Raw genomic sequence first — 57,671 nt, forward strand, 5'->3', positions numbered from 1 at the left:
CGGTTTTGCGGTCGGTTTGGCCGCGCTGAGCGACGGCCGGGATCGCCGGCCGTCGCTGGCCGTGGTTTTGCGGTTGGTTTGGCCGTGGTGGGCGACGGCCGGGGCCGCCGGCCGTCGCTGGCGGCGGGAATGCGGGTGGTTTGGGCGTGGTGGGCTACGGCTGGTGGGTGGGATCAGGTTCGGGCGGCGGTCAGGAAGCGCTGGACCTCGGTTCGGAGGATGGCGGCCAGCTCGGAGAGGCCCGTCGTGTCGTTCTTGGGGTCGCCGTCCACCGCGGCGGCTATGCCGTCGATCAGGGTGCTCATCTCGCGGATGCGGTCGGTCACCGCGCGGAGGACCCGGACCGCGTCCTCGGAGGCCAGCTGTACGGCGTCGACCTGGTCGATGATCTCGCCGCTGGACTCGCCCGTCTCGTTGGCCAGGGTCTTGACCTCGTTGGCGACGACGCTGAACCCGCGCCCGGCGGCTCCGGCCCGGGCCGCCTCGATGGAGGCGTTGAGTGACAGCAGCTGGGTCTGCATGGCGACCCGGTTGATCAGGTCGACGGCGTTGCGGATCTGGCCGGAAGCTCGGCGCAGGTCGTTGACGGTGCCGAGGCCGCGTTCGGCGTCGGTGACCGCGGCTCGGGCGAACCCGGCCAGCCCGTTGGCGGAACGGCCCATCTCGCCGGCTGAGGCGGCGATCCGTTCGGAGAGGGCCAGCACCGCCGACTCCAGTTCGTCGGCGAAGGCTATCCGGGACTCGGCGGCCGCGGCGATCTGCTCGGCGTTGCGGCTCATCGCGTCGCCGGAGCGGCCGATCTCCTCGGCCGCCCGCCGGTACGCCCCGCCCATCCCGCCGGCCAGGAACCGCCTGTAGAAATGCCCGGCCGCACCGGCCGCGGATGCCGCACCGGCTTCGCGCACGAAGGCGTCGGTGCGGTCCAGCAGCTCGTTGATCGCCAGGCGGGCCTCGATCTCGGCGTCCGAGTCGCCGAGCCGGGGCACGCGCGCCTCGAAGTCCCCGGCGGCGGCGCGCCGGCAGACGTCCGCGATCGCATACATCGCCTCGTCGTCACCGCCCTGATCCGCAACGCCGGAGGAACGTGCGCCGGCCGCGCCGCTGGAGGAACGTGTTCCGGCCGCGCCGCTTGAGGAACGTGCGCCGGCCGTGGGGGCGGAGGAAGGCGAGAGGGCAGAGGCGGAGGAGCGGCTGCCATCGCTGGTGAGGGACGGGGTGGCGCGGCTGGATGCACGGGCCGGAGTGGCGGCGGGGCGAGTCGGGGTGTGGGTCATCGGGTTCCTCCCGCGGACAGGTCCCAGACCAGCTCGTCGTACGTGCGCCCGCGCTCGGCCAGAACCTGCTGGAGTGTGGCGTGACCGGCGGCGACGGCGTCCTGGGCGCGCGGGTGGCGGCTCTCCGCGGCCCGCAGCACCCGGTACAGGTCGTCGGCGGCGGCGATCGCGTCCCGGGACGGCACCCGCCGGTTGGAGTGGTAGCCGACCACCCGGCCGGAGTCGTCGAACGAGGGCGTGACGTGCGCGAACACCCAGTAGTGGGCACCGTCGGCGGCGAGGTTCACCACGTACGCGAAGATCTCCCGCCGGTCTTTGAGGGTGTCCCAGAGGAGCTTGAACACGGCGCGGGGCATGTCCGGGTGGCGGATCAGGTTGTGTGGCTGGCCGAGCGCGTCGTCCTCGTCGAGAGCGGAGATGCGCAGGAAGACATCGTTGGCGTAGGTGATGGCACCCCGCGGATCGGTCTTCGTGACGATCAGCTCACCGTCGCTGAAGGTGCGTTCGCGACCGGTGGGCCGTACCCGAGTGGTTTTCATGATGGTGTTGATTTTGCAGGTTAAAGCACACAAAGAATCAGGAATCGCGAATCGTGGTCACGAACCGCGACACCTCGGCCCGAAGCACCTCAGCGAGTTGCGACAGGCCGGCGTTCTCGGTGTGCTGACCGCCGTCGACGGCCAGCGCGATGCCCTCGACCAGCTCGCTCATCTCGCGGATCCGGTTGGTGACCGCCTCCAGCACGGCGATCGCGTCGGCCGCCGACTGCTGCACCGTGTTGACCTGGTTCATGATCTGCTCGCTGGACGAGCTCGTCTCGTTGGCCAGGTTCTTCACCTCGTTGGCGACCACGCCGAACCCACGCCCGGCCGAACCGGCCCGGGCCGCCTCGATCGTCGCGTTCAGGGCGAGCAGCCGGGTCTGCGCGGCCACCTGGTTGATCAGGTCGACGGCGTGCCGGATCTCGTCCGACGAGGTGCGCAGCGACGACACGGTGCCCAGGCCGCGTTCGGCGTCGTTGACCGCGACCCGGGCGAAGTCGGCGAGCCCGTTCGCCGACCGGCCCATCTCGGTCGCGGCCGTGGCGACCTGTTCGGAAACGGTCAGCACCGCCGATTCCAGCTCGTCGGCGAGCGCCTGCCGCTGCCGGGCCGCCTCGGCGAACTGGGCCGCGGTCCGGCTCATCACCTGGTTGGAGTGGGTGATCTGCTCGGCCGCCGCCCGGTACGCGCCGTCCAGCCCCTGGGTCAGGAACCGCCTGTGGAACCGCCCCTCGGAGGCGGCCGCCGACGCCGCGCCGGCCTCCCGGACGAACGCGTCCACGTGGTCGAGCAGCCCGTTGATCGCCGTCCGGATCCGGGCCGCCCGCTCCGAGCCGCCGATCACCGGCACGCGGGCCTCCAGATCGCCGCTGAGAGCACGTTCACACACATCGGTGACCAGGCGCACCGCCTGGTCGAGAGCGGCCGTGTCGACCGTCTCCGGCTTCGCCTTCATGCCGTGCCGCCGTCGGTGATCCGCCACACCAGCTCGTCGTAGGTGGATCCGCGTTCGGCGAGCATCCCCTGCAACGCCGCCATCCCGGCGGCGACCGCGTCCGGGGTACGGGACTGCCGTCTCTCCTCGGCCAGGATGCGGCCGTACACGTCCCGGATCGCAGTTATCGACGACTGGGCCGGCCGGCGCCGGTTGGAGTGGTAGCCGAGCAGCCGCCCGGACCTGTCGAACGAGGGCGTGACGTGCGCGAACACCCAGTAGTGGGCGCCGTCGGCGGCCAGGTTCAGGACATACGCGAAGATCTCCTGCCGCTGCTCCAGGGTGTCCCAGAGGAGCTTGAACACGGCGCGGGGCATGTCCGGATGCCGGATCAGGTTGTGCGGGCTGCCCACCGCCTGCGCCTCCGGCAAGGCGGAGACCCGGAGAAAGACATCATTGGCGTACGTGATGACCCCGCGCTGATCGGTCTTGGACACGATCAGCTCGTTCTCGCCGAACGTGCGCTCGACGCCGGTGGGCCGTACCTCGGTGGCTTTCATGATGCCCTGATCGTCGCCAATCAGGGCGTTTTGCACCGGGGAATGCCTGAATCAGCGGGCCACCCGCAGCGCCCAGGCGATCAACGGGGCCTGGAGGGGCAGCCGCCCGAACGCGACCGCCCGTTTCGCCGGTGACGCATGCCGCCAGTCCGCCGCCATCTTCACGTTCGCCGGGAACACCGCGACGAACAGGGCCGCCGCGGCCAGCCCACCGGCCCGGCGGGTCCGGGGGTGCGCGACCGCGGCGGCCACCGCCAGTTCGGCGACCCCGCTCAGGTACGTCCACGTGCGCGGCGACCCGGGCAGGGACCGCGGCACGATGCCGTCGAACGGTTTCGGCGCCACGAAATGCAGCACACCCGTGGTCGCCAGGAGCCCGGCCAGCCCGGCCGCATCTCTCCTCACCGATGCACCGCCGGCTCCAGCGCCCGCTGGAGCGCCCGGTAGATCCGGCCGAACCGCTGCGCGTTGTTGGTGCGCATCAGCAGCACGTCGCCGCCTCGGACCCGGCCCCAGATCTCCAGGGTGCGGGTGCCGCGGTCGTACGACCTGTCGACGCTCTCCAGAATCAGGTCGGCGACCGGCACCACGGCCAGGCCGACCAGGATGCCGCCGACGACCATGGCCACCGTGGTGCCCAGTGGCATGTCCAGGAGCAGGGCCACCGTGACGGCGAGCGCGCCCACCAGCAGCGGCAGCAGCACGGCCAGCCCGAGAGCGCCGCGCCAGGCGATGACACCCCAGGAACGGGCGCCCTTCGTGTACCAGACCTGAATCAGCTCGGGTAGCCGGAACTCGTTTCCGTTCATCCAGACGCTGGACGATGTGATCAGCACTTCCGGATCCCGGTAGTACGTGGTCATCTTCTTCCTCCCCAGGGGACCCAATGTAATGCCTACCCGTCGTAGGCTGGCGGCGAAACGACTCGATGACAGGGAGGTCCGGGTGGGCGAGTTCGTGCGGCTGGAAGTGGCTGACGGCATCGGCACGATCCGGCTCGAACGGCCACCGGTGAACGCGCTGAACACCCAGGTCCAGGAGGAGTTGCGGGCGGCCGCACACGCCGCCGGCGCGGACGCGTCGGTGCGGGCCGTGGTGGTGCACGGCGCTGGGAAGCACTTCGCGGCGGGCGCCGACATCAACGAGTTCACCAGCGTGACCTACCAGGACATGGCAGCCCGCGCGCACGCCCTCTCCGGCGCCTTCGACGCGGTCGCGAAGATCCCGAAACCGGTCGTCGCCGCGATCACCGGCTTCGCCCTCGGCGGCGGCTGCGAGCTGGCCCTGGCATGCGACTGGCGGGTGATCGCCGACGACGCGAAACTCGGCCAGCCGGAGATCAAGCTCGGTCTCATCCCGGGCGCCGGCGGCACCCAGCGCCTGGCTCGGCTGATCGGACCGGCCAAGGCCAAGGATCTGATCTTCTCGGGTCGGATGGTCGACAGTGCGGAGGCGCTGCGGATCGGCCTGGCCGACCGGGTGGTCCCGGCCGCCGAGGTGTACGCCGCAGCCGTCGAGCTGGTCCGGCCGTACACGACAGGCCCGGCCCTGGCCCTCCGCGCGGCGAAACAGGCCGTCGACGGCGGACTGGGTGTCGACCTGGCCTCCGGCCTGGCGCTGGAGTCGCACCTGTTCGCGAGCCTCTTCGCCACCGACGATCGGCTCGAAGGGACTACCGCGTTCGTCGAGAAGCGCGCACCTGAGTTCACCGGACGGTAGTGGATCGCTCGGATGCGGGCGGTCATTGCCTAGACTGCGGGCATGTCCATCGACCAGGGTGGTCCGAAGCGGTATGCCCTCGGCGTCGACTTCGGCACCTCCAACACCGTCGCCGTCGCGCGATGGCCGGACGGCCGCGCCCGGCCGATCCTGGTCGACGGTTCCCCGCTGCTGCCGTCGGCTGTCTTCGCCGACTCCGAGGGCAACCTGCTCGTCGGCCGGGACGCCGTGCACAGCGCCCGCCTCGACCCGGCGAGGTTCGAGCCCAACCCGAAACGTCGCGTCGACGACGGGCTGGTGCTGCTCGGCGAGCGTGAGTTCGAGACCGTCGAGCTGATCGCGGCGGTCCTGGCCCGGGTCGCCGAGGAGTGGCACCGGGCGGTCGGGCCGTACCGTCCCGAGGTCACCCTCACCTGCCCGGCCACCTGGGGCGCGACCCGCCGCACGCTGCTGGCCGACGCCGCCGCCCGGGCCGGCCTGGAAGGCGCCCGACTGGTCGCCGAGCCGGTCGCCGCGGCCACCTACTTCGCCGAGGTCCTCGGGCGTGACGTGCCGATCGGCTCGGTCGTGATGGTGCACGACTTCGGGGCCGGCACCTTCGACACCAGCGTGGTCGCCCGCACCGCCACCGGGTTCGAGGTGCTCGCCGTCGACGGCCGCGACGACCTCGGCGGCCTGGACGTCGACGCCGCGGTCGTCGAGCACCTGCGCACCGACGAGTGGGCCCGGCTGATGGAGCCGGCCACCGTCGAGGAGCGCCGCGCCCGCCGCCAGCTCTGGGACGATGTGCGGATCGCGAAGGAACGGCTCTCTCGCGCCCAGTCCGCCGACTTCGTGGTGCCGCTGCTCGACGTCGAGGCGCACCTGACCCGCGAGGAACTGGAGACGGTCGCCCGGCCGGTGCTCGAGCAGACGGTTCAGATCACGCAAAATCTCCTGCGCCTGGCTGATCTCCCGGAGGGGCGGCTCGCCGGAGTGTTCCTGGTCGGCGGGGCCAGCCGGATCCCGCTCGTGGCCACTCTCCTGCACCGGGCGCTCGGCGACCCGCCGGTGGTCATCGAGCAGCCCGAGCTGGTCGTCGCCGAGGGCAGCATCCTGGCCGGCGCGGCCCTGCTCACGACCGAGCCGGCGGCGCCCGGCCCCACCGAGGAGCTGCGGCTGCCGTCGAGGTATCTGACGGTCACGGCCGACGACCAGCCGTCCGGCGAGACACCAGCGCCGTCCGCGACACCACTACCACCGTCGGCGCCTTCAACGACACCGCTACCGACGGTGACACCGATGTCGGCGGCGACACCGCTGCCGACTGCGGCTGACCGGCCGGCCGCGGTGGCCGCCAAGCCGCTGCTGGACGACCGGCCCACGGTGGTGGCCGCGAAATCGGCGCCGGCCGACCGGCCGACCGTCCTCGCCGCCAAACCGATCCTCGACGACCGGCCGACCGTGGTTGCCGGGAAGCTCCCGGTGGATGACCGGCCGACGATGGTTGCCGGGAAGCTCCCGGTGGATGACCGGCCGACGATGGTTGCCGGGAAGCTCCCGGTGGATGACCGGCCGACGATGGTTGCCGGGAAGCTCCCGGTGGATGACCGGCCGACGATGGTTGCCGGGAAGCCTCCGGTGGATGACCGGCCGACGATGGTTGCCGGGAAGCTCCCGGTGGATGACCGGCCGACGATGCTCGCCGGGAAGCCGTCGCTGGACGACCTGGCCACGGTGGTCGCGTCGAAGGCGGAGATCGAGGCGGACCGGCTGACCGCGCTGGTGGACAAGCCGCCACCGCTGCCCGCGACCACGCCGGTGCCGGCCGTGCCGTCCGAGCAGGCCCCGGTGGACGCCGCGAGCCCGGCCCCGCCGACCGACGACACGATCAAGGCCTCCGGCCGCACAATTCCGGCGCAGGCAGGTCCGGCGCAGGCAGGCCGGGCGTCGGCGGGTCCGGCGGGGGACAACGAGGTCGAGGCGCTGCCGAAACGACAGCCCCGGCCGGCCGGGCCACCGTCACGCCCGAGCTCCGGTCAAGGCCCCGGACCCGGCCGCCCGGCCCGGCCGTCGGCCCCGGACAGCTCGCCGCACCTGCGCCCGCCGGTCGACCCGTGGCCGCACGCCGCCTCGGTGACCTGGCGTCCTGATCCGGACGCGACCGTCGCCACGAGCCCTCCGGAGTATGAGAGCCGGACCCCCGTACCGCCGCAGCGGAAACCCGGACCACCGCCGCGCCCGCAGCGTGCCCAGCAACCTGTGGTGATCCATTCCCGCCCGGTCTCACCAGCGGTGGGCTCAGCCCGGCCGGTCTCGCCTCCGCCGCAGCCGTCGCGGGCCACGGCCGCGGTGCCGCAGCCGCACACCCCGGAGCCGGCACTGGTTCGCCGGCCGCGTAAACGTGGCCGGTTGCGGCGCACGCTCCAGATCCTGATGAGTCTCCTGGTGATGATCACGGTGCCGGTTGCGGCGCTGATCCTCGCCTACGGATACGGCAACGGCCTGTCCGTCGAGCAGGACGCGGTGAACGTGTTCAAGGACATCGCGGAGCTGGTCGGACTCCGCTGACGAGTGGCCCGCTTCGACCGGCGATCCTGTGCGGTTTCGCCCGGCCGGGAGTCTTCTGCGCAGCCACCTGACCTCCAGAAGGACAGCCCTCGGCCGGATGACGTCTCCTCGGCCGGTAGGGCTTCGGCCGGTAGCGCTTCGGCCGGTAGCGTCTCGGCTGGTTGCGTCTCGGCTGGTTGCGTCTCGGCTGGTTGCGTCTCGGCTGGTTGCGTCTCGGCCGGCAAGGCCTCGTCGCTCGCGGATCTTGCACGACTTTTCACGCTCGCGCTGATCTTGCAGCCCTTTCCATGCCCCAACGGGAAGAAAGCTGCAAGGTCTCCCCGGCGCAGTGGATCTTGCATGACTAACCACGTCCAGACGTGAAGAACCCTGCAAGATCGCTGCCAACGGGGAGAACCGTGCAAGATCTCCAAGGCTAGTCGAGGCCGAATCCTCCGCAAATGCGATACTTCCGCCTCGGCCGGTGCCTCAGTCGCCTGCGTGAACAGTGCGATAGCCCGAAGGCCCGGCGGGAAGACAACGCGCAGCAGAGGGATTGCCCCCCGGAAACGGCGAAAGCCCTGAGGAAGCTTCCAAGCAGCCACAAGCGCACAAGACCGCGGCAGGTCGGCCCGGGACTTCAGCATCGCGGGAGGTCGGCCCGGGACCGAAGCATCGCGGGAGGTCGGCCCGGGACCGAAGCATCGTGGCGGGCTGGCCCGGGACTTCAGCATCGTGGCGGGCTGGCCCGGGACCTCAATATCGCGGCAGGTCGGCCCGGGGCCTCGAAGCGAGGACGCTCTCCAGGTCGGTGGAGCCGGAATCAGGCCGGCGTAGCCGGGGCCTGGATCATGGGCGGTCGCCCTGCTCGTCGTCCTGGTGCAGCTCACGCTCCCACTGGGCGAGCGTCTCCCGGTCGCGCCGGGACTGCTCGTCGCCGCCCATCGAACTCAGGAAGTCAGGATCGTCGTCGGGGGAGGCCGGGCGCCGGGACGGCCGGCCGGTTCGGTCGATCGGGCGACCCGCGACGAGGTAGACGATCGGGCCGGCGATCGGGAGCAGCAGGACCACCAGGACCCAGACGGCGCGCGGCGCATTGCGCACCCGCTCGGCCGACAGGACGCTGATGAGAGCCAGGACGAGCAGCACGAGCGCCGCCCCGGCCAGGAGGATGAACAACCGGACCATGCCGCAATGATGCCTCTCCCGCGCCGGGACGGCGACGATCAGAGCGTGACAACCCAACAGCCGAGCACCGCCAGGGCGGCCACCAGGACGGTGTAGGCCCGGATGGCCCGCGGCGCCGGCTCCGGGAAACGGGTCCGCAACTCGGCCGACCGGTGCATGGCGATGCCGATGATCGCGGCCCAGGTGACCATTGCGGCGGCCGCGACGAGCCACTCGGCCGGGCCCGCGCCGGGCCGGAACGCCGGGCGGATCGCGAGCAGCCCCACCGCGGCGGCGGACAGGCCGGTACGCCGCCACGCGAGCCGGGTCCGGACGGCCGAGGCGCCCGGATCACGGCTCACCCCCGCGCACGCCCCCGGATCCCGGACGTGCTCGGCGCAGGGCCCGCTCACTCAGAACACCTGGATCAGGACCGCGATGATGATCACCACAGCGCCTGCCGCCACCGCGATCGCCAGCACCGCGGGGAACCAGGACCGGGGCAGATCGGTGCCCAGCCGCATGGCCCGCTCGGTGCGCACCCAGTGGTCGACGGCCCGGAGCGCCACCAGTCCGCCGAGCACCAGCAGCAGGATCGCGATGATCTCCCGCAGGTGGGCGACGGGCAGTGGTGGCAGGAACTGCGCGCAGGCCAGCCCGCCGGCGATCAGCGCCAGGCCGGTGCGGATCCAGGCCAGGAAGGTCCGCTCGTTGGCGAGCGAGAAACGGTAGTCGGGCGTCTTGCCGGTCGGTGAACTGTCGAACCATTGCCGCAACTGACCGAACACGTACCCGATTATTGACCTAGTGGGTCAAGAAGGTGGAACCAGAGATTGCGGACTTCGTCACTCACGCACGCCTCCCGGGGCCGCCCGCACCGGCACCACGGAGAGTCCGGACCCGCTCGTCCATGGGACTGCGGCTCCAGATGATCGGGGCGTGAGGGAGTATGGGTCGTGGATGGGCTCATGCCCTCCACTAGTGAGACGTTTTGACCGGACATGTCTGACACCTCCTCATCGCCCACTGTAGCGATCTAGATCGTCACGCGGGTGAGGTGTGTCACTCTGGGTGGCCGGCAACAGTGAAGCTACTGACGGGTAACCTGGCTGACATGTCCGCCGCCCCGGCATCGTTCCGGCGCCAACGACAGGGTCGACCGCAACGGTGCGTTCAATACAGGAGGGTCGTAGTAGCGCGATGAACATCGTCGTACTGGTGAAGCAGGTACCCGACTCCGGTGCCGAGCGCACCCTGAGCTCTGATTTCTCGGTGGACCGGGCCTCGTCGAGCAATGTCATCAACGAGATGGACGAGTACGCCATCGAGGAAGCGCTGAAGATCAAAGAGGCGCACGGTGGCGAGGTGACCGTCCTGACCGTCGGTCCGGCAGGCGCTACCGACTCCATTCGCAAGGCCCTCTCCATGGGACCCGACAAGGCCGTCCACGTTCAGGACGACGCCCTGCACGGCTCCTGCGCGGTCGCCACGTCCAAGGTGCTCGCCGCCGCGCTGCGCACCCTGAACGCCGACCTGATCCTCAGTGGCGCCGAGTCCACCGACGGCCGGGTCCAGGTCGTGCCGCACATGCTGGCCGAGCTGCTCGGTGTGGCCGCCCTCACCGGCGCCCGCAAGCTCACCGTGGACGGTTCGCAGCTGACCGTCGAGCGGCAGACCGACGAGGGCTACGAGGTCGTCACGGCCGCGACCCCGGCGATCGTCAGCGTGTGGGACACCATCAACGAGCCGCGGTACCCGTCCTTCAAGGGCATCATGGCCGCCAAGAAGAAGCCGGTGCAGAGCCTGTCCCTCGGTGACCTGGGCATCGCCGGCGACGAGGTCGGCTCGGCCGGCGCGACCAGCCAGGTGCTGGAGTTCACCAAGCGCCCGGCGCGGACCGGTGGCGCCAAGGTCGTCGACGAGGGCAACGGTGGCGAGCAGCTCGTCGCGTACCTCGCCACCGAGAAGTTCGTCTGAGCCCGAGGGGATAGCGGAAATGGCTGAAGTACTGGTCGTCGTCGAGAACGGCGTCAAGAAGGTCACCCTCGAGATGCTCACGATCGCCCGTGGCCTCGGGTCGGTCTCGGCTGTGGTGTTCGGCGAGGCCGACACCGCCAAGCTCGGCGAGTTCGGCGCGGAGAAGATCTACGTCGCGTCCGGCGAGGACGTCTCCGGCTACCTGGTCGCGCCCAAGGCGACCGTGGTCGCCGAGCTGGTTCGCCGCGTGGAGCCGGCCGCCGTGCTGCTGGCCTCCACTCAGGAGGGCAAGGAGATCGCCGCCCGTCTGGCCATCAAGCTGGACAACGGCCTGCTCACCGACGCGGTCGCGCTCGACGCCGACGGCACCGCCACCCAGGCGATCTTCGCCGGTTCGGCGATCGTGAAGTCCAAGGTCACCAAGGGCCTGCCGATCGTCACGATCCGCCCGAACTCGGTCACCCCCGAGGCGTCCGCCGCCACCCCGGCGGTCGAGCAGCTGACCGTCGCCGCCACCGACAGCGACAAGCTGAGCAAGGTCGTCGAGCGGGTCGCCGAGCAGAAGGGCTCGCGCCCCGAGCTCACCGAGGCCGGCATCGTCGTCTCCGGCGGTCGGGGCGTCGGCAACGCGGACAACTTCAAGCTGGTCGAGGAGCTGGCCGACCTGCTCGGCGGCGCGGTCGGCGCGTCCCGTGCGGCGGTCGACTCGGGTTACTACCCGCACCAGTTCCAGGTCGGCCAGACCGGCAAGACGGTGTCGCCGCAGCTCTACCTGGCGCTCGGCATCTCCGGCGCGATCCAGCACCGGGCCGGCATGCAGACCTCGAAGACGATCGTCGCGGTCAACAAGGACCCCGAGGCCCCGATCTTCGAACTCGCCGACTTCGGCGTCGTCGGCGACCTCTTCAAGGTGGTCCCGCAGGCCGCCGAGGAGATCCGCAAGCGCAAGTAACCCCAGCACGTTGGTGACGGCCCGCGGTCTTCCGCCGGGCCGTTTCCTTTTTATCCGGTACGCCCCACCGCTCCCTCGACCGCAATCCACGCCGCCCCGCCCGTCCGACGCGAGGTGGCTGCCCGCTCCCGGCCGCCACCGCGCCTTTCGGGCGGAACCGACGGTCACCGCATTCAGCCCGGCGGTCGCGTTTCGGCCGGGAGCAGGCAGCCGCCTCGCGTCGGACGGGCGGGACTGGGCTGTTGCGGTCGGGGGCCGGTGGGGCGTACCGGAGCGGTGGTGTGGTGTTGATCTTTTGGGGTAGGACGGACACCGGGAACGGCGAGAGGACGGCCTAAGCTTGGGGGTGATGGCCTACCTCGATCATGCGGCGACCACGCCGATGCTGCCCGCCGCGCTCGACGCCTATGTCGCGGCGGCGCGTGAGCTTGGCAATCCCTCCTCGTTGCACGCTGCGGGGCGGGGGGCTCGGCGTCTGGTGGAGGAGTCCCGTGAGCGGGTGGCCGCCGCGCTGGGCGCCCGGCCGTCCGAGGTGGTGTTCACGGGTGGCGGCACCGAGGCGGACAATCTCGCCGCCAAGGGGATCTTCTGGGCGCGCCGGGAGGCCGATCCGCGCAAGCGGCGGGTGGTCGCGTCGGCGGTGGAGCATCACGCCGTTCTGGACGCGGTCGACTGGCTCGGGCGGCACGAGGACGCCGAGGTCGTCCTGCAGGCCGTGGACGCGGCCGGCCGGGTCGATCCGGCCGGGTTCGCCGAGTTGATCAGCGCGCACGGCGACGAGATCGCGGTGGTCAGCGTGCAGTGGGCCAACAACGAGGTGGGCACGGTTCAGCCGGTGGCCGAGTTGGCGGCGATCGCGGCGGCCGCCGGTGTGCCGTTTCACACCGACGCGGTGCAGGCGGTCGGGCAGGTTCCGGTCGATTTCGCCGGCAGTGGGGCGGCCGCCCTGACGCTCACCGGGCACAAGGTCGGCGGGCCGGTCGGGGTGGGCGCGCTGCTGCTCGGGCGGGATGTGGCGTGCACGCCGCTGCTGCACGGCGGCGGCCAGGAGCGCGACGTGCGTTCGGGGACGCTGGACACACCCGGTGTCGTGGCGTTCGCCACTGCGGTCGAGGCAGCGGTCGCCGGGCGTGAGGAGCACACCGCCCTGATCGCCGCGCTGCGTGACGACCTGGTGGGCCGGGTCCGGGCCGCCGTTCCGGACGCGATTCTCAACGGCGATCCGGACGATCGGCTGCCGGGCAACGCGCACTTCTCCTTCCCGGGCTGCGAGGGCGACGCGTTGTTGCTGCTCCTGGACGCGCAGGGGATCTACTGCTCGACCGGATCGGCATGTTCGGCCGGGGTGGCGCAGCCCAGTCACGTGCTGCTCGCGATGGGGGCCGACGACGGGCGGGCCCGGTCGTCGCTGCGCTTCAGCCTCGGGCACGACAGCACCAAGGCGGATGTGGACGCGCTGCTGGTGGCCCTGCCGGGCGCGGTCGAGCGGGCCAGGCGGGCGGGCGCCTGGAAGACACCCAGATAGGCTTGCGTCATGCGAGTTCTTGCGGCCATGTCGGGTGGTGTCGATTCCGCGGTCGCGGCCGCGCGCGCCCGGGATGCCGGCCACGACGTCACCGGGGTGCACCTGGCGCTGGCCCGTAATCCACAGACCTTCCGGACCGGGGCGCGCGGCTGCTGCACCCTGGAGGATTCGCGCGACGCGCGCCGGGCCGCCGATGTGATCGGCATCCCGTTCTACGTCTGGGACATGGCGGAGGAGTTCCACGACAGCGTGGTCGACGACTTCGTGAACGAGTATGCGGCCGGCCGCACTCCGAACCCGTGCCTGCGCTGCAACGAGAAGATCAAGTTCGCCGCGGTGCTGGACCGGGCGGTCGCGCTCGGCTTCGATGCGGTGGTCACCGGCCACCACGCCCGGCTCGGTCCCGACGGCCTGCTGCGCCGTAGCGTCGACCTGCCCAAGGACCAGTCCTACGTGCTGGCCGTGCTGACCCGCGCGCAGCTCGACCGGGCCGTCTTCCCGCTCGGCGACTCGACCAAGGAGCAGGTCCGGGCCGAGGCGGCGGAGCGTGGCCTGGCCGTCGCCGACAAGCCGGATTCGCACGACATCTGCTTCATCTCCGACGGCGACACCCGGGGGTTCCTGGAGAGCCGGCTCGGTTCGGCGCCGGGTGACATCGTCGACGGGCGGACCGGGGAGAAGCTCGGCACCCACAACGGGGCATATGGGTTCACCATCGGCCAGCGGAAGGGCCTCGACCTGCGGGTTCCGGCCGCCGACGGCCGCCCGCGGTACGTGTTGTCGATCACTCCCGTCTCCAACACGGTGACCGTGGGTCCGCGGGAGGACCTCTCCGTCGATGTCGTGACGGCTGATCGGCCGATCTGGCACTCCGGTGATTCGGACAATCTGGACTGTGAGGTTCAGCTTCGGGCGCACGGTGAGGTGGTCGGCGCGTCGGTCTCCCTCACCGACGGTGTTCTGACCGCGCGGCTGGCCACCCCCGCTCGGGGCGTCGCCGCAGGTCAGGCGCTCGTGGCCTACCGGCCCGACCCGGCCGGCGACATCGTGCTCGGCTCGGCGACGATCACCGCCGGTTCGCGGGCCGCGACGCATGCCTGATCTCCCCTGGGGGCCGGGCGTGGCGACCGGCATCGGGTCGCTGCCCGGCACCGACATCGCCGAGGCCCAGCGGATCGTCCTGGGCGAGCTGCCCGGCCTGCCGCACCTGCCCGAGCTGCCGGCCCGTGGGCCCGGCTCGGACATGATCGGGCGTACGGCCGGGTTCCTGGTCGAGTTGCCGGTGCAGCTCTACGCCGGTCGCTGGCAGATCGCCGCCCGGCCCGGACAGGACCATCGGCGCACCGCTGACCTGCTGGAACGCGATCTGGACCAGCTGACCGAGCAGGCCGACGGCTACACCGGGCCACTGAAGATCCAGGCGGCCGGGCCGTGGACCCTCGCGGCCGGTCTCGACCTGCCGATCGGCGGCCGGATGCTGCGTGACCCGGGCGCGGTCCGGGATCTGACCGACTCGCTCGCCGAGGGGCTCCGGCGGCACGTGGCCGACGTGCGCAAACGGGTGCCCGGAGCCACGGTTCTGCTGCAGCTGGACGAGCCGTCACTGCCGACCGTGCTGGCCGGCCGGGTGCCGACCGAGAGCGGGCTCAGCGCGTACCGGGCGGTCGACGGCCCGGACGCGGCGTCCCGGCTGCGGACCGTGGTGGAGGCCGTCGACGCGCCGGTGATCGTGCACTGCTGCGCGCCGCAGGTCCCGCTTCAGGTGGTCCGGGACGCCCGGGCCACGGCCGTCGCGTTCGACCTGTCGCTGGTCAAGGATCTGGACCCGCTGGGCGAGGCGATCGAGGCCGGGCTGGGGCTCTTCGTGGGCGCGGCGCCGGCCCTGCCCGTGGGGGTGCGGCCGCCCGACTCGAAACAGATCGCCGAGCGGGTGAGCACCCTGTGGCGGCGGCTCGGTTTCCCGGCGGAGCAGCTGCCCGAGCAGGTGGTGATCACGCCGGCGTGCGGGCTGGCGGGCGCGCCGCCCGGCTACGTTCGCGCGTTGCTCAAGGCGTGCACGGAGGCCGGACGCCGGATCGCCGAGGTCTGAGGGCGGAAAGTGTCAGGGGGTGGGACTACCGTGCCACCTAGATATTCCTGACACGGAGGTTCGGTGCAGTGGCTACACCCGAGGCGTCTTCCCGGCATGCCGAGCTGGCCGACGAGATCCGCGAGCACCAGCACCGCTATTACCAGCTCGACGCCCCGACGGTGTCGGATGCCGAGTTCGACATCCTGCTGCGTGAGCTGGAGGCGCTGGAGGCGGAGTTCCCCGAGCTGCGCACGCCCGAGTCGCCGACCCAGACCGTCGGCGGCACGGTCTCCGGCGACTTCCCCAAGGTCGAGCACGCCGAGCGGATGATGTCGCTGGACAACGTGTTCAACCTCGACGAGCTGACCACGTGGGCCGAGCGTGCGGTGCGTGACGCCGGTGGGCCGGTGCGGTTCCTCTGCGAGCTCAAGATCGACGGCCTGGCGATCAACCTGACGTATGAGAAGGGTGTGCTCGTCCGCGCCGCCACCCGGGGCACCGGGCGGGTCGGCGACGACGTGACGCCCAACGTGCGGACCATCGCCGACATCCCGGAGCGGCTGACCGGCGACGACGTGCCCGACCTGGTCGAGGTGCGCGGCGAGATCTACTTCCCGGCCGAGGCGTTCGCGGCGCTCAACGCGATGCTGGTCGAGCAGGGTAAACCGACGTATATGAATCCGCGCAACGCGGCGTCCGGCAGCCTGCGGCAGAAAGACCCACGGGTCACCGGCGCGCGCGGGCTGGGCATGGTGGTGCACGGCCTCGGCGCGCGCGAGGGGTTCACGCCCGCCTCGCAGTCCGAGGCATATGCGGCGATGAAAGCCTGGGGGCTGCCGGTCAGCTCCCGCTGGCGGCTGGTCGACGACCTGGCCGGGGTGCGCGAGTTCATCGACTACTACGGCAAGCACCGGCACGACGTCGAGCACGACATCGACGGCGTGGTGGTGAAGATCGACGACGTGGCGATCCAGGGCCGGCTGGGCTCGACGAGCCGGGCGCCGCGGTGGGCGATCGCCTTCAAGTATCCGCCCGAGGAGGTCACCACTAAGCTGGTCGACATCCTGGTCAACGTCGGGCGCACCGGCCGGGTCACCCCTTATGCCGTGGTCGAGCCGGTCGTGGTGGCCGGGTCCGAGGTCGAGTTCGCCACCCTGCACAACGCGCAGGAGGTGGTCCGTAAGGGCGTGCTGATCGGCGACACCGTGGTGCTGCGCAAGGCCGGTGACGTCATTCCGGAGATCCTCGGGCCGGTGCTGGAGCTGCGGCCGGCCGATGCGCGGGCGTTCGTGATGCCGGCCGAGTGCCCCGACTGCGGCACCCCGCTGGCGCCGGCCAAGGAGGGCGACATCGACATCAGGTGCCCGAATTCGCGTTACTGCCTGGGTCAGCGCCGGGAGCGGCTGACCTATGTCGGCCATCGCAACGTGCTCGACATCGACGTACTGGGGGAGAAATCGGCGCGGGCGCTGATCGACTCCGGGGTGATCTTCGACGAGGGTGACCTGTTCAACCTCACCGCGGAGGATCTGCTGCGGGCCCCGTTCTTCGTGAAGAAGGACGGCACGCTCGGCGCGAACGCCGCCAAGATGCTGGCCAGCCTGGCCGAGGCCAGGTCGCGGCCGCTCGCCCGGATCCTGCGGGGGCTGTCGATCAGGCATGTCGGGCCGGATGCGGCGGGGGCGCTGGCGCTGGAGTTCGGCTCGATGGCGGCGATCGAGGAGGTCATCGATCGGACGTCGGCAGTGGACGCCGTTTCGGACCCGGGCGTTTTGTCTTCCGACGTCTCGCTTTCGGACGTCGGAAGCTCCGACGTCGCAACCTCGGACGCCTCGCTTTCCGACGGCTTGCTTTCTGACGTCTCGGCTTCCGGCGTGTCGCCGTCCGAGGTCGGCTCGGAATCGGTCTCTCCTGATTCCGATCTATCGGAAAAGTCGGACCCGGAAGCCGGGCCGGCCGCGGCTGAGGCGGTCGTGGAGGAGGCCGTGGCCAAGCGGAGAGCCGCCAAGGTCGTCGACCCGCTCGCCGAGGTCGAGGGGGTCGGGCCGACGATCGCGCAGAGCCTGCGGGAGTGGTTCGCGGTGGATTGGCACCGCGAGATCGTCCAGAAGTGGCGGGCGGCCGGCGTGGTGATGGCCGACGAGCGGGTCGAGGCCGGCCCGCGCACGCTGGACGGCCTGACCGTGGTGGTGACCGGCACGCTGGCCGGTTACACGCGTGACAAGGCAGCCGAGGAGATCACCTCGCGGGGCGGCAAGGTCAGCGGCACGGTGTCGAAGAAGACCGGGTTCGTGGTGGTCGGGGAGAACCCGGGCAGCAAGTACGACAAGGCGATGGCGCTCAAGGTGCCGGTGCTCGACGAGGCCGGGTTCGGCGTGCTGCTGGCCGACGGCCCGGAGGCGGCTCGCGCGGTCGCCGAGGCCGCCCCGGAAGGGTGAATCATGACGGATCTGACGTTCAGGAGATTAGGGGCTTCTAACTACGTATAGGTGCTTTAAGGCAAAAAGCGCCATATGGATCTATGGTGTATGCGATTGGTGATCGAGGCCATCGTGGAGGTCGCATGGATGCCGCTCGCCCACGGACGGACGGCCGGCGGCACCGGCGCACGGTGATCGTCTCCACGGCCTCGGCCGGCGTCACGGCCCTGGCGCTGTTGCTGCTCGGACCGGCCGACGCGCTGCCACCGGCGTTCTGGGCCATGGCCCTGCTCGCGGTGGTGGTCGACGCCCGCCCCTACGTGGTTCCCGGGCGCCGGGCCAGCGCGGTGATCCTGCCGTCGATCTGCTTCACCTTCGCGGTGGCGCTGGCCTGGGGCGCCGCCCCGGCGATCGCGGTGCAACTGGTCGCGGTCGCGGTGGCCGGGGCCCGGATGCGGCACACGCTACGGCGTACCGTGCATCTGGCTCTCCAGCACGTGGCCGCGCTCGGCGCGGCAGCCGGAGTCGCCGGCCTGGGGCGGTTGCGCATCGACCCGAGCCCCGACTGGTGGGACGCCATGGTCATCTGCGTGGCGGCGGTCGCCTGGATCACCGCCCGCCACGCGGTCGCCGGCCTGGTTCGCGGCCTCACCTCGGACGGACGGGCGCCGGCCCGGCGCCGCCGTGGGCACGCCGACCTGCTGGCTTCCGCCGCGCTGCTGCTGCTCGGCCCGGTGGTGCTGGTCGCCGCCCTGGTCAGCCCGGCCCTGTTGCCGCTCGCCCTGCTGGCCCTGCACGCCGTGCACCGGATGGTCCGCTGGGCCGGCGAGTCGGAGCGGGCCGCCCGGTTCGACCCGCTGACCGGCCTGCCGAACCGGCGTGCCCTTCAGGCCGCGATGGCCGAGCGCCCGGCCGACCGGCGGCGGGCGCTGCTGCTGCTCGACCTCGACCGGTTCCGTACGGTCAACGACGCGCTGGGCCACGCGGCCGGCGACCGGCTGCTGACCCGGGTCGCCGACCGGCTCACCGCGGTGGTGCCCGCCCACGACCTGGTGGTGCGCCTGGGCGGGGACGAGTTCGCGGTGCTCGCCACCCGGGTCGAGGACCCGGCGTCGGCCCGGCGGATCGCCCAGCACCTGGCTGAGGCGCTGAGTCGCCCGTTCCCGCTGGACGGCACCCCGGTCGAGCTGAGCGCCTCGATCGGGATAGCGCTCCAGTCCGGCCGCCGCGACAGCAGCACCCTGCTGCGCGAGGCGGAGTCGGCGATGTACGAGGCGAAACAGCGCGGCGACCAGGTGGCGGTGCACGGGCCGGAGGCGGCCAAGCACACCCCCGACCGGTTGAGCCTGGTCGCCGACCTGCGGACGGCGCTGCGCCGGGAGCCGCCGGACGACGGGATAGTCCTCTACTACCAGCCGCAGATCGCGATCGCGACGGGCGAGGTGGTCGGGGTGGAGGCGCTGCTGCGCTGGCGGCACCCGCGACGCGGCACGATCGGGCCGGAGGAGCTGCTGCGGGCGGCCGAGCCGACCCCGGTGATGCGCCTGCTCACCGCCCGGGTGCTGGAGGAGGTGGTGGCCCAGCTGGCGACGTGGCGCGACGCCGGGGCGCCACTGCGGGCCGCGGTCAACGTGAGCGCCCGTGACCTGCACGCCGGTGACATCGCCGACCGGGTCGGCGCGCTCCTCGACCGGTACGCCGTGCCCGCCGACCTGTTGCAGCTGGAGATCACCGAGAGCGCGCTGATGGCCGATCCGCATCGGGTGCTGGAGACGACCACCAGGCTGTCCCGGATGGGGGTGGCGATCTCGCTGGACGACTTCGGCACCGGCTACTCGTCACTCCAGCACCTGCGCCGGCTGCCGCTGTCCGAGGTCAAGATCGACCGCTCGTTCGTGCTCGGGATGGCCGGCGATTCCGGGGACGCGGCGATCGTACGATCGGTGGTCGGTCTGGCCGAGGCCCTCGGCCTCCGTGCCGTCGCGGAAGGTGTGGAGGATGAGGTGACCTGGCGTCTGCTGGCCGCCGCCGGCTGTCACACCGCGCAAGGCTGGTTCCACGCCCGGCCGATGCCCGCCGCGGATCTGCGCGACTGGCTGGGTCGGTACCGCCCGGTCCGACCCGGGATTCGCGGCGAAATAGACTCTGTGGGCACATCTAAAACGTCGAACAACGAGGGGGCAGGATGGCCGCCATCTCCCGCGAAGAGGTAGCGCACCTGGCGCGCCTGTCGCGGCTCGCCGTGACCGAGGAGGAGCTCGACCGCTTTGCGGGTCAGCTCGACGTGATCCTCCAGTCGGTCGCCCGGGTCGGTGAGGTGGCCGCGGAGGACATTCCGCCGACCTCGCACTCGGTTCCGCTGACCAACGTGTATCGCGAGGACGTCCCCACGCCGAGCCTGGCGCAGGACGCGGCGCTGTCCGGCGCGCCGGACGCCTACGAGGGCCGCTTCCGCGTGCCGCGCATCCTGGACGAGGAGGACTGACCTGTGAGTGACCTGACCAGGCTTTCCGCCGCTGAGCTGGCTTCGCTGATCGGTAAGAAGGAGGTCTCCGCCGTCGAGGTGGCGACCGCTCACCTGGACCGCATCGCCGCTGTGGACGAGCGGGTCCACGCGTTCCTGCACGTCGACCGTGAGGGCGCGCTCGCGGCTGCCGCGGCCGTCGACCGGGGCGAGATCACCGGGCCGCTGGCCGGTGTGCCGATCGCCGTCAAGGACGTGGTGACCACCAAGGGCATCCCGACCACGGCCGCCTCCAAGATCCTGGAGGGCTGGAAGCCGCCGTATGACGCGACGATCGTCGAGCGGCTCAAGGCAGCCGGTATGCCGATCCTCGGCAAGACCAACATGGACGAGTTCGCGATGGGCTCCTCCACCGAGTACAGCGCTTACGGCCCGACCAACAACCCGTGGGACCTGGGCCGTATCCCGGGTGGCTCGGGTGGCGGCTCGGCGGCCGCCCTCGCGGCCTACGAGGCGCCGCTCGCGATCGGCACCGACACCGGCGGCTCGATCCGCCAGCCCGGCGCGGTCACCGGCACGGTCGGCGCCAAGCCGACGTATGGCGGCACGTCCCGCTACGGCCTGATCGCCTTCTCGTCCTCGCTGGACACCCCCGGCCCCTGCGGCCGCACCGTCGAGGACACCGCCCTGCTGCACGCGGTGATCGCCGGCCACGACCCGCGCGACTCGACCTCGATCCCGCAGCCGGTGCCGGACGTGGTGGCCGCCGCCCGCCTGGGCGCGAGCGGCGACCTGACCGGGGTCAAGCTGGGCCTGGTCAAGGAGTTCGCCGGCGACGGCTCCGAGCCCGGCGTGACCGCCGCGTTCCGGGAGTCACTGGAGGCCCTGGTCAAGCTGGGCGCCGAGGTCGTCGAGGTGTCCTGCCCCAACTTCCAGTACGCGTTGCCGGCCTACTACCTGATCGCGCCGAGCGAGTGCTCGTCGAACCTGGCCCGCTTCGACGGCGTGCGGTATGGCCTGCGCTCCGGCGACGACGGCAACCGGTCGCTCGAGGAGGTCATGTCGCTGACCCGTGACGAGGGCTTCGGCCCTGAGGTCAAGCGGCGCATCATCCTCGGCACCTACGCGCTGTCGAGTGGCTACTACGACGCCTACTACGGTCAGGCGCAGAAGGTCCGGACCCTGATCACCCGGGACTTCCAGGCCGCGTTCGAGCAGGTGGACGTGCTGGTCTCGCCGACCACCCCGTTCGTGGCGTTCCCGTTCGGGTCGCGGACCAGCGACCCGTACCAGATGTATCTCGCCGACCTGTTCACCATCCCGACGAACCTGTACGGCGGCCCGGCCATCTCGGTCCCGTGCGGTCTCTCCGAGGGCCTGCCGGTCGGCTTCCAGATCATGGCCCCGACCATGGCCGACGACCGGATGTACCGGGTCGCCGCCGCCCTGGAGTCGGCGGTCGGCACCTTCACCCCGCCGGCGCTCTGACGTGTTGCGAGGGGGCCGGTCGGCCCCCTCGCGACCTCACGCGGGGGTCGTCGGCGAGTCCAGCCAGGCGTCGATCAGCTTGGTGAAGTCCTTGCCGGTTTCCGCGTTCACGAAAGCGGTGAACGACGCCCGGTCCTGGTTGGTGTTGCGGTTCTTCTCCACCCAGGCAGTGGCCAGCGCGAAGAACTTCTTGTCACCGAGCGCGTCGTTCAGCTCCTTGAGCATGGCCGCCGGGCAGATGTAGACGTTGCTCTCGGCGAACGTGCCGGCGGTCGGCTTGCCGGGCGGGCCGACCCGCTTGCGCAGCTTGGCGTCGCTCTCCCGCAGGTACTTCTCCAGGTAGGCGTCGTCGAACCCGTACAACTCCTGCTCGTAGAGGTTCTGCACGTAGGTGGCGAAGCCCTCGTTGAGCCACAGGTCGGTCCAGGTCGCCGGGGTGACCGCGTTGCCGAACCACTGGTGGGCGTACTCGTGTACGAGCACCGCCTCGAACTCCTTGAGGTCGCTCGACTTGAACGCCTCCCGGCCCATGCTCAGCATCTGCTGCGTCTCCATGGCCGATATCGAGCCGTTCATCAGAGCGCCAGCCGAGGGGTACGGGTACGGCCCGAACCGTTCCTCCAGCCACTCGATCAGTTTCGGCGTCTTCTTCAGGGTGCTGAGGTAGCGGTCGTCGCTCCTCGGCATCACGAAGTTGGTGATCTTCAGCCCGTGCGGCCCGGTCTGCTCGATCTTCTTGTACTTGTCGACCGCCAGGGTGGTCACATACGCCGCCACCGGATCCGCGCTGGAGTAGTGGTAGGTGTTCCCCTCGACCTTGCCGGGTGTGCCGTTCGCGGCCGCCGCCCAGCCCTGCGGAACGGTCACCGCCAGGTCGTAGAGCGCCTCGTCGGACGGGTGCTCGTTGACCGGGTACCAGGTGAGCGCGCCCCACGGCTCCTGCATCGTCCAGAGCACGCCGTCCTTCGACGACCGCATGCCGATGCCCTCGGACGCGTCGCCGCGGTGCGACGGCATCTCCACCTGTTTCGGGGTGCCGTGGTAGGCGACGGTCAGCGTCACCGGCTGGTCCGCGGTGACCGCGGTGGGCACGACCAGCTTCTCCTTCTCGACCGTGCCGGTGGCCGCCTTCTCGTCGACGGTGACCTTGTCGACGGTGAGCCCGGTGAAGTCCAGCTTGATCTCGCTCGCGTCGGCGACCGGCCGGATCCGCAGGGTGGCCGTGCCGGTGAGGACCCTGGTGTCCGGCTTCCAGTCCAGCTCCAGCCCGTAGTGCAGGACGTCCAGGCCGGGGTTGCCCTTCTCCGGGTAGAGCTTGTCGGCCACCGGCGTGGACCGGCCCGCCGCCCAGGGGCTGTAGTCGATCTTCACCTCGCCGGCGGTCGACTTCGTGGGCGCGGGCTTGTCTTCGTCGGCTTTCGTGCAGCCGGTGATGAGGAGTGTCGCGGCCAGTGCGGCGACGGTCGAGGTGCGGCGCATGCGGTAGATCTTCCTGGGCGGATGCAAAGTCTGTCAGACCGGGCGACTAGGCTTGGCTCCTGACCCGATGTCCTTGAAGCCGGAGCCGCACGCACATGACGACCATCGCGCTGCCGTCCTACGAAGACGCCACCAGCCGTTACGAGACGGTGATCGGCCTGGAGACGCACGTCGAGCTGGGCACGCAGACCAAGATGTTCTGCGGTTGCAAGACCGACTTCGGCGCCGAGCCGAACACTCAGGTCTGCCCGGTGTGCCTCGCCCTGCCCGGCGCGCTGCCCGCGATGAACGGCGCGGCCATCGAGGCGACCATCCGGATCGGCCTCGCGCTCAACTGTGACATCGCCGAGTGGTGCCGGATGGCCCGGAAGAACTACTTCTACCCGGACATGCCGAAAAACTTCCAGACCTCGCAGTATGACGAGCCCCTCTGCGTCGACGGTTACGTGGACGTCGTCGTCGACGGCAAGGAGTACCGGATCGGCATCGAGCGGGTGCACATCGAGGAGGACACCGGCAAGACCCTGCACGTCGGCGGGGCCACCGGTCGCATCCACGGCGCCACCGAGTCGCTGGTCGACTACAACCGGGCCGGCATCCCGCTCGTCGAGATCGTCACCAAGCCGGTCCCCGGGCTCGGCGCGCTGGCTCCCGAGATCGCCAAGGCCTACGTCGCCGAGCTGCGCGACATCATCCGCTCCCTCGGCGTCTCCGACGTCCGCATGGAGCAGGGTTCGCTGCGCTGCGACGTCAACACCTCACTGAACCTGCCGGGCGAGGAGTGGGGCACCCGTACCGAGACGAAGAACGTGAACTCGCTGCGCTCGGTCGAGCGTGCGGTCCGTTCCGAGGTCATCCGGCAGGCCGGCCTGCTCGACGTCGGCACCCGGATCTTCCAGGAGACCCGGCACTTCCAGGAGACCACCGGCGACACCCGCCCGGGCCGCTCCAAGGAGACCGCCACCGACTACCGCTACTTCCCCGAGCCCGACCTCGTGCCGATCGCGCCCGACCCGGCGTGGGTCGCCCAGCTCAAGGCCGAGCTGCCGGAGCGGCCCAGCGCCAAGCGGGCCCGCCTCCGCGAGGACTGGGGCATCTCCGAGCTGGACATGCAGTCGGTGGCCAACGCCGGCGCGGTCGACCTGATCGAGGAGACCATCGCTGCGGGCGCGTCCCCGGCCGGCGCCCGCAAGTGGTGGATGGGCGAGCTGGCCCGCCGCGCCAACGAGCTCGACATCGAGCTGTCCGCCGTCGGCGCGACCCCGGCCCAGGTCGCCGCGCTGCAGAAGCTGGTCGACGAGGGCAAGCTCAACGACAAGCTCGCCCGGACCGTCCTGGAGGGCGTCGTCGCCGGCGAGGGCGACCCGGCCGAGGTGATGGCCGCCCGCGGGCTCGAGGTGGTCAACGACACCGGCGCGCTCACCGCGGCCGTCGACGAGGCGATCGCCGCCAACCCCGACATCGCCGACAAGATTCGTGACGGCAAGGTCGCCGCGGCCGGCGCCCTGGTGGGCGCGGTCATGAAGACCACGCGAGGCCAGGCGGACGCCAAGACCGTCCGCGAGCTCATCCTGGCCCGGCTTTCCTAGGTTGTACGGTCGACGCCCGCTCCCATTACTCAGGGGCGGGCGTCGTGCTCGTTCCAGGGGTGTTTCAGGCCAGGCGGGCGGCCGGGCTCTCCAGACCGGGCGGGCGGCCGGGCTTTCAGGCCAGGCAGGCGGCCGGGCTTCTTTCAGGGCAGACGCGCGGTCAGGGAGTTCGGGTCGTCGACCGGGTAGAGCGCCCAGCGCCCGCCGGTCTCGGCCCGGTCCAGGAATCCCGTCAGGCGCCGCGGCGTGACCGACTGGTACCAGAGTGCTCCGGTCACCGCGCTCTCCAACAGCCCGTGGTATTCGGCTGCCGCAGCCGGCCGGTATCCGGTCGTCGGGCGCCGGGCGGGCGGCTCGGTGAAGACGGTGATCGCTGAGCCCGGGGCCAGGCTGTCGCGTACCGCGGCCGGGTCCTGATCGGCCGGGACCAGCACCCAGCGGTGCGTGTTCGGCCCGCTGGTCTCCAGGAGCGCCAGGTCGGCGCCGGTGGCGGCCTGCCGGACCCGGTGCCAGAAGTCCTCGTCCGCGTAGGGCAGACCGTCGATTCCGGGGACGTCACGTGCCGGGGCCGGCGGCGACACCGGGTCCGGTTGGGCGGCCGGCGCCATCGCGTAGGCCGGAGGTGGCGTGAAGACCGGTAGATGGTAAGCCAGCGACATGTGAACCCGGCGACGGATGCCGACGATCCCGACCGCGAGACTGGCCAGGCCGACGAGACGCAGCACACCTGCGAAGGTGGCCAGGTGAAGGAGGCCGGTGACGCCGTCGAGGCTTTGGGTGTCGTTCACGTTCGCCGCCCGCCCCAGGCAGTAGGACATGATGGAGGCGACGGCCCACGTCGTGACACCAGGGTGTTTGGTCAGGCTCTTCGGGTCGATTCCGAACCCGCGGACCAGGGCCCGGGTCCGGCTCCGCCAGACGAAGAAGCCGATGATGTACACGATGGTCAGAACGAAGCCGAGCACCTCGATCCCGACGACGGTGTCCGCCTCCTCGATGATCCAGTTCGCAAGGGGTGGCGGGTCGACGTCGTCGCTGCGCAGGAACGAGATCAGGACCGCGGCGAGGACGAGCGAGGTGATGACGAAGCCCCCTGCCCCGGCGATGGCCAGCAGGAGGGCGCCGGTGCCCAGTTCCCAGGCGCGTGACGGGCTGATGGACCCGGGTGGACTGTCGCTCATGGATACCCCCGTTGGAGAAGTGGCCGCGTCACGATAGTTGATCTTCGATCTCGACGGCATCCGCCTTTTCCCGCGCCGGGTGGAATTTGCCGCGTTACCTCCGAATTCGCAGCATGAACGGCCTAATCTGCCCCGGTGGCAGTGCACTCCGCGGCTTCCCGTCGCTTCCGGCTCGCCGTCGCGCTGGCGACCGTTCTGGCCGTCGGATCATCGGCTCCGGCGTACGGATCGGCAGCCTCCGCCGCGGCCCGCCCGGCCGACCGGCAGCTCACCGTCGGCGGTCCCGGCATCCTGCTCGACCTGACGGGGCCGGCCACCCTGCGCTTTCAGGCCACCGCCGGTCAGCGCCTCACCGTGCTCGCCCAGCGCCGGAGCCTGACCGCCGTCGACAACACCGACCTGACGATCGTCCGCGACGGCAGGACGGTGGCCGAGGGCACGCTGATCGTCACGTGGGCCAGCGTCAGCGTCGACTTCACCGCGCCGGCGGCCGGGTCGTACACCGTGCGGATCAACCCCCGCACCGCCAAGGACCGCGGAACGCTGCTGGTCAGCCTGGCCGGAGCGGCCACCGGCACGGTGACTCTGCGCGGCCCGGCCCGGACGGTGACCATCGGCCGTCCGGGCGAACGCGCGTTTCTGACCTTCCAGGCCACCGCCGGGCAGCACCTCACCGTGGTGGCCCGGCGCGGAACCCTGTCCAAGGACGAGTACACCTACCTCGACGTCCGTGGCCCGTCCGGTGAACTGAACATGTCGGGGGCGGTCGGCTACGAATCCGACTACCGGACGCTGGACTTCGACGTCACCGAAACCGGCCGGCACACCATCGAGGTCAACCCGGACACCGATCGGACCGGCACCGTGACGGTGCAGCTGACCGGCTCGGTGACCGCCACCCTGACCCCGGGCAAGCCGGCGCGGATCACTTTCGGTCAGCCGGGCGAGCGCGCCTACGTCACCTTCCACGCCGCCGAGGCCGAGCAGTTCCAGTTGACGGCCCGTCCGGAAACCTTGACCACAAAATCCAACACCCTTCTGCGGGTACGGACCCCAGCCGGCCTGGACGTGGTGGACGCCACGATGACCGCCGCGAAACCCACCGCCGTCCTGGCGTTCAGTTCCTCGGCGGGCACATACACGATCGAGATCGACCCCGAGGGCCTGGACAGCGGCACCCTGCTCCTCAACCTACGCCGCCTCAACCGCTAACGCCTCGCCCTGCGCCGCCTCGCCCTGCGCCGCCTCGCCCTGCGCCGCCTCGACCCGCGCGGCCTCGACCCGCGCGGCCTCGCCCCGCGCCGCCTCGCCCCGCGCCGCCTCGGCCGGTAGCGCCTCGCCGCCTACGCCTCGCCGCCCTCGGATCTTGCACGACTTTTCATGCTCGCGCCGATCTTGCAGCCCTTTCCGCCCCCCAACATGAAGAAGGCTGCAAGGTCTCCCCGGCGTAGTGGACCTTGCACGAAAAAACATGCCCAGACATGAAGAACCATGCAAGATCGCCGCGAAGGTGGATAAACGTGCAAGATCTGCCCCGGCTGGCCGGGGATGAATCCTCTGCGAATGTGACATTCCCGCCGCGACCCGACGTCCTAGTTGCATGCGTGACCCGTTGCGATAGCGCGAAGGCTGGGTGGGAAACCTCGCACAGCAGAGGAATCGACCCCGGGGCCGGCGAAAGCCCTGAAGTCGCTTCACAGCCAGGCGCAACATAACAAGATCACGCGGAAGGTGGCGGGCCGCAGAAGGCGGCGGGGAAAGGTAGCGGTCCGCGGAGGGTGGCGGTCCGCGGAGGGGCGGGTCGTGGAAGGTGGCGGGCCGCGGGTGGCGAGGGGGCAGTCGCCCTATGAGGTGGAAGGGGTGGGTGTCGGGGTGGCCGCGTCCTCGAGGCCGATCACGTTTCGCTGCATCTCCACGTTGGACTGGCCGGTTCCGCCGAGTTGGATGTCGTCGTAGGCCTTGAGCTCGCGCTTCTCGTCGAAGTAGAGGACCGACAGGCTCAGCGGGGTCGGGTCCTCGTGTTCCAGGCCGCGCAGGCCGGCGCCGCCGGTGGAGCCCTCCACCATGAGCCGGGTCGGGACCGCGGGCTGGATCAGGGCGAGCGCCGACGGGGACGGGGCGGGGGAGGCCGACGCCGACGGGTCGGGTGTGGGCGGGGCCGGCGCGGGCAGCATGGCGACCGAGCGGGCGTGCTGGTGACCGGCGAGGACCAGCGGGACCAGGCCGGACAGCGGCTGTGCCATCGCCGGGTCGTGCACCAGGGCGATGTCGACCTGTTTGCCGGAGCCGCGGATCGTCTGGGCGAGATTCTCCCCGGCGGTGGTCAGCAGTTCGGGGCCGGACTCGTCACCCGCCTCGTTGGTCTCGCTCTTGTCCGGGGTGAACTGCGGGTCGCCGATGCCGGCGATGGTCAGCCCGTCGATCTCGGTGAGGCCGTTGTCGAGGACGACCGCGTTGCTCTGGGCGGCGACGGCGGCCTGGATGGCGGCCGAGTCGTGGTTGCCGCGCACGTAGATGTACGGCACCTGGATCGACGGGATCGACGACACGTAGCCGGTCTCGGCGCTGCTGCCCCAGTCGACGATGTCGCCCGTGTCGATCACCGCGTCGATCTCGAAGGTCTCCACGACGGTCCGGATGAGGCCCCATGACGCCGGGTTCAGATGCAGGTCGGAGACGTGCAGCAGACGGGTGGTGTTGCCGGCCGGCTCGTAGACGGGCAGCGCCGAGATGGTCGAGTAGACCCGGCTGACGTTGCCGAGGATGGTCTGGAGCTGCTCCGCATACCGCCCGTAGTTGTCGGCGATCCGCCTGGCGTCACCGACCACGGCCGGCGCGTTGACCAGCAGGCCCTCGTAGCGTGGCTCGCTGATCGAGTCGGGGCGCAGGGTGCCGGCGGCCAGGCCGAGGCTGCCGCCGGTGACGACCAGCGCGGTCACCCCGGCCGCAGCGGTGCGCCGCATGTCGCGGAAGGTCAGCGCGGCCAGCAGCAGCGCGCCGAGCACGGCCAGGCCCATGGTGCGCAGCCCGAGCCGGGACACCCCGGCGACCACCTCGTCGACTGCCCGGTCACCGGCCGAGCTGATCGCCGACGGGTTGTCGATGAGCGCCTCGGTGCGGCTCTGGTCCAGGGAGCCGAGAGCGACCCGCAGGTGGACCGGGCCACGGTGACTGTCCAGATGCAGGGACCCGAGCGGCGGGATGTTGATCTCGGTGCCGCCGGTGACCGACGGCACGACCGACATCTCGGCGCTGAACGGCCCCACGTTGATGTCGGCCCGCGCGAACAGCATCACCCCGATGAGGGCGCCGGCCACTCCGATGAGCCCGACAGCCGTCCCCACCCGCACCCGCCGGGCCCAGCGATGCCGGAACACCCGGCCGGGAAAAGCGAAGGCCCGCCGGGCCCAGTCGTGCCGGAACACTCGGCCGGGAAAGGCGAAGGCCCGCCGGGTCCAGTGGTGCCGGAACATCCGGCCGGGAAAGGCGAGGGCCCGCCGGGCCGAGCTGTGCCTGAACGCCCGGCCGGGGAAGGAGAGGGCCCGCCGGGCCGAGTCGTGCCGGAACATCCGGCCGGAGAAGGTGAGGGCCTGCCGAAGAGAATCGATGGCCGGGCGCCACCGCTGTCGCCATGAGGGCAGCTCTTCTGTCATCGGGGCCTCACCTGCCCTATCGGGCTCGGGACGAAACAGTCATGGCCGTCAACTCCGGCCGGCGCCGCCGTCGGAGAAGACCAGCCGGAGGACCCGATCATCCTCCGGGCCGGGACTGCCGGCGTCCTCCTGGTTGGAGGTGCCCACCCAGAATGATCCGTCCGGTGCGGTGACCACGGCTCGAAGCCGTCCGAACTCGCCGGTCAGCAACTCCAGCGGGCTGCCCAGCACGGTGCCGGTGGCTGTCACGTCGAGCAACTGGAGCCGCTGGCCGAGCAGGCAGGCGGTGGCGACCATGCTCTCCAGGACGGCCACCCCGGCGCAGGACGACGTCTCGTCGGGCCAGGAGGCCAGCGGATTGGTGAACTTGGCGTCGGTGCTCTCGCCGTCGGCCTTGGGCCAGCCGTAGTTCTTACCCTTCACCACCACGTTGAGCTCGGCGCTGACCGTCTGGCCGCGCTCAGTCGCATACATCCTCTTGGTCTTGTCCCAGGTCAGGCCCTGCACGTTGCGGTGACCGGAGGTCCAGACCGGGGAGGTCTTGACCGGGTTGCCGGGCGCCGGCTTGCCGGCCGTGGTGATCCGCAGGATCTTGCCGCCGAGGCTCTTGGCGCTCTGCGCCTGGCTGCCGGCGGGCGTCCCGTCGCCGGTGCCGGCGTAGAGGAACCCGTCCGGGCCGAAGGCCAGGGCGCCGCCGTTGTGCTCGGCCGACCGGGGGATACCGGTGAGGATGGGCTCCAACTGGCCCTCGCCGACCAGCTTGCCGATCCGGTTGTCGTGATCGGTGGAGTAGTAGACGAACAACGTCTTGTCGGTCTTGTAGCCGGGGGAGACGGCGATGCCGAGCAGGCCACCGTCACCGGCGGCGCGGACCTCGTTGAGCCGCCGCAGCTCGGTGACCTTGAGGCCGCCCGAGGTCGACTCGGGTCCGACCTTCAGGATGCGGGCGGTGTCTCGCTCGGTGACCACCGCGCCGCCATCGGGCAGGAACGCGATGCCCCAGGGGATCTCCAGATTCTTCGCCAGCACGGTGATCGCCAGCTCGCGGGAGGCGTCGTCACCGCCGGCGGTCGGCGCGGCCGACGGGCGGGGCAGGTTGGGCGGGGAACCGGCCTGGTCCGGCCCGGGTGGCCCGAAGCTGCACCCGGCGGTCAGCGCCAGCAGGGCCACCGAACTCGCGGCCATGGCACGGCTCCGGCGGAATCGCACGGCCCAACCACCCCCTCCGGTCATGCCGACCAGGGTAGCCGCGCCGTCTGACAGAACCGGCTCATTGATCGGCGGCGTCCCGCTGACCGGCCCCGACCGGGTGGCCGCTCGCCTCCAGCACCCGCGGCAGATTCTCCCGGGTCACGCCGGTGAGCCGGATGACGTTGCCGTTGTCGAGCAGCGCCGAGACGCGGCCGCGCTCGTCCGGCGCGAGCTCGGTGATCCGGGCGAACGGGACCCGGCTGCCGCCGAAGAGGGCGCGGACCCGCAGCTCCTCGGGGTAGACGTCGGTGCCGGCCCGCCACGCCCACACCAGGACCGCGATCGGGATCAGGAAGAGCGGGCTCAGAGCCCAGGAGGAGCCGGCGACCGGCATCGTGCCGACGAGCGCGATCAACGCGGCGACCAGCACGGCGCCGGATTTGCGGACGCGGAGAACGGGGCTACTGCTCACGTCTCCCATCCTCCCACCCGCTCCGGCCGGCGGTCGTGCCGGACCGGCAGCAGTTGACCGTCATCGCTGGATGGTCGACGATCCGTTCGTGGGACGACGACACGCCGTGCCGTAACCCGATCCGGGGACCGTCGTTGACCCGGTGCAGTTCCCTGAAGCAGAGGACTCGTCGATGATCGCCGTGCTGCTCGCGGGGGCGATCGGCGCCGCCGGTCTGTGTGCGGGCGCCGTCCTCATCCGCGCCGCCCTGGCGCTGCACCGTGCCGAGAAGGCTTTCGCCTCGTGCCGGGGCGCCGGCCTGGTCGGTATGGGCGCCCTCGTCACCGGGCTCACCGGGCTGGTCCCGTGGTGGGCGCCGGCGCACCCGTCCGCCTGGATCACCACCGGTCTGGCCGTCGCCGCGGCCTGTTTCGTGGCCGGCACGTCGCTGCTGCCCGGCGCGGCGAGCAACTGGGTGGTCCGGCTGCGGCGGGCGTACGACGGGGTCGGTCTCGGTGTCAGCCTGGGTTTCGCGATCTACCTGGTCCCGGCGGCGTCGAACCGCCCCGACGCGGTCCCGGCGCTGCTGATCGCCGCGGGTGGCATCGCGATCGTCACGGTGATCGTGCTGCGGGCCCGGCCCCGCCCGCGGGCGTCCGCCTGGTGCGGGGCGGGCACCTCGCTGGTGATGTTCTGCCTGGCCGTGCTGGCGTTCGAGGCGACCGGCCCGGCGGCGCTGCTGGCCGGCCTGGGCGTGGTGGCCGGGCTGAGCGCCTCGGCGTGGGGCGGCTCGCGCCGGGGCCTGCCGCTCCCGCCGCTGGAGCCGCGCAACCCGGATCAGTACCTGGCCAGTTATCCGCTGCTGGCGGTGCCGGCCGCGGTGGGCGTGGTGGCCGCGATCTGGCATCTGCTGGCCGTCGAGGAGTTCGGCACCGAGGCGATCGTTTTCGGTCTCGTGATGGTCAGTGTGCTCGTCGTCCGGGAGCTGCTGGTGGTCCGTGACATCCGCCGGTACGCCGGGCGGTTGCGGGTCACCGAGGCGCATTTCCGTTCCCTGGTGGCCGGCGCGACCGACTTGACCCTGGTGCTCGACGAGCGGCTGACCGTCCGCTGGCAGTCACCGGCGGCGGCGCGCCTGTTCGGGCTGCGGGACCAGGAGGTGCTCGGCCGGGGGTTCCGTGAGCTGATCCACCCGGACGACGTGGTGGACGCGCTCGCGGTGATCGGGTCGGTGCTCGCCGGTGAGCCCGAGGGCGGCCCGCCGGTGCTGGTCAGCGCCCGGTTGCGGGACGGCGCCGAGATGTGGCGGGACACCGAGTCGACCATCTCCGACCTGCGCCGGGTCCCTGAGGTGGCGGCGCTCGTCGTACACGTACGCGATGTGGGGGAACGTCGACATCTGGAACGCACCCTGCACCGCCTCTCCTACCTGGACCAGCTGACCGGCCTCGCGAACCGGCAGGCACTGATGCGGGACCTGCTCGCGTTGCGCCGGCAGCCGGGCCGGCGCGGGACCCTGCTGGTGATCGACCTGCACGGGCTGGCCGAGATCAACGACGCCCGGGGCCGGGAGGTGGGCGACGCGGTGCTGATCGAGGTGGCCCGTCGGCTGCGGGCCCTGATCGGCGGCGACGACGTGGCGGCCCGGCTCGGTGGTGACGAGTTCGCGGTGCTCACCCCGGATTCGTCGGTGCCCGCCTACGCCCTGGCCAGCCGGATCGTCACCAAGCTGGCCGAGCCGTACCCGCTGCCCGGCGCGACTGTCGACCTGCACACCAGCGTGGGCCTGGCCGAGCTGGCCGGCGGCGCCGACTCGGACGAGGTGCTGCGGCACGCCGACCTGGCCCGGCAGCGCGCCTGCCAACTGGGCCGGGACCGGGTGGAGTGGTACGACCCGGACGTCGAGATCCAGCTGCACCGCCGGATGGAGCTGGAACAGCAGCTGCTCGGCGCGGCCGCCCGGGGTGAGCTGGACCTGGTGTTCCAGCCGGTCTCCGGGCTGGCCGACGGCCGCCCGGCCGGAGTGGAGGCGTTGCTGCGCTGGCGGCACCCGGAGCTGGGCCCGATCCCGCCGAAGGAGCTGCTGCCGATCGCGGCGGCGCTGGGGATCACCGCCGAGCTGGACGAATGGGTGCTGGAGGAGTCCTGCCGCCGCCTGGCCGGATGGGCGGTGGGCGACGAGTTCTGGCTGTCGGTGAACGTCGGCCCGCGGGAGCTGCTGACCGCCCGGTTCCCGGAGCAGGTGGGCGCGACCCTGCGCCGGCACGGCCTGGCCCCGGAGCGGCTGGTCGTCGAGGTGGCCGAGACATGGATCGACGAGGACGTGCCGGCGATCGTGGCCGCCCTGGCCGGGCTACGGAAACTCGGGGTGAAGGCGGCGCTCGACGACTTCGGCTCGGGCCAGACGTCCCTGTCGCACCTGCGGCGGCTGCCGGTGGACATGCTGAAGCTGAGCCCGGCGTTGATGTCCGACCGATCGGTGGTCGACGTGGTGGTCAGTCTCGGTCGCCGGCTCGGACTGGACATCGTCGCCAAGGGGCTGGAGTCGGACGACGACATCGCCCGGGCCAAGGAGTCCGGCTGCCGGTACGGCCAGGGGTTCGCGCTGGGTCATCCCGGTCCCGCCGAACGGGTCGAGGCATACCTGGACAGCCACCGGCGCTAGCGTGGCGGTGCGGTGCTCCCGCGCGGGGTGAGGTGCACCCGGCCCGCCTCGACGTTGCCCACGGTGCGGCCGTCGATCGCGTTCAGCAGCTCCAGGGCGGCCTGTGCCCCATAGGCTGAGATGTCCCGGCTGAGCGCGGTGAGCGGCGGATGCACGAGGCTGCACAGCGGTGAGTCGTCCCAGGCCACGATGGACAGGTCGCCGGGGACGGAGAGCCCCATCTCCTGGGCGACGGCCAGGCCGGCGACCGCCATCACGTCGTTGTCGTAGATGATCGCGGTGGGCCGATCGCCGCCGATCAGGAGCCGCCGGGTGGCGCGGCTGCCCTCCTCGCCCGTGTAATCGGCCGGGATGGTGATCGCGTTGTCCAGCCCGAGGGCGGCGCAGACGTTCTCGAAGGCCTTCGTCCGGTTCTGCGTGTGCAGCAGGTCGGACACGCCGCTGACCCGGGCGATCTTGTGATGGCCGAGAGCGACCAGGTAACGCACGGCCTCGGTGATGGCGCCCGCGTCGTCGGACCAGATCTGCGCGATCGGGCCGGTGTCGCCGGGGCCGCCGATCACCACCGCCGGTAGCTGGAGCTGCTGGAGGACCGGGATGCGGATGTCGTCCTCGCGGATGTCGGTGACGATCACGCCGTCGATCCGGCGCTCACCCCACCAGCGGCGGTAGACCTCGACCTCCTGCTCGGGGGTGGCCACCACCTGGAGGGTCAACGCATACGAGCGGGCGCCCAGCTCGGCCTCGAAACCGCTGATCAGCCCCATGAACCAGGGCTCGATGCCGAGGATCCGGGCGGGGCGGCACAGGGTGAGACCGACGGCACGGGCGCGGGCGCCGGAGAGGGCCCGGGCCGCGCTGTTGGCGTTGAACCCGATCTCCTCGGCGATCGACAGGATGCGCTTGCGGGTCGCCTCGGAGACGCCGGGCTGGCCGTTGAGGGCATACGACACGGCGCCCTTGGACACGCCGGCCCGCCGTGCGATGTCGGCGATGGTGGGCCGCTTCACTCAATCTCCTCTGTCCCCACTGCCGCCGAGCTTATCGGGCGCGGCGCAGTGGCCGCCGGGCTCCCTCGACGCTGGACCCTCGCTGAACGCTCGCTTGATCGGTTAAGTGTTACGGCACACGGCTCGTGATGTAAACCGTCGATTTCTGCCCGTCCGAAAAATCCGGCTTGATACGTACTGGGAGCGCGCCCGTAACCGGCTATTGACACCGCTGAAAGCCGGGCTTACGGTTCCCCCAACTTACCCGGTTCAGTGATGCGGATCTCCTTGCGGAGGAAATGACATGGAACAGTTCGGACGCCGCGCCCTGCGCGTGGGCGCCGCCGGCCTCGTGGCCGCGCTGGCGATAACCGGTTGCAGTGGCCAGGCGCTGGAGGGCAACAACTCCAGCAGCGGCGACGGGCAGATCACCCTGAAGGTCAACTTCTGGGGCGACATGGGCCTGGACGCGCTCAAGGCCAAATACGAGAAGGACCACCCCAACGTCAAGATCGTGCTGAACTCGGGCGAGTACAACGCCCAGCACGAGGACCTGCAGAAGAAGCTGGTCGCCGGCTCCGGCGCGCCGGACATCTCGGCGGTCGACGAGGGCTTCATCGTTCAGTTCCGCAGCCAGGCCGACCAGTTCGTGAACCTGACCGACAAGGGCGCCGGCGCGCTCGAGTCGAAGTACCTGCCGTGGAAGTGGGCGGCCTCGAAGTCGGCCGACGGCAAGCAGATCGGTCTCGGCACCGACGTCGGCGGCCTGGCCATGTGCTACCGGACCGACCTGTTCAAGGCGGCCGGCCTGCCCACCGACCGGGACGCCGTCTCGAAGCTCTGGCCGACCTGGGACGCGTTCCTGGCCACCGGCAAGACCTACACCGACAAGACGAAGAAGAAGTTCGTCGACTCGGCCACCAACCTGTTCAACCCGGTCCTCTCGCAGCAGCCGGTCGGCTTCTACAACGAGCAGGAGCAGCTCCAGATGGAGGGCGGCCCGAAGGTCGCGTTCGACGTGGCCACCAAGGCCCTCGACTCCGGCATCTCGGCCAACCTGGCCAGCTTCCAGCCGAACTGGGACCAGGGCTTCACCAAGGACCAGTTCGCCGTCCTCGCCTGCCCGGCGTGGATGCTCGGTCACATCCAGAAGACCGCGCCGAACCAGGCCGGCAAGTGGGACATCGCCGCGATCCCGGGCGGCGGCGGTAACTGGGGCGGTTCCTGGTGGACCATCCCCAAGCAGGGCAAGAACGTCGACGAGGCGTACAAGTTCGTCGAGTGGCTGATCCAGCCCGAGCAGCAGATCGAGGTCTTCAAGACGGTCGGCAACCTGCCCTCGCAGCCGGCGCTCTACAAGGACCCGAACGTGCTCGACTACAAGAAGGAATTCTTCACCAACGCGCCGACCGGCCAGATCTTCGCCGCCACCGCGGAGAACCTGAAGCCGCAGTACCTCGGCAAGAAGAACGGCCCGACCCGCGTGGCCGTGGAGAACGTGATCAACCGGGTCGGCCAGGGCCAGCTGAAGTCGGCCGACGCCTGGGCCGAGGCTGTCAAGGAAGCCGAGAAGGCCGCGAGCTCCTGATCCATCCCTGAAGAACGGCGGGGCGGCTGCGGCCGCCCCGCCTTCCGGCCCTTCCGAGGAGTTCTCGTGTCCCTCACCGACGTACGCGTCGTGCGGTCCGAGGAGCCGAAGCACGCGCCGCCGAAAAAGGCGAAGTTCTGGCTCTACCGTTTCGACAACAAGACCGTGCCCTACCTGCTGATCGCGCCGTTCTTCGTGCTCTTCGCGATCTTCGGGCTGTTCCCGATCATCTTCAACGGCGTGGTGGCCCTGCGCCACTGGCGTCTCGACGACCCGACAAAGACCGGTTGGGCCGGCGGGGAGAACTTCTCCAAGCTGCTCGCCGACTCGGACTTCTGGGACTCGCTGCTCAACACCTTCGGCATCTTCATCCTGTCCACGGTTCCGCAGCTGCTGATCGCCCTGATGCTGGCGAACCTGCTGAACCGCAAGCTGCGCGGCGCGACCTTCTGGCGGATCGGCATCCTGCTGCCGTACGTCACCCCGGTCGCCGCCTCGACCCTGGTCTTCGCGGTCTTCTTCAGCCGCGACTACGGCCTGGCCAACTGGTTCCTGGGCCTGGTCGGCTTCGGTGAGGAGCAGCCACTCGACTGGCGTTCCACCACCTGGAGCAGCTGGATCGCGATCGGCGTCATGGTCAACTGGAAGTGGATCGGCTACAACGCCCTGCTCTACCTGTCGGCGATGCAGGCGATCCCGAAGGACGTCTACGAGGCCGCGGCGGTCGACGGCGCCGGCCCGTGGCGTCAGCTGTGGCGCATCACCGTGCCGATGATCCAGCCGGTCGTGCTGTTCACCGTGATCCTCTCGACCATCGGCGGCCTGCAGCTCTTCAACGAGCCGATGCTCTTCGACGAGAACCCGGCGCTGGCCAACGGCGGTTACGACCACCAGTGGCGCACCATCGCGCAGCTGATCTTCAAGGTCGGCTGGCGTGACCTCAACCTCGGGTACGCGGCCGCCATGAGCTGGGCGCTGTTCCTGATCATCCTGGTCGTGGCCGCGATCAACTTCCTGGTCACCCGGCGCCTCGGAGGCGGAAAATGAGCACCCGCCTGCTGAGCCGCGCGCCCCAGGACACCCCCGGCACGTGGAAGTCCTACCTCGGGCTGACCGCGATCCTGCTGGTCTCGGCGTTCCCGGTGTACTGGATGTTCGTCATCGCGACGAGCACCGACGACGCCGTGATGAAGTCACCGCCGTCGGTCATCCCCGGCGACCAGCTGATGGTGAACCTGCGTGAGGTCTTCACCATGCAGGACGTCTACTTCACCGCGTCGCTGATCAACAGCCTCATCGTGGCGCTCGCGGTCACCGCGTCGACACTGTTCTTCTGCTCGCTGGCCGGGTTCGCCTTCGCGAAGCTGCGCTTCAAGGGCAACAACATCCTGATGTTCGTGGTCATCCTGACCCTGACGGTGCCGAACCAGCTCGGCGTCGTCGCCCTCTACATCCTGATGGGCAAGCTCGGCTGGAACGGCCAGCTGATCGCGGTCATCGCGCCCGGCCTGGTCAGCGCGTTCGGCGTCTTCTACATGCGTCAGTTCATCGCGCACGCGATCCCGGACGAGCTGGTCGAGGCGGCCCGTATCGACGGCGCGCTGACGCTGCGCATCTACTGGACGGTCATCGTCCCGGCGATCCGGCCCGCGCTCGCCGTCCTGGGGCTGCTCACGTTCGTGGCCACCTGGAACGACTTCCAGTGGCCGCTGATCACCCTGAACGGCACCGACTTCCCCACGTCGATGGTCGCCCTCTCCGACCTGGCCAGCGGAAACTACGTGATCTACCGTCGCGTGCTGGCCGGCGCCTTCGTGGCGACCGTGCCGCTCGTCATCCTGCTGCTGGTCGGCGGCCGTCAACTGGTCCGCGGCATCATGGAGGGCGCGCTCAAGTAAGCGCCCTCGAGTAGAAGCGCCCTCGAGTAGAGACGTCCGATCAATGCGATCAAGACGTCAACTCAATGCATCACGTCAACACGTCAAGACACGACGTAGCGACAACGCGAGGCCCGCCCACCGGCTCACGGTGGGCGGGCCTCACGCTTTCCGACCTCGCATCGGTACGGGCAACGCAGTTCACAGACACAATGCGCCAGTTCCCCGCCTCCGGCGGCTACCGGCGTAGGACTCACACCACTTTTTCAGCGAAAGCTAAGCCCGTGCGCAGGTGAACTCAGGCGGACCAAGGGTCGTCCAGGCAGGGTGCGTCGAGCCGTCCGGAGAACCCTGAGGAGTTCGATGAAGAAGAAACTGCGCCGTTTCGCGGTCACCGCGGGGGTGACCGTGGCGGTGATCGCGCCCCTCGCCGGGACCGCGGCCGCTGTCGTCGTCACCACCGCCACCCGGCAGGGCAGCCTCACCCAGGCCGGTCCGCTGGCCGAGCACGGCTTCCCGGCCTGGTACCGGGACAGCAACGGTCTGCGGCTGGAGGCCTGCACGACCCTGGACGACCCGCTCTGCGCGACCCTGCCGGACGAGGTGCCGAACCCGGACGCGCCGGTGTCGTACCCGGACAACTTCCCGGGCGAGTTCTTCTACCAGCTCGCCGGCGCCGAGATGACCCTTGCCAACGGGGTGGACTTCGGCATCGGCCTCGACCTGGAGGGCGCCTGGGCAGCCGAGGAGGTCCGTGACGGCGACCAGATGGTGTTCGGCCGGGTCCGGATCCGGTTCGACGCCGTCGAGGGCACCCGGTACCGGATCACCCACCCGTACGGCGTGGACGACCTGACCGCCACCGATCGTGGGGTCAACATGACCGAGGACATCGGGACCACGCCCGGCGCGTTCGGTCAGGCGATCGGCAGCCGGATCGGCCCGTTCCTGAAGTGGGACCCGTCGGTCGCCCCGGCCGCGCCGGCCGGTTACACGGGTGACCCGGGTGTCGACCACAAGGTCGTCGGCAGCCCGTACGCCACCAACTTCGTCCGGGTCGAGCAGCTCGACCCGGCCAGCGGCGCGGTGATCGCCGACCTCGGGTTCACCGACGTGTTCAGCGTGCAGGGCCGGTACGCCACCAACTCGGGCGTCGACATCGACCAGGCCACCTACACGGTCGGCTCGGACGGCACCGGCGTCGTCGAGGTGTACGCCAGCAGCGAGCCCGGCCAGTCGATCGAGGTGACCGGGAATTCGCAGCTCGGCTTCCGCACCACCAAGCTGCGCGGCAGCAACGGCCACTACTACGGCCGGTTCCCGGTGACCGGCTCGGTGCCGGCCGCCGGCGCCACGATCGAGGTGGTCAACTCGGGTGACCGCCCGGTCGCGAAGAAGACCCGCAAGCTGGTCGACGTCGTCCGGGTCACCGACGCCAGGTACGACGCGGACGCCGGCACCCTGACCGTCGCCGCCACCTCCAGCGACACCGACTCCACCCCGCCGCAGCTGTCGGTCACCGGGTACGGCCCGATCGCCGGGCCGTTCACCGGGGTCGTCGCCCCGCCCGCCACGGTCACCGTCACCTCGTCGAGCGGTGGTTCGACCACGGTTCCGCTGACCGGCTCCGGCCGGGCGTTCACCCCGGACCTGCCGGTCGCCAGTGCGGTCGCCACCACCGGCGCGGTCGCCGGCCAGAAGGTCACCCTCGACGGCAGTGGCTCGACGGGCGCGATCGACACGTACTCCTGGACCCAGACCGGCGGGCCGGCGGTCATCCTGACCGGCGCGGCCACCCCGATCGCCACGTTCGTCCCGGTGCAGGCCGGCACCTACACGTTCCGCCTGGCCGTCTCCGGCCCGGGTGGCGCGGCCAGCCCGCTCACCGTCCCGGTGACGGTCACCGGCACCGCTCCGGCGGCGGCCAACGCCGGGCCCGACCAGACCGTCGTCCGCGGTCGCACGGTCACCCTGGACGGCTCCGCGTCAACGGGAGTGGAGACCTTCGAGTGGACCCAGGTGTCCGGGCCGACCGTGGCACTGACCGGGGCGCGCAGCTCGAAGCCCACGTTCACCTACCCGAACCAGGCGATGCCGGCCGCCCCCGGCCCGAACGCCGCCTTCGTCTACGACAACGAGCCGGTGGTGCTGCAGCTGACCACCCGCAACCCGTCCGGTTCGAGCACCTCGCGGGTGACGGTCCGGCCGCAGGCGGAGACGTTCAACGGGCTGACCGTCCGGTACCGCACCGGCAACAACGAATGGCGGATCTCCGGCGCCAGCAACCTGCTCGCCGGGCAGCGGGTCACCGCGGTTCTGGGCAGCACGCTGACCGGCCGGGTCATCGGCACCCCGGCGACCGTCGACGCGGCGGGCACGTTTAGCATCCGGGTGACCGGCCCGACCCCGGGCACCATCCGCACGATCAGCCTGGTCAGCTCGACAGGTGGTCAGGTGCTCGCGTTCCCGGTCAACGTGACGAACTGACCGCCTCGGCACGACCACGGCGCACGTAGCCGTACAAAATGAAAGAAGCGGCGGGCTCTCGATCGGGAGCCCGCCGCATCGTTTTCTAATTGTCGGCGGCCAGGCGGCGGCGCAGGTAGCGGGCCGAGGCCGCCGAGACCTGGCCGGAGACCGCCTCGCTGATCAGGGAACTGCGGTGCCGGACCCGGCCGTCCTCGTTCTCGGTCAGCAGATGCGCGTGGACCAGGTGGTCGACGCAGGTCAGCAGCTCAGGCATCGGGTATCCGGTGAGCGTGGACAGCTCGCCGACGCTGAGCGGGCCGAGAACCGCACACAACCGCAGGATCTCCCACGACGGGTCGGGCATCCAGCGGGTGCGCTGGCGGGCGATCTGCATGGCCACCGCGTGTGACACCTCGGTGGGCCGCAGCGCCGCCCCGACCAGCGCCGGGATGCCGCCGGTGCGTTCCGCCAGGTCCTCGTCGCCGAGACCGCCCAGGTCGTCGTCGCTGAGTGGTTCGAGGCGCAGCACCACCGGCGAGCCGAGCCCGGAGAGCGGCCGTTCGGCGATCTCCGACGGGTAGCAGTAGGTGAGCACGATCCGCAGCGCCGGGCAGTGCCGGCCCAGCCAGGACAGCTCGGCGACGCTTGCCGCGTCCAGGTCGGCGGCGTCGTCGATGGCCACGAAGATCGGTTCCGGGCCGTCCAGCGCGGTGCCGATGCGCTCCAGGTCGGGTCGCAGCAGCGGCTGTTCCGGTCCGGCCTCGTCGACGACGGCGAGGATCTCGGCGGGCGCGCCCAGATCGGTGAGGACGGCCCGCAGCCAGGCATGCCGCAGCACCCCGACCGAGGACGCGCCGTGCCCGACGCCGACCCGGCGGGGCGCATGCCGTTCCAGCTCGGCCAGGAACGCGGACTTGCCGGAGCCGGACGGGCCGACGATGTGCACGACCGGAGGCGGATCCGGCTCCAGCAGCAGCCGCAGCTCGGTGATCCGGCCCAGGAAGCGTTCCCGGGGCGGCTCCACGGGCGGCGAGACAGCCTGGACCGGCGTCGGCGCCGGCGTCTCGATCGGGGCGTTGCGGGTGGCGAGCACCTCCCGCTGCAACCGGACCAGGTCGGCCGACGGTGCCACACCGAGCTCCTCGTCGAGCAGCTGCCGGCAGCGCTCGAAGATCCGCAGCGCGTCGTCCTGCCGGTCCATCGCGATCGCGGCCGTCATCGCCGCCCGGTAGCCGGACTCCAGGAACGGGTTGAGCTCGATCGCCTCCTGGGCCAGCCGCAGCGAGCGGGCCGGGTCGTCGCCGAGGGTCACCGCGGCGTGCTGGAGCAGCGCGTTCACGGCCGCGATCTGCACCTCGGTACGGACCGGTTCGGCCCATTCGGCGTACGGGTCCTCCGGGAACGGCAGCTGCCGGGCCAGGGTCAGGATGTCGGCGTGCACGGCCAGGCGCTCGGGGGAGCCCGGGGTGGGCGCGTCCAGCCGCCGGATCAGCGTGCGCAGGTCGGCCAGGTCGAGCCCGGCCCGGCCGGTGTCGAAGAGGTATCCGCCGCTGCGGGTGACGATGAACCAGTTCGCCGAGCTGCCGTCCGGCTGGAGCCGCCGCCGGATCACCGAGACGTAGTGCTCGAGCGCGGCCACGTGGTTGCCGGGCAGGTCGTCGCCCCAGACCGAGTCGGCGAGCGCGTCCTTCGACTGGATCCGGTCGTGCCGTGCGGCCAGCACCGCGAGCACCTGACGGGCGCGGCGGGGCAGTTCCCCGGCGGGCAGCGCCTCGCCGGAGTCGCCGGTGACGGTCAGCTGCCCGAGCACGCTGACGCGCATGTGGCCTCCTCGTGGGTTCTTCCGAGGACGTTTCGGCGCTCGGCGGCACCGGGTTGAGGCTTTCCACAGGATTACCAAAGGGCCTGCTCCTAGCTTCGCTGCCGACTGATGGACGCCGACCGCTAGGGGAGTTCGATGACACGGGGAAGTCTGAGCCGGCGTGACCTGCTCAAGGGCGCGATCGCCCTCGGTGGTGGCGGCCTGGTCATCGCGGCCGGCGGCGGCGCGGTGATCGCGCAGTCGAGCAATCTGGCCTCGAAGAACACGCCGACGCCGTTCACCAACATGTTCCGCCGGCCGCCGGTGCTGATGCCGTACGAGGAGGGCACCGACGACCAGGGCCCGTTCCAGAAGTACCGGCTGACCCAGAAGTTCGGTCAGGCGAGCATCGTGCCCGGCCTGATCACCACGATCGCCGGCTACAACGGGATCTTCCCCGGCCCGACCATCCGGGTCCCCCGGGGCACCCGTTCCGAGGTGCGGATCAAGAACTCGCTGACCATCAACAAGATCAACGGCCAGCCGTTCAGCACGGTCACCCACCTGCACGGGTCGGCGTCGCTGCCGCAGTACGACGGGTACGCCAACGACCACACCCACCCGGGCGAGTGCAAGACGTACAAGTACCCGAACTGGCAGCCGGCCCGGACCCTCTGGTACCACGACCACAACCACCGGACCACCGCCGCGAACGCCTACTCCGGCCTGGCTGCCCAGTACCACCTGACCGACGAGTACGAGGCCGCGCAGCTGCCGCAGGGCCAGTACGACGTGCCGATCGTGGTCAGCGACATCGCGTTCAAGGCGGACGGCTCGGTGGCCTTCGACGACGAGGACCACGCCGGCTTCATGGGTGACGTGATCATGGTGAACGGTGTGCCGTGGCCGAAGATGCGGGTCAAGCCGCGCGTCTACCGGTTCCGGTTCCTGGTGTCGTCGATCTCCCGTTCGTACCGGTTCCGGCTCAGCACCGGCGACCCGTTCTACATCGTCGGCACCGACGGCGGCATGGTGCCGAAGGTCAACGCGGTCGAGTCGTGGCGGCAGGGCGCGGCCGAGCGGTACGAGGTGCTGATCGACTTCCGGAAGTACAAGGTCGGCCAGAAGATCGAACTGAGGAACCTCAGCAACAAGAACAACGAGGACTTCAAGAACACCGACAAGGTGATGCAGTTCGAGGTGGTCGCCGACTCGGGGGCGCCTGACACGTACGTGATCCCGACGACCCTGGACGCCGGCCCGGTGCCGTGGGCCAACCGGGGCGCGCACGACGCGATGAAGCTGAAGCCGGAGATGGCGGTGGCCCGCCGGACGGTGCGGGTCGAGCGCAAGCACGGCCTGTGGACCGTCAACGGGGAGACCTGGGACGACGTCGAGAAGAGCGACTTCAAGCGGGTGCTCGGCAACCCGAAGCCGTACGACGTGGAGATCTGGGATCTGGTGAACGAGTCGGGCGGCTGGTTCCACCCGGTGCACATCCACCTGATCGACGGCCAGCTGTTCTCCCGCAACAACACGTCGGGCAACAAGCCGTACGCCTGGGAGGGCGGCCCGAAGGACGTCTTCTACCTGGGCGAGAACGAGACCGCGTCGGTGCTCATGCAGTTCACCACCGGCGACGGCAACGCCGGCGGCCGGTACATGCTGCACTGCCACAACCTGGTGCACGAGGACAGCGACATGATGATCCAGTTCGCGGTCGGCGACATGATGAACAACGACCCGATCCACGCCGACCCGGCCTTGCCCGACGACTCGGCCGAGATGCCCGTGGCGTACGCGCCGAGCTACCCGCTGGGCAGCTGATGCGGCGGGTTCTCGCCGGACTGCTGGTGGCCGCCGTGGGGGTCGCGTGGTACGCGTACCCCGCGGCCGAGCCGCCCACTCCGGTCGCCCACGTCGTCGTCGGCGACAAGGGCGACGAGCTGGCCAGCACGTCCTTCGACGGCCCGATGGTGCGCCGGCGGGCCGCCATCGCGATCCACCCGGCGCCCGGCGCGGACCGGGCCGGGATCGCGACGGAGCTGCGGGCGCTGGCCGCCGAGTCGAAGCTCGGCTCGCTGACCGAGGCCTCGTTCGCGGTGTTCTCCGCGGACATGCTGGAGTACCTGGTCCCGGAGATGACGTTCGTGCTCGACGAGGACGTGCGGGTCTACGACGCCGAGGCGCTGATGCGCGACCACCAGCCGGCCAGCGTCGCGTTCTACCTGGTCGAGCCGGTGCTGGTGCACGACCTGACGTTCTGTGTGGTGCCGGCCGACGGGGTGACTCCGGAGCAGGTGTCGCAGCGGCAGGACGCCGAGGGGGTGCTGAGCGACTCGCTGAACCGCTATGTCACCGACGTGCAGCCGGACGGGGTGACGGTCCGCTACTTCGGGGCGGTGCTGGGCGACGCGCAGATCGCCGCGGTGCGGGAGTCGATGGCGCGGGCCGCCGGGGTGCCGTCCGACCGGGTCCACGTGACGGCGAATCTGCCGGGTCCGGGAGTGGACCTGTCGCACGGCGTACCGGATATCTCGGAGGAACCGCACGGCGGACATTGACCGGAACGAAGGAAAGGCCTCCTCGCTGAGAGGGGGCCTTTTCTGCTTTCAGGATCTCCTCAGGTAGACCACTGCTCCCGGCCCCAACATATGCCGAAATAGCCCACCTAAACGGGCATTCGCGCTCTCCGGATGAGGTCCCCCCTTGCGTAGAGTCTGGTCCGCCGCCGCGCTCGGCGCGCTGCTCACCACCACTGTCATGGTCGTTCCCGCCCAGGCCGCCCCGATCGGCCAGGGCTTCACGATCACCGAGGCCGATCTGTCGTACATCCTCAAGCAGATCAAGATCGCTGAGGCGCACGTCGCCGGCACCACCAGCGAGACCGGTCCGTGCGGAGCCCTGCTGGACCAGCTCGGAAGCCCGATGATCTCGATGGGCCTGCGCACGGTCGACGGGACCTGCAACCACCTCACGCCGGGCCAGGAGAAGTACGGCGCGGCCGACCAGGAGTTCCCGCGCCTCGTGCCGGCCCAGTACAGCGGCGTCTACCAGGGCGCCCGCCCGGTCGACGCGGCGCCGCGGCAGATCAGCAACATCATCGCCGACCAGACCGCGGCCAACCCGGCGGCGGTCGCGGTCTCCGGCGGCAACACCGACGGCACAACGCTGTTCATCCCCAACGTCACCACCGACTTCGGGCTGTCCGCGCCGTACAACTCGTGGTTCACGCTCTTCGGGCAGTTCTTCGACCACGGCATCGACCAGACGGTCAAGGGCAACGACATCGTCATGGTGCCGCTGCGCGCCGACGACCCGCTGGTCGCCGGGCCGGACCGGGTCGCCGGGACCGCCGACGACCCCAAACCGGGCGACGCGAAGTACGTGCCGCCGGCCATGCGGTTCATGATGCTCACCCGGGCGAAGAACCCGTCGAAGAACACCGACACGCCGTACGTGGACAACTCGCAGACCTACACGTCGCACGCCGCCCACCAGGTGTTCCTGCGCGAGTACACGACCGGCGCCGAGCCCACCGGCAACCTGCTCGGCGGGGCCGCCGGCGGTCTGCCCACCTGGGCCGACGTCAAGCGGCAGTCGCGTGAGGTGCTCGGCCTCTCACTGGGTGACCTGGACGCGCTGGACGTGCCGATGATCCTCGCCGACGCGTACGGCAACTTCGTGCCCGGCCCGGCCCGCGGCCTGCCGCAGTACGTCACGGCGACCGGCCTGGTCGAGGGCGACCTCGCGAACCCGGTGGCAGTGCCCGCGGACGTGGTGCACTTCGACACCCCGTTCCTCACCGACATCGCGCACAACGCCACCCCGTCGAAGACTCTCGTCCCGGACTCGGACACGACCGCCTCGGCGGACTTCGCGTCCCAGCCGGCCGGCACCTACGACGACGAGATGCTGGCCGCCCACTACATCGCCGGCGACGGCCGGGCCAACGAGAACATCGGCCTCACCGCGGTGCACCAGATCTTCCACTCCGAGCACAACCGCCTGGTCGGCGACATCACCCGGATCATCGACGGGAACCCGGAGTGGACCGGCGAGCGGATCTTCCAGGCCGCCAAGTTCATCAACGAGATGGAGTACCAGCACCTCGTCTTCGAGGAGTTCGCCCGCAAGATCCAGCCGGCGATCAACCCGTTCCAGCCGGCCGCGTTCACCCAGACCGAGCTCGACCCGGCGATCTACGCCGAGTTCGCGCACGCCGTCTACCGGTTCGGCCACTCGATGCTGACCGAGACCATCCAGCGGCCCAACGCCGGGAACCTGTCGCTGCTCGACGGCTTCCTCAACCCGCCCGCGTTCACGAACAACGGCACCCTGTCCCCGGAGACGGCGGCCGGCGAGATCGTGATGGGCATGACCGAGCAGGTCGGCAACGACCTCGACGAGTTCATGACCGACACGCTGCGCAGCAACCTGCTCGGCCTGCCGATGGACCTCGGCGCGATCAACATCGCCCGTGGCCGGTCGGAGGGTGTGCCGACGCTCAACAACCTGCGCCGGGCGCTGTACACGAAGACGAACGACGGGCGGCTGCGGCCGTACGTCAGCTGGATCGACTTCGGTGAGCACCTCAAGCACCCGGAGTCGCTGGTCAACTTCGTGGCCGCGTACGGTAAAGAACCTTCCCTTTTAAGTAAAGCCACGGTGGACGAGAAGCGGGCCGCCGCCCGGACGCTGCTGGAGACTCCGGCCGGCGCCGACTTCCTCAACGCCACCGGCGCCTGGACCACCGCGAACTCCGGGCTCGACGACATCGATCTGTGGATCGGCGGGCTCGCCGAGACCACCGAGCCGTTCGGCGGGCTGCTCGGCAGCACCTTCGACTACGTCTTCGAGACCCAGCTGACCGCCCTGCAGAACGGCGACCGGCTGTACTACCTGGCCCGCACCCCCGGGATGAACCTGCGCAGCCAGCTCGAGGGCAACACGTTCGCCGAGCTGATCACCCGCAACACCACGGCCGGTGGCCTGCGTGCCGACGTGTTCGCCACCGCCGACTGCAAGTTCGACATGGCCGCGCTCGACGGCACCACGGACGGCTACCGCCGGCTGGGCAACCTCGTCGACGACGACCCGGCCAGCGAGTGCGACGAACGCGCCATGCTGATGCGCCTGCCGGACGGCACCATCGCGTACCGGGCCCGCAACAGCGTCGACAAGGCCGGCATGAACGCCCAGTCGGTCTTCAACGGCACCGAGAACGCCGACCGGATCCGGGCCGGCAACGACAACGACACCATCTGGGGCGCCGAGGGCGACGACGTGCTCGAAGCCGGCGCCGGCGACGACGTCACGGTCGGCGGCGAGGGCGACGACATCCTCACCGACTCCGGCGGCGCCGACTTCTCGATGGGCGGCCCCGGCAACGACGCCATCGACGCCGGCCCCGGCGCCGACATCATCCTCGGTGGCGACGGACGCGACTTCACCAACGGCGGCGCCAACGCCAACGAGACGTTCGGCGGCGAGGGCGACGACATGATCATCGCCGGGGACGGCGAGGACGGCGCGTTCGGTGACTCCGGCGACGACTGGATGGAGGGCGGCGACTCACCCGACCTGCTCTCCGGCGACAGCGGAAACCTGTTCTTCCGCGACGACTCCAACAAGCCCGGCCACGACGTGCTGATCGGCCAGGGCGGCGACGACGACTACGACATGGAGGGCGGCGACGACATCGGGGTCCAGGGCCCCGGCATCGAGAAGAACGCCGGCGGCTCCGGCTGGGACTGGTCCATCGCCGGCCCCTCCGCCGAACCGATCGACTCCGACCTCGACCTGCCGCTGCTCGGCCTGGACGGCCTCGACACCGGCGTGCGCGACCGCTACAACGAGGTGGAATCCCTCTCCGGCGGCGACGGCGACGACACCCTGCGCGGCGACGACACGGTTCCGGCCACCGACGGCGCGATCGGCTGCGACGCCCTCGACGCCGCCGGCATCGCCCGCATCCCCGGCCTCGACCAGGTGGTCACCGAACTGCCGATGCCCGCGAGTGGCGTCGCCAACCGGACCGGCCGCGCCTGCGACCTGACCGGCAACGTCTGGGGCGAGGGCAACATCCTGCTCGGCGGCGCCGGCGACGACCTCCTCCAGGGCCGTCTCGGCAACGACATCATCGACGGCGACCGCTACCTGACGGTCCGGCTCGCGGTGCGGGGCACCTCGATCACCGCGTCGTCGCTCGCCGAGCTCCGCGCCGACGTCTTCGCCGGCAAGATCAACCCCAATGACATCACTGTGGTACGGGAGATCGCGTCCGCAACCACACCGGGACGGGACACCGCGGTCTTCGCCGGCGCCCGCGCCGAGTACGCGATCACCCCGATCTCCGGTGGCGTCCTCGTCTCCGGTCCCGACGGCAACGACATCGTCCGTAACGTCGAGCTGCTGCACTTCGACGACGAGACCGTGGACATCACCGGCATGTCGGCCTTCCTGGGGGTCAGCGCCTTCGCCGGCGACGGTCAGGCCACCGTCCTGATCACGGTTCCGGACGCCACCGGCGGCGAGCCGGTCACCGGCCTCACGCTGGAGCGCACCGGCGCCGGCGCGACCGTGCTGACCAGCCTCGACCCGAGCACCCGCAGCCTGATCGTCACCGGACTGACCAACGGCGAGGGCTACACGTTCCGGGTCCGCGCCGACACCGCGGCCGGCCCGGGAATCTTCACCGCCCCGTTCGGCCCGGTCACCCCGGTCGCGGCCGTCCCCGGTGACGACGACCCGGCCGAGCCCGGCGAGAACGAGGAGGAACCCGCTCCGACCACCACCACGCCGCCGGTCGTCACCCCGACCACGACGCCGCCCGTGGTCACGCCCACCACCGTGCCGCCCACCACCACGCCGCCTGTCGTCACGCCCACCACCCCGCCGGTCGTCACGCCGCCGCGGCCGGTGACCCCGGTCGCCCCGGACGCTCCGGCCATCGGGATCGCCACCGCCGGGGACGAGAGCGCCCTGGTCCGCTGGGCCACCCCCCTCTACGACGGTGGAACCCCGATCTACGGGTACGAGATCCAGGCTCTCGACGCGGAGACCGGCATCGTGATCGGTGTCGACGTGGCCGACGCCGGCGCCACCGAGATGACCATGACCGGGCTGGCCAACGGCGCCGGGTACGCCTTCTGGGTCCGGGCCGTCAACGCGGCCGGCGCCAGCGCCTACTCCGGCATCTCCAACACGGTCACGCCGATGGCCGGTCCGGGCACCACGGACCCGGGTACGACCGACCCCGGTACCACCGACCCCGGTACGACCGATCCGGGCACGACCGACCCCGGCACCGGCAACCCGGCCACCACCGGGCCGGTCACTCCGACGCCCACCGCCACGGCCACCGTCACGCCGACGCCCACCGTCACCGTCACGCCGACGCCGACCCGCACGGCCACTCCCGGCCCGACCGTGTCGCCGACCCGCACCACGTCGCCCAGCCCGACCCCGACCGGCAGCGCCACGCCGACCCCCGGCGGACCCGGCTCCACTCCGGACACCCGGACGGTGCCCGGCGCGGCCCGGATCGGACAGCCGGCCCCCGCCGCGGGCGCCGCGGTGGTCAGGTGGACGGCGCCTGTCGACAACGGTGGAAGCCCGATCCAGCGCTACGAGATCCAGGTGCGCAACGGTGACGGCCGCCAGTCCGGCGCGCTGCGCACGGCCCCGGCCGGTGCGGGTGTGCAGACGGTGACCGACCTGGTCAACGGCACTGCCTACCGGTTCCGGGTCCGTGCGGTCAACGCGCTCGGCGCCGGCGCGTGGTCCGACTCCAGCACGGTGGTGACGCCGCGGACCGTACCCGGAAAGGTCCGTGACCTGACCGCCAGGCCCGGCGGCAAGGGTGGCAAGCTGACCGCGACCGTCCGCTGGACCGCGCCCGCCGCCACCGGTGGTTCGAAGATCACCGGCTACCGGATCACCTGGCAGCGCCTGAACGCCAAGGGCAAGGCCCAGGGCGCCGCGGTGGTGACCACCGTCCCGGCCGGGGCGAGGGCCGCGAGCTTCACCGCTCCCACCGAGATCCCGGCGAACACCCGCTATCGGGCGACCGTCCAGGCCGTGAACGCGGCCGGTGCCGCCCCCGGAACGGCGGTGAACACCACCGTCCGCTGACCCGGAGAACGTAGGCGCCGCCGTCCGCACCGGACGGCGGCGTCCGCGTTCCCGGCCTTTGTGGGTGGTGCCTACGCTGGGCCGCGGACACCGCGCTCACGAAAGGCGGGGCGGTCATGGCGCACCCCCGGAAACGTTCCCGTATCCACCCGTACCATCCGCCGGCCGAATCCCGACTCGAACCCGTGCCCGCCCCGAGTGCGGCGACCGACGACCCGGCCGCGTCCCGGCCGGAGCCGAAGATCACCACCCGGGAGCTGGTCGCGGTCGGCTCCGCGCTGCTCCTGCTGCTGTTCCTGATCAAGATCTACGGGGTGGGCCGGTATTCGCTGACCACCACGACGGCCCTTCTCGCGGCGACGCCGGTGCAGGTCGCGCTGGGCACGGTCACCATCTACGCGTACTACATCCTGCCCGCGATCGCGCTCGGCACCCTGTGGTTCGCGGTCCGGTACCGGGCCCGGATCCAGCCGGCCCTCTGGCCGCTGATCCTGATCGTCGCCGCGGTGACCGCCCTGGCCTCGCCGTACAAGTACCTTCTGCAGGGCCTCGCCGTGGTGCTCGTCGCCCTCGCCGTCGAACTGGCCATGCGTCATCTGCGCCGGCGATGGGCCGGCTCCGCCGACGAGCGTCTCGTCCGCCGGCACCGGGCCATGGCCGGCTGGCGCGGGCTGTCCGTCGTCTACGTCGGCGCCGCCGCGCTGGCGTTCCAGTTCATGCACAGCCTCGACGCCCCGTGGGTGTCCGCGCAGGCGTTCCTGCTCAACACCCCGGTCGTGCCCTCCACCCAGAACCTGTCCGACGGCGTCAACAAGCTGCAGGTGCTGCCGCAGAGCCGGTTCGTGGGTTACCCGATCGCCGAGACCGACGAGTGGGTGACGGTCCTGCATGCCGACACCCGCTACGTAATGCGGATCCCGCAGTCGGCTGTGGACACCCGGCTGACCTGCCACAACGAGGACGACCAGCTGTCCGGTGACCGTCCGCTGCTGGAAGCGCTGAAGGGCAACACCTACAGCTCGCCGAACATCGACTGCCGCGAGGTGGTGCGCTATCTGGCCCAGAAGGTCCCGGGACAGCCCCTGCCCGAGTGGAAGTGACGGGCTGCTCAGGCAGCGGGAGACAGGTGGATCACCTCGGCGTCGCCCTGCAGTCGTAGCGGGCCCGCCGCGTACGGGACGAGCAGGGTGTCGCCCCTGGTGACCGGCCGGTCGTCGTGCTCTCCGGTGAGGCGCCCGTGCCCGCCGACGACCACCGCCACCGCGAATCCCCGGGGCACGTGGTCGCCGTCGCGCAGGCGCCGGGCCCGGAAGAACGGATCGGCCGCCGCCGGGAGCAGACCGGCCGCGCCGCGCAGCGTGTCGATCCGTCCCGGGCTCCAGGAGCTTCGGTCCACGCAGGTCAGCGCCAGGTCGTAGCCGAGACCCAGGTGGCCCTCGGTCAGGCCGAAGCCCTCGTGTTCGAGCAGCACCGAGAAGTCGGTGGGCTCCTGCACCTCGACGAGCAGGATGCCGTCGCCGATGGCGTGCGGCAGGCCGGCCGGGCACAGGATCGCATCGCCGGCGTACACCGGGATCCGGTTGGTGGCGGCGAGCATTCCGCCGATGTCCTGGCCGGCGACCCAGCCGGAGAGCTCGCCGGCTCCGACGTCCCGGCTGAATCCGAGATGGACGTACGCGCCGGGGCGGGCCTCGACGATCACCCAGGCTTCGGTCTTGCCGTACGGGCTGGCCAGGTGCTGTGTGGCGAACCGCCGGTCCGGATGGACGTGAAGGGGAAGCCGCTGACCGGCGTCGAGCAGTTTGACCAGCACCCCGGTGTCGGTGCGGTCCGGACCGAGCCACCAGGCCGGATCGGCGGCGATCGCGTCGGCGAGCAGGCGGCCGTCCGGCAGGGTGGAGAGACCCGACGGGTGCAGGCCGTGCCGGCTGGTGGTCGAGCCGACCCAGTCCTCGGGCCGGTCGGGCCGCGCGGTGGTGGCGCGGAATCCGGCGATCCGCCCGGCGCCCCGATAGAACGTCTCCGGCTGGTTGGCCGGCAGTGCGGTGATGGTCACGGATGCTCCTTGCGGGCGCGGGCGAGCGCGGTGAGGAATCCGCCGACGAACGTGTCGCCCAGTCCGACGGTGGTCGGGTCGCGTACCTCCAGCTCGAAGCCGGGGACGCAGCGGACCCGGTCGCCGAGCCGTTCGTGCAGGTCCCGGGCGAAGGCGATGGACTCGGGTCGTCGTGGCGACCGGCGTAGCCGTTCGACGTCGGTGTCGGTGACGTCGTCGCCGTGGCAGTAGCGGGCGGCGGCCATCACGGTGCCGGTGTCGAGGGCGTCGGTCCAGTTCCCGGAGTCGTCGCCGAACGCGAGCGCCCAGTACCGGGTGTGCAGCACGAGCGCCGGCGCCGGGATGAGACCGGCCAGTGTGCCGAGCGCGGCGGCGACGTCGCCGGCTGAGAGCAGGTCGACGGGCCGGCCGAGGTAGGACTGCATCTCGTCCTCGTTGAGCCCGTACACGTCGACGACCGGGAGCAGAGCGTCGCGGACCCGCCGGCTGAACGCCGGCTCGTGGTAGGCGGCGTCCTCGAAGTAGGTCACCGCGTCCGGCGGCAACCGCCGCATGTGGGTACGCAGGCCGGCGAGCCGGTTGTCGAGTTGTTCCTCGTCGCGCATGGCGTTGAAGCCGGAGATCAGGAAGACCCCGGCCCGGCTCAGAGCGGGGCCGAGCTCGGGGGTGAGCAGCATGGCGCTGTTGGCCGGGTCGTTGACGTAGATCAGCCGGTTGGGCAGGGGCGCGGTGACGTCGACGTCGCCGGCCCGGACCCGCAGTCCTCGGTCGTACTGGACGATGAGATGGGGATGGCGGGTGTCCTCGGCGCCGCTGCTGATGTACTCGACGCCGGCCGGCAGCAGCTGCCGGACCGTGTCGTTCACGCTGACCAGGTGGAGGGTCGACGGCACACCGAGGCGGCTCATCAGGATCCCGGCCCGGACCGACGTGCCGCCGAGGGTGGCCCGGTGCGGGAACCGGGCGGCGAAGGACTCCAGGGCGGTGGCGGTGGTGACGAAGTGCTCGCCACCACCGCCACGGGCCACGTATCCGAGGATCGACACGACCAGGTCCCGTTCACTGGTCACGACGGCCGTCGCGGACAGCTCCGCGGCAGTGATGCGGTGCTCGGTGACCAGGCGTTCCAGGCCGTCGGCGGTCAGTTTCAGCTCGTAGTCGACACAGCCGCCCAGGCCCAGGACTACACGGGACGCGTCGGCCATCTCAGTAGAGGGCGGCCTTGCCGGCGGCGCCGAACAGCTCGATCTTGTGGGCGGCGACCACCTTGAGGGCGTCGATGCAGGCCGGCTGGATGGCGTTGGGCTCGCGCACCTTGGAGTCGCTGCCGAGCACCTCGCGCATCTTGTCGTGGTAGGCGACCTTGATGTCCGTCGAGATATTGATCTTGTTGATGCCGATCCGCGCGGCCTCCCGGATCTCGTCGTCCGGGTTGTTCGAGCCGCCGTGCAGCACGAGCGGGATCTGCACCCGGCTCTTGATCTCCTTGAGCAGGTCGAGCTTCAGCTCCGGCTTGAGATGCGCCGGGTAGAAGCCGTGGAACGTGCCGATCGCGACGGCGAGACTGTCCACACCGGTCTGCTCGACGAAGGTGACCGCGTCGTCCGGGTCGGTGTAGATGATCTCGGCGGCGCCCGCCTCGGCGTAGCTGTCGTTCGCGCCGATCGTGCCCAGCTCGGCCTCGACCGAGACGCCGAGGGCGTGCGCCGAGTCGGTGACCTTCTTCGAGATGGCCAGGTTGTCGTCGAACGGCTTCATCGACGCGTCGATCATCACCGAGGTGAAGCCGAACTGGAACGCCTCCAGCATCTGCTCATAGGTGGCGCCGTGGTCCCAGTGGATCGCGATCGGGACGGTTGAGCGGTGCGCGCGCTCGGCGATCGCGGTGATCAGGTCGCGCCCGATGTGCCGTACCTCGTCGGGGTGGATGGCGACGATCAGGGGCGCGTTCGTCTCCTCGCTGATCTCCACGACTCCCCGGAACATCGCCCAGTCGCTGATGTTGAAGGCGGGCACCGCGAAGCTGTGCTCGTTGGCGACGTCGAGGATCGCCTTGCCGGTCGTCAGCATTGTTGTGTTTCTCCTTATTACCCGGGGTTGTCAGGCCTTGACGGCGCCGGCGGTGAGCCCGCCGATGAAACGCCGCTGGAAGATGAGGAAGAGCACGAGAACGGGGATCGACCCGAGGATGCTCATCGCCATCATCTGGTTCCACTCGTACGAGTGCTGGCCCATCAGCAGCTGGATCCCGATCGGCACCGTGCGCATGTCGTCGGTGCGGGTCAGCGAGAGGGCGAACAGGTACTCGTTCCACGAGATCATGAAGGTGTAGACGCCGACCGCGATGAGGCCGGGAACCGAGATCGGCACGAGGATCCGCCACAGCGCGGTCCAGCTGTTGCCGCCGTCGACCTTGACGGACTCGTCGAGTTCCTTCGGCAGGGTGTTCAGGTAGGCGGTGATCATGATGATGGCGTACGGCAGCGTGAACACCATGTGGGTGAGGATCAGTCCGGCGTAGGTGTCGTACAGGCCGAGCGCGACGACGAGCCCGAAGTACGGGATGACCAGGGTGATCGGTGGCACCGCCTGGACGCTGACGATGACCGCGTTGATGGTCTTCTGGAACGGGAAGGTGAACCGGCTGAACGCGAACCCGGCCAGGATCGCCACCAGCAGGGTCAGGGCCGTCACCGACAGCGCGACGATGTAGCTGTTGAGGAAGAACCGCAGCTGGGCGGCGTTGCCCAGGATCTCGGTGTAGGCGTCGAACGAGAAACCGTCGGTGATCAGCCGTGGCGGGCTCTGGAAGACCTCGCCGTTGTTCTTGAACGAGGTGGAGAGCATCCACAGCACCGGCAGCCCGGCGAAGAGCGCTCCGGTCACCAGGCCGGTGATCACGCCGGCTTTGGCCAGGGTGCGGCGGGTCTTGACGGAGGCCATGTCTCACCGCTCCCTTTGCTGGCGGACGTAGAAGAAGGCCAGGATCATCGTGAGGAGCAGGACGATCACCGCTGCGGCGGACGCGGTCGCGAACTCGTACTCGCTGAAGGCCTGTTTGTAGGTGAAGGTGCTGAGCATCTCGGTGGCGTTGAGTGGGCCGCCGCCGGTCGTCATCCAGATCAGCGCGAACTGCTGGGACGTCCAGATCAGGTCGAGCACCGCCATGCTGATGATCACCGGCCGCAGCTGGGGGAGCGTCACGTGCCGGAACCGCTGGAACCAGGTCGTCCCGTCCACGGCGGCCGCCTCGTACAGGTCGTTCGGGATGCCCTGAAGACCGGCGAGCAGGCTGATCATGAAGAACGGGTAGCCGGACCAGACGTTCACGAAGGTGACCGCCCAGAGCGCGATGTCCGGGTCACCGAACCAGTTCACGCCCTGCTGGATGAGACCGAGACTGTTCAGCACGTAGTTGACGACACCCGAGGGGTCGAGCAGCAGCCGCCAGATCACCGCGATCACCGCGATCGTGAACAGCCAGGGCAGGATGTAGACGATCCGGAAGACCGCCTTGGCGACACCGCCGAGCAGCTTCGTGTTGAGCATCATCGCGAACGTCAGGCCGAGGACCAGGTGGGCCGCGGTGCTGACCGAGATGAAGACCGCGGTGTTCTTCAGTGCGGCCAGGAAGTCGGGGTCGGTGAGGACCTTGGTGTAGTTGGCGAACCCGGCGAACACCGAGTTCTCCTGGACGATCACGTTGTCCCGCAGCGAGTAGCTGATCACCATGACGATGGGGATCACCATCAGGACGAAGAGCAGCAGCACCGTCGGGGACAGGTAGCCGTACGGGATCAGGCTCCGCAGCCGGTGGGGACGGGACCCGGCGGGCGCGGCCGGTCTGGCCGGCGCGGTCGTCCCCGATGCGGTCATGGTCATGGTTGGTCTCCTTGAGCGGGCGCCGCCCCGGTCTCCCGGCGCGGCGCCCGGACGAAACACCTACTCGATCACCGACGACCAGTTCTCCTGCGACTTGGCGAGGGCCTCGTCGACTGTCGTCTTGCCGGTCAGCACGAGCTGGAGCTGCTCGTCGAAGCTGCGCATCAGGTCCTCCGACTTCGGCAGGCCGACGAACTCGTTCGCCGGGTAGCCCGCCTGGTAGATGTCGAAGGCCGTCTTGAACAGCGGGTCGGAGTTGCCGAAGTCCGGCGTGGCGTTCTTGTTGCCGGGGAATCCGTTCGCGATGGTGCTCAGCTTCGCGTTCGTCTCCTGGCTCATCAGGTACGACACCAGCTTGAACGCCTCGGCCTTGTGCTTCGTCGAGTTCGAGATACCGATGCCCCAGGACGCGTACGGGATGCCGCGCTTGCCGGTGTAGCCGTCCTCGGCGGGCAGGGCCGCGACCTCGAACTTCAGGTCCGGCTTGTTCTCCTTGATCAGGTTGATGTGCGCCAGCGAGTCGATCATCATGCCGACCTGCCCGTTGGTGAACTTCTCGACCTTGTCCTGCTCTTTCATGGTCAGCGAGCCGGGCGCCACGACACCGGCGTCGTTGAGGCTCTTCACGAACTCGACCGTGCTCTTGACGCCCGGGCTGGTCAGGTTCGGTTTGCCGTCCTGGAGCATGCTGCCGCCGGAGGCCCAGAGCCAGGACATGACGTCGTTCTGGATGCCGTTCGGGACCGCGGTGTCGAGCGGCAGGGCCCAGCCCTTCACGTCGGCGCCGGTGGCGGAGATCTTCTTGGCGGCGTCGAGGAACGCGGTGCGGGTGGCGGGCACCTCGGCGACCCCCGCCTTCGTCAGCAGGTCCTTGTTGACGAAGAGCGGGTAGACGAAGTTGACGACCGGGATCATGTAGGTCTTGTTGTCGAGCTGCACCTGGCTGGCCAGCTGGCTCGCGTCGTAGTTCGCCTCGGTCATCAGCGCCGAGATGTCGGTGATCGCGCCCTGTTTCGCGAAGTCGTTCACCCAGGCGCCGTCG

General features: G+C 70.5%; 44 protein-coding genes (1 of these 44 cut by a window edge). 22 read left to right on the top strand and 22 right to left on the bottom strand.

All coding sequences use genetic code 11. The features are described from left to right. Positions 1-173: 173 nt before the first annotated feature. From AB0E94_RS14465 to AB0E94_RS14490, 6 genes are all read right to left on the bottom strand, one after another. Positions 174-1,043: a methyl-accepting chemotaxis protein gene (locus tag AB0E94_RS14465; RefSeq protein ID WP_360326250.1), complete on the bottom strand. Its 870-nt coding sequence runs from the start codon at positions 1,041-1,043 to the stop codon at positions 174-176. A 227-nt stretch (positions 1,044-1,270) separates the two neighbouring features. Further along, positions 1,271-1,813 (bottom strand): PAS domain-containing protein, encoded by a 543-nt coding sequence (locus tag AB0E94_RS14470; protein ID WP_360326251.1) that lies wholly within the window; start codon positions 1,811-1,813, stop codon positions 1,271-1,273. 37 nt (positions 1,814-1,850) lie between these two features. After that, positions 1,851-2,798, bottom strand: coding sequence for a methyl-accepting chemotaxis protein (locus AB0E94_RS14475; protein ID WP_360326253.1), 948 nt, complete (start codon positions 2,796-2,798; stop codon positions 1,851-1,853). Further along, the gene (locus AB0E94_RS14480) at positions 2,768-3,310 is read right to left on the bottom strand and encodes a PAS domain-containing protein (protein ID WP_360326255.1); all 543 of its coding nucleotides are present in this window, start codon (positions 3,308-3,310) and stop codon (positions 2,768-2,770) included. The genes AB0E94_RS14475 and AB0E94_RS14480 overlap by 31 nt, the downstream gene beginning before the upstream one ends. Before the next feature lie 51 nt (positions 3,311-3,361). Continuing rightward, positions 3,362-3,715, bottom strand: a complete 354-nt coding sequence (locus tag AB0E94_RS14485; protein WP_360326256.1) for a hypothetical protein — start codon at positions 3,713-3,715, stop codon at positions 3,362-3,364. Continuing rightward, positions 3,712-4,173, bottom strand: a complete 462-nt coding sequence (locus AB0E94_RS14490) for a DUF6232 family protein (RefSeq protein ID WP_360326257.1) — start codon at positions 4,171-4,173, stop codon at positions 3,712-3,714. The genes AB0E94_RS14485 and AB0E94_RS14490 overlap by 4 nt, the downstream gene beginning before the upstream one ends. Before the next feature lie 82 nt (positions 4,174-4,255). Here AB0E94_RS14490 and AB0E94_RS14495 point away from each other — a divergent pair, with 82 nt between their 5' ends. After that, positions 4,256-5,029 (top strand): enoyl-CoA hydratase-related protein, encoded by a 774-nt coding sequence (locus AB0E94_RS14495; protein ID WP_360326259.1) that lies wholly within the window; start codon positions 4,256-4,258, stop codon positions 5,027-5,029. 42 nt (positions 5,030-5,071) lie between these two features. Further along, complete coding sequence (locus AB0E94_RS14500; protein WP_360326261.1) at positions 5,072-7,579, top strand: Hsp70 family protein; 2,508 nt, start codon at positions 5,072-5,074, stop codon at positions 7,577-7,579. 828 nt (positions 7,580-8,407) lie between these two features. Here the strand turns inward: AB0E94_RS14500 and AB0E94_RS14505 are convergent. The 3 genes from AB0E94_RS14505 to AB0E94_RS14515 are packed head-to-tail and all read right to left on the bottom strand — an operon-like array spanning position 8,408 to position 9,513. Further along, positions 8,408-8,746 (bottom strand): PLDc N-terminal domain-containing protein, encoded by a 339-nt coding sequence (locus AB0E94_RS14505; RefSeq protein WP_360326262.1) that lies wholly within the window; start codon positions 8,744-8,746, stop codon positions 8,408-8,410. A 38-nt stretch (positions 8,747-8,784) separates the two neighbouring features. Beyond that, entirely contained in the window at positions 8,785-9,138 is a 354-nt protein-coding gene (locus tag AB0E94_RS14510; RefSeq protein WP_360326264.1) for a DUF202 domain-containing protein, read from the bottom strand. Beyond that, positions 9,139-9,513 carry a DUF202 domain-containing protein gene (locus AB0E94_RS14515; RefSeq protein WP_360326265.1) on the bottom strand — a complete coding sequence of 125 codons (375 nt, stop codon included), beginning with the start codon at positions 9,511-9,513 and terminating at the stop codon, positions 9,139-9,141. It abuts the gene before it with no gap. Positions 9,514-9,925: 412 nt separating this feature from the next. Here AB0E94_RS14515 and AB0E94_RS14520 point away from each other — a divergent pair, with 412 nt between their 5' ends. From AB0E94_RS14520 to gatA, 9 genes are all read left to right on the top strand, one after another. After that, on the top strand, positions 9,926-10,702 hold the full coding sequence (locus AB0E94_RS14520; protein ID WP_360326267.1) for an electron transfer flavoprotein subunit beta/FixA family protein: 777 nt from the start codon (positions 9,926-9,928) through the stop codon (positions 10,700-10,702). Between the two features lie 19 nt (positions 10,703-10,721). Continuing rightward, a complete protein-coding gene (locus tag AB0E94_RS14525) occupies positions 10,722-11,654 on the top strand; it encodes an electron transfer flavoprotein subunit alpha/FixB family protein (RefSeq protein ID WP_360326269.1) in 933 nt (310 codons plus the stop codon). 349 nt (positions 11,655-12,003) lie between these two features. Then, positions 12,004-13,179 carry a cysteine desulfurase family protein gene (locus AB0E94_RS14530; RefSeq protein ID WP_360326270.1) on the top strand — a complete coding sequence of 392 codons (1,176 nt, stop codon included), beginning with the start codon at positions 12,004-12,006 and terminating at the stop codon, positions 13,177-13,179. Between the two features lie 9 nt (positions 13,180-13,188). After that, the gene (mnmA, locus tag AB0E94_RS14535) at positions 13,189-14,280 is read left to right on the top strand and encodes a tRNA 2-thiouridine(34) synthase MnmA (protein WP_360326272.1); all 1,092 of its coding nucleotides are present in this window, start codon (positions 13,189-13,191) and stop codon (positions 14,278-14,280) included. Continuing rightward, a complete protein-coding gene (locus tag AB0E94_RS14540) occupies positions 14,273-15,268 on the top strand; it encodes a methionine synthase (protein WP_360326274.1) in 996 nt (331 codons plus the stop codon). The genes mnmA and AB0E94_RS14540 overlap by 8 nt, the downstream gene beginning before the upstream one ends. Positions 15,269-15,309: 41 nt before the next feature. After that, positions 15,310-17,688 (top strand): NAD-dependent DNA ligase LigA, encoded by a 2,379-nt coding sequence (gene ligA, locus AB0E94_RS14545; RefSeq protein ID WP_360326366.1) that lies wholly within the window; start codon positions 15,310-15,312, stop codon positions 17,686-17,688. Between the two features lie 125 nt (positions 17,689-17,813). Beyond that, positions 17,814-19,883, top strand: a complete 2,070-nt coding sequence (locus AB0E94_RS14550; protein WP_360326276.1) for a bifunctional diguanylate cyclase/phosphodiesterase — start codon at positions 17,814-17,816, stop codon at positions 19,881-19,883. Continuing rightward, positions 19,856-20,155 carry an Asp-tRNA(Asn)/Glu-tRNA(Gln) amidotransferase subunit GatC gene (gene gatC, locus AB0E94_RS14555; RefSeq protein WP_317790419.1) on the top strand — a complete coding sequence of 100 codons (300 nt, stop codon included), beginning with the start codon at positions 19,856-19,858 and terminating at the stop codon, positions 20,153-20,155. Before AB0E94_RS14550 ends, gatC begins: the two co-directional genes overlap by 28 nt. A 3-nt stretch (positions 20,156-20,158) precedes the next feature. After that, positions 20,159-21,622: an Asp-tRNA(Asn)/Glu-tRNA(Gln) amidotransferase subunit GatA gene (gene gatA, locus AB0E94_RS14560; RefSeq protein ID WP_360326277.1), complete on the top strand. Its 1,464-nt coding sequence runs from the start codon at positions 20,159-20,161 to the stop codon at positions 21,620-21,622. Positions 21,623-21,658: 36 nt separating this feature from the next. On the opposite strand, the gene AB0E94_RS14565 is transcribed toward gatA, so the two are convergent. Beyond that, on the bottom strand, positions 21,659-23,101 hold the full coding sequence (locus tag AB0E94_RS14565; protein WP_360326278.1) for a M1 family metallopeptidase: 1,443 nt from the start codon (positions 23,099-23,101) through the stop codon (positions 21,659-21,661). Between the two features lie 95 nt (positions 23,102-23,196). Between AB0E94_RS14565 and gatB the strand changes: the two genes are divergently transcribed. After that, positions 23,197-24,690: an Asp-tRNA(Asn)/Glu-tRNA(Gln) amidotransferase subunit GatB gene (gene gatB, locus AB0E94_RS14570; RefSeq protein ID WP_360326279.1), complete on the top strand. Its 1,494-nt coding sequence runs from the start codon at positions 23,197-23,199 to the stop codon at positions 24,688-24,690. A 143-nt stretch (positions 24,691-24,833) separates the two neighbouring features. Here the strand turns inward: gatB and AB0E94_RS14575 are convergent, their stop codons facing one another. Continuing rightward, positions 24,834-25,871, bottom strand: a complete 1,038-nt coding sequence (locus AB0E94_RS14575; protein WP_360326280.1) for a hypothetical protein — start codon at positions 25,869-25,871, stop codon at positions 24,834-24,836. 135 nt (positions 25,872-26,006) lie between these two features. On the opposite strand from AB0E94_RS14575, the gene AB0E94_RS14580 reads away from it, so the two are divergent. Next, the gene (locus tag AB0E94_RS14580; protein ID WP_360326281.1) at positions 26,007-27,083 is read left to right on the top strand and encodes a hypothetical protein; all 1,077 of its coding nucleotides are present in this window, start codon (positions 26,007-26,009) and stop codon (positions 27,081-27,083) included. Positions 27,084-27,715: 632 nt separating this feature from the next. On the opposite strand, the gene AB0E94_RS14585 is transcribed toward AB0E94_RS14580, so the two are convergent. Genes AB0E94_RS14585 through AB0E94_RS14595 form a run of 3 tightly spaced genes read right to left on the bottom strand, consistent with a single transcriptional unit; the run spans position 27,716 to position 31,196 of the window. Further along, positions 27,716-29,524 (bottom strand): metallophosphoesterase, encoded by a 1,809-nt coding sequence (locus AB0E94_RS14585; RefSeq protein WP_360326283.1) that lies wholly within the window; start codon positions 29,522-29,524, stop codon positions 27,716-27,718. Between the two features lie 48 nt (positions 29,525-29,572). Next, positions 29,573-30,757: a PQQ-dependent sugar dehydrogenase gene (locus AB0E94_RS14590; RefSeq protein ID WP_360326284.1), complete on the bottom strand. Its 1,185-nt coding sequence runs from the start codon at positions 30,755-30,757 to the stop codon at positions 29,573-29,575. Between the two features lie 37 nt (positions 30,758-30,794). Beyond that, positions 30,795-31,196: a PH domain-containing protein gene (locus AB0E94_RS14595; protein ID WP_360326286.1), complete on the bottom strand. Its 402-nt coding sequence runs from the start codon at positions 31,194-31,196 to the stop codon at positions 30,795-30,797. A gap of 163 nt (positions 31,197-31,359) precedes the next feature. Between AB0E94_RS14595 and AB0E94_RS14600 the strand changes: the two genes are divergently transcribed. Then, positions 31,360-33,831: an EAL domain-containing protein gene (locus tag AB0E94_RS14600; RefSeq protein WP_360326287.1), complete on the top strand. Its 2,472-nt coding sequence runs from the start codon at positions 31,360-31,362 to the stop codon at positions 33,829-33,831. Here the strand turns inward: AB0E94_RS14600 and AB0E94_RS14605 are convergent. Next, a complete protein-coding gene (locus AB0E94_RS14605) occupies positions 33,828-34,841 on the bottom strand; it encodes a LacI family DNA-binding transcriptional regulator (protein WP_360326288.1) in 1,014 nt (337 codons plus the stop codon). The genes AB0E94_RS14600 and AB0E94_RS14605 overlap by 4 nt on opposite strands. A gap of 283 nt (positions 34,842-35,124) precedes the next feature. On the opposite strand from AB0E94_RS14605, the gene AB0E94_RS14610 reads away from it, so the two are divergent. The 4 genes from AB0E94_RS14610 to AB0E94_RS14625 all read left to right on the top strand — a co-directional run bounded on the left by AB0E94_RS14610 (position 35,125) and on the right by AB0E94_RS14625 (position 40,772). Then, positions 35,125-36,408 carry an extracellular solute-binding protein gene (locus tag AB0E94_RS14610; RefSeq protein ID WP_360326290.1) on the top strand — a complete coding sequence of 428 codons (1,284 nt, stop codon included), beginning with the start codon at positions 35,125-35,127 and terminating at the stop codon, positions 36,406-36,408. Between the two features lie 66 nt (positions 36,409-36,474). After that, the gene (locus AB0E94_RS14615) at positions 36,475-37,455 is read left to right on the top strand and encodes a sugar ABC transporter permease (RefSeq protein ID WP_360326292.1); all 981 of its coding nucleotides are present in this window, start codon (positions 36,475-36,477) and stop codon (positions 37,453-37,455) included. Then, complete coding sequence (locus AB0E94_RS14620; protein ID WP_360326294.1) at positions 37,452-38,306, top strand: carbohydrate ABC transporter permease; 855 nt, start codon at positions 37,452-37,454, stop codon at positions 38,304-38,306. The genes AB0E94_RS14615 and AB0E94_RS14620 overlap by 4 nt, the downstream gene beginning before the upstream one ends. 342 nt (positions 38,307-38,648) lie before the next feature. Then, complete coding sequence (locus AB0E94_RS14625; RefSeq protein ID WP_360326296.1) at positions 38,649-40,772, top strand: hypothetical protein; 2,124 nt, start codon at positions 38,649-38,651, stop codon at positions 40,770-40,772. An 85-nt stretch (positions 40,773-40,857) separates the two neighbouring features. Here AB0E94_RS14625 and AB0E94_RS14630 read toward each other — a convergent pair whose 3' ends face one another. Then, the gene (locus tag AB0E94_RS14630; RefSeq protein WP_360326298.1) at positions 40,858-42,576 is read right to left on the bottom strand and encodes a BTAD domain-containing putative transcriptional regulator; all 1,719 of its coding nucleotides are present in this window, start codon (positions 42,574-42,576) and stop codon (positions 40,858-40,860) included. 135 nt (positions 42,577-42,711) lie between these two features. Here AB0E94_RS14630 and AB0E94_RS14635 point away from each other — a divergent pair, with 135 nt between their 5' ends. The 4 genes from AB0E94_RS14635 to AB0E94_RS14650 all read left to right on the top strand — a co-directional run bounded on the left by AB0E94_RS14635 (position 42,712) and on the right by AB0E94_RS14650 (position 51,791). Next, the gene (locus AB0E94_RS14635; RefSeq protein ID WP_360326300.1) at positions 42,712-44,382 is read left to right on the top strand and encodes a multicopper oxidase domain-containing protein; all 1,671 of its coding nucleotides are present in this window, start codon (positions 42,712-42,714) and stop codon (positions 44,380-44,382) included. Beyond that, complete coding sequence (locus AB0E94_RS14640; RefSeq protein WP_360326302.1) at positions 44,382-45,119, top strand: hypothetical protein; 738 nt, start codon at positions 44,382-44,384, stop codon at positions 45,117-45,119. The genes AB0E94_RS14635 and AB0E94_RS14640 overlap by 1 nt, the downstream gene beginning before the upstream one ends. A gap of 145 nt (positions 45,120-45,264) precedes the next feature. Further along, positions 45,265-50,691: a peroxidase family protein gene (locus AB0E94_RS14645; RefSeq protein ID WP_360326303.1), complete on the top strand. Its 5,427-nt coding sequence runs from the start codon at positions 45,265-45,267 to the stop codon at positions 50,689-50,691. A gap of 185 nt (positions 50,692-50,876) precedes the next feature. Continuing rightward, positions 50,877-51,791, top strand: coding sequence for a hypothetical protein (locus AB0E94_RS14650; RefSeq protein ID WP_360326305.1), 915 nt, complete (start codon positions 50,877-50,879; stop codon positions 51,789-51,791). Between the two features lie 8 nt (positions 51,792-51,799). Here AB0E94_RS14650 and AB0E94_RS14655 read toward each other — a convergent pair whose 3' ends face one another. The 6 genes in view from AB0E94_RS14655 to AB0E94_RS14680 are tightly spaced (at most 60 nt apart) and all read right to left on the bottom strand, a layout consistent with a single transcriptional unit that may run on beyond the window. Next, entirely contained in the window at positions 51,800-52,747 is a 948-nt protein-coding gene (locus AB0E94_RS14655; RefSeq protein WP_360326307.1) for a class I mannose-6-phosphate isomerase, read from the bottom strand. After that, positions 52,744-53,952, bottom strand: coding sequence for an ADP-dependent glucokinase/phosphofructokinase (locus AB0E94_RS14660; protein ID WP_360326308.1), 1,209 nt, complete (start codon positions 53,950-53,952; stop codon positions 52,744-52,746). The genes AB0E94_RS14655 and AB0E94_RS14660 overlap by 4 nt, the downstream gene beginning before the upstream one ends. Position 53,953: 1 nt before the next feature. Further along, positions 53,954-54,817, bottom strand: a complete 864-nt coding sequence (locus tag AB0E94_RS14665) for a ketose-bisphosphate aldolase (protein ID WP_360326310.1) — start codon at positions 54,815-54,817, stop codon at positions 53,954-53,956. A 30-nt stretch (positions 54,818-54,847) separates the two neighbouring features. After that, a complete protein-coding gene (locus AB0E94_RS14670) occupies positions 54,848-55,690 on the bottom strand; it encodes a carbohydrate ABC transporter permease (RefSeq protein WP_360326311.1) in 843 nt (280 codons plus the stop codon). A gap of 3 nt (positions 55,691-55,693) precedes the next feature. Next, positions 55,694-56,629 carry a sugar ABC transporter permease gene (locus tag AB0E94_RS14675; protein ID WP_360326313.1) on the bottom strand — a complete coding sequence of 312 codons (936 nt, stop codon included), beginning with the start codon at positions 56,627-56,629 and terminating at the stop codon, positions 55,694-55,696. A 60-nt stretch (positions 56,630-56,689) separates the two neighbouring features. After that, positions 56,690-57,671, bottom strand: partial view of a sugar ABC transporter substrate-binding protein gene (locus AB0E94_RS14680; RefSeq protein ID WP_360326315.1) — the 3' portion only. Its footprint extends 302 nt past the window's final position; the window shows 982 of its 1,284 coding nt (coding positions 303-1,284); the start codon falls outside the window, past its right edge; its stop codon occupies positions 56,690-56,692.

It is taken from the genome of Actinoplanes sp. NPDC026670 (assembly GCF_040638175.1).
Classification (GTDB): Bacteria; Actinomycetota; Actinomycetes; order Mycobacteriales; family Micromonosporaceae; genus Actinoplanes.

Excerpts from the sequence above, each read along its gene's own strand:
- AB0E94_RS14490 (WP_360326257.1), bottom strand. The coding sequence starts at position 4,173 with ATGACCACGTACTACCGGGATCCGGAAGTGCTGATCACATCGTCCAGC.
- AB0E94_RS14470 (WP_360326251.1), bottom strand. The coding sequence starts at position 1,813 with ATGAAAACCACTCGGGTACGGCCCACCGGTCGCGAACGCACCTTCAGC.
- AB0E94_RS14585 (WP_360326283.1), bottom strand. The coding sequence starts at position 29,524 with ATGACAGAAGAGCTGCCCTCATGGCGACAGCGGTGGCGCCCGGCCATC.
- AB0E94_RS14635 (WP_360326300.1), top strand. The coding sequence starts at position 42,712 with ATGACACGGGGAAGTCTGAGCCGGCGTGACCTGCTCAAGGGCGCGATC.
- AB0E94_RS14620 (WP_360326294.1), top strand. The coding sequence starts at position 37,452 with ATGAGCACCCGCCTGCTGAGCCGCGCGCCCCAGGACACCCCCGGCACG.
- AB0E94_RS14520 (WP_360326267.1), top strand. The coding sequence starts at position 9,926 with ATGAACATCGTCGTACTGGTGAAGCAGGTACCCGACTCCGGTGCCGAG.
- AB0E94_RS14660 (WP_360326308.1), bottom strand. The coding sequence starts at position 53,952 with ATGGCCGACGCGTCCCGTGTAGTCCTGGGCCTGGGCGGCTGTGTCGAC.
- AB0E94_RS14610 (WP_360326290.1), top strand. The coding sequence starts at position 35,125 with ATGGAACAGTTCGGACGCCGCGCCCTGCGCGTGGGCGCCGCCGGCCTC.
- AB0E94_RS14540 (WP_360326274.1), top strand. The coding sequence starts at position 14,273 with ATGCCTGATCTCCCCTGGGGGCCGGGCGTGGCGACCGGCATCGGGTCG.
- AB0E94_RS14595 (WP_360326286.1), bottom strand. The coding sequence starts at position 31,196 with ATGGGAGACGTGAGCAGTAGCCCCGTTCTCCGCGTCCGCAAATCCGGC.
- AB0E94_RS14590 (WP_360326284.1), bottom strand. The coding sequence starts at position 30,757 with ATGACCGGAGGGGGTGGTTGGGCCGTGCGATTCCGCCGGAGCCGTGCC.
- AB0E94_RS14665 (WP_360326310.1), bottom strand. The coding sequence starts at position 54,817 with ATGCTGACGACCGGCAAGGCGATCCTCGACGTCGCCAACGAGCACAGC.
- mnmA (WP_360326272.1), top strand. The coding sequence starts at position 13,189 with ATGCGAGTTCTTGCGGCCATGTCGGGTGGTGTCGATTCCGCGGTCGCG.
- AB0E94_RS14575 (WP_360326280.1), bottom strand. The coding sequence starts at position 25,871 with ATGAGCGACAGTCCACCCGGGTCCATCAGCCCGTCACGCGCCTGGGAA.
- AB0E94_RS14465 (WP_360326250.1), bottom strand. The coding sequence starts at position 1,043 with ATGTATGCGATCGCGGACGTCTGCCGGCGCGCCGCCGCCGGGGACTTC.
- AB0E94_RS14625 (WP_360326296.1), top strand. The coding sequence starts at position 38,649 with ATGAAGAAGAAACTGCGCCGTTTCGCGGTCACCGCGGGGGTGACCGTG.
- AB0E94_RS14480 (WP_360326255.1), bottom strand. The coding sequence starts at position 3,310 with ATGAAAGCCACCGAGGTACGGCCCACCGGCGTCGAGCGCACGTTCGGC.
- AB0E94_RS14530 (WP_360326270.1), top strand. The coding sequence starts at position 12,004 with ATGGCCTACCTCGATCATGCGGCGACCACGCCGATGCTGCCCGCCGCG.
- AB0E94_RS14505 (WP_360326262.1), bottom strand. The coding sequence starts at position 8,746 with ATGGTCCGGTTGTTCATCCTCCTGGCCGGGGCGGCGCTCGTGCTGCTC.
- AB0E94_RS14675 (WP_360326313.1), bottom strand. The coding sequence starts at position 56,629 with ATGACCATGACCGCATCGGGGACGACCGCGCCGGCCAGACCGGCCGCG.
- AB0E94_RS14600 (WP_360326287.1), top strand. The coding sequence starts at position 31,360 with ATGATCGCCGTGCTGCTCGCGGGGGCGATCGGCGCCGCCGGTCTGTGT.
- gatB (WP_360326279.1), top strand. The coding sequence starts at position 23,197 with ATGACGACCATCGCGCTGCCGTCCTACGAAGACGCCACCAGCCGTTAC.
- AB0E94_RS14670 (WP_360326311.1), bottom strand. The coding sequence starts at position 55,690 with ATGGCCTCCGTCAAGACCCGCCGCACCCTGGCCAAAGCCGGCGTGATC.
- AB0E94_RS14630 (WP_360326298.1), bottom strand. The coding sequence starts at position 42,576 with ATGCGCGTCAGCGTGCTCGGGCAGCTGACCGTCACCGGCGACTCCGGC.
- gatC (WP_317790419.1), top strand. The coding sequence starts at position 19,856 with ATGGCCGCCATCTCCCGCGAAGAGGTAGCGCACCTGGCGCGCCTGTCG.
- AB0E94_RS14565 (WP_360326278.1), bottom strand. The coding sequence starts at position 23,101 with ATGCGCCGCACCTCGACCGTCGCCGCACTGGCCGCGACACTCCTCATC.
- AB0E94_RS14640 (WP_360326302.1), top strand. The coding sequence starts at position 44,382 with ATGCGGCGGGTTCTCGCCGGACTGCTGGTGGCCGCCGTGGGGGTCGCG.
- AB0E94_RS14525 (WP_360326269.1), top strand. The coding sequence starts at position 10,722 with ATGGCTGAAGTACTGGTCGTCGTCGAGAACGGCGTCAAGAAGGTCACC.
- AB0E94_RS14500 (WP_360326261.1), top strand. The coding sequence starts at position 5,072 with ATGTCCATCGACCAGGGTGGTCCGAAGCGGTATGCCCTCGGCGTCGAC.
- AB0E94_RS14550 (WP_360326276.1), top strand. The coding sequence starts at position 17,814 with ATGGATGCCGCTCGCCCACGGACGGACGGCCGGCGGCACCGGCGCACG.